General features: G+C 70.4%; 49 protein-coding genes and 3 pseudogenes (1 of these 52 running past the window's edge). 17 read left to right on the top strand and 35 right to left on the bottom strand.

Features of this window, described 5'->3' with window-relative positions:
- Positions 1–83 carry the end of a DUF5959 family protein gene (locus tag AB0N63_RS32100; protein ID WP_365534633.1) on the top strand. Its footprint begins 400 nt before the window's first position, so 83 of the gene's 483 nt are visible here — the last part of the coding sequence; its start codon lies off the left edge, out of view; the stop codon is at positions 81–83.
- A gap of 37 nt (positions 84–120) precedes the next feature.
- On the opposite strand, the gene AB0N63_RS32095 is transcribed toward AB0N63_RS32100, so the two are convergent.
- From AB0N63_RS32095 to AB0N63_RS32070, 6 genes and pseudogenes are all read right to left on the bottom strand, one after another.
- Complete coding sequence (locus AB0N63_RS32095; RefSeq protein WP_365534631.1) at positions 121–1,044, bottom strand: IS3 family transposase; 924 nt, start codon at positions 1,042–1,044, stop codon at positions 121–123.
- Positions 1,041–1,349, bottom strand: coding sequence for a transposase (locus AB0N63_RS32090; RefSeq protein ID WP_365534629.1), 309 nt, complete (start codon positions 1,347–1,349; stop codon positions 1,041–1,043). The genes AB0N63_RS32095 and AB0N63_RS32090 overlap by 4 nt, the downstream gene beginning before the upstream one ends.
- 66 nt (positions 1,350–1,415) lie before the next feature.
- Positions 1,416–1,664: a helicase associated domain-containing protein gene (locus AB0N63_RS32085; protein ID WP_365534627.1), complete on the bottom strand. Its 249-nt coding sequence runs from the start codon at positions 1,662–1,664 to the stop codon at positions 1,416–1,418.
- A gap of 95 nt (positions 1,665–1,759) precedes the next feature.
- A pseudogene (locus tag AB0N63_RS32080) lies at positions 1,760–2,096 on the bottom strand (transposase); the annotation flags it as partial.
- Positions 2,097–2,236: 140 nt separating this feature from the next.
- A pseudogene (locus tag AB0N63_RS32075) lies at positions 2,237–2,582 on the bottom strand (cytochrome P450); the annotation flags it as partial.
- 33 nt (positions 2,583–2,615) lie between these two features.
- Complete coding sequence (locus tag AB0N63_RS32070) at positions 2,616–3,773, bottom strand: Dyp-type peroxidase (RefSeq protein WP_365534624.1); 1,158 nt, start codon at positions 3,771–3,773, stop codon at positions 2,616–2,618.
- An 88-nt stretch (positions 3,774–3,861) separates the two neighbouring features.
- Between AB0N63_RS32070 and AB0N63_RS32065 the strand changes: the two genes are divergently transcribed.
- Positions 3,862–5,199: a right-handed parallel beta-helix repeat-containing protein gene (locus AB0N63_RS32065; RefSeq protein WP_365534622.1), complete on the top strand. Its 1,338-nt coding sequence runs from the start codon at positions 3,862–3,864 to the stop codon at positions 5,197–5,199.
- Positions 5,200–5,206: 7 nt separating this feature from the next.
- Here the strand turns inward: AB0N63_RS32065 and AB0N63_RS32060 are convergent, their stop codons facing one another.
- Together AB0N63_RS32060 and AB0N63_RS32055 are read right to left on the bottom strand one after the other, a co-directional pair.
- Complete coding sequence (locus AB0N63_RS32060; RefSeq protein WP_365534685.1) at positions 5,207–5,905, bottom strand: hypothetical protein; 699 nt, start codon at positions 5,903–5,905, stop codon at positions 5,207–5,209.
- 266 nt (positions 5,906–6,171) lie between these two features.
- Positions 6,172–8,598, bottom strand: a complete 2,427-nt coding sequence (locus AB0N63_RS32055; RefSeq protein WP_365534683.1) for an SdrD B-like domain-containing protein — start codon at positions 8,596–8,598, stop codon at positions 6,172–6,174.
- A gap of 1,060 nt (positions 8,599–9,658) precedes the next feature.
- Between AB0N63_RS32055 and AB0N63_RS32050 the strand changes: the two genes are divergently transcribed.
- A complete protein-coding gene (locus tag AB0N63_RS32050) occupies positions 9,659–11,593 on the top strand; it encodes an NB-ARC domain-containing protein (protein WP_365534619.1) in 1,935 nt (644 codons plus the stop codon).
- Between the two features lie 250 nt (positions 11,594–11,843).
- Positions 11,844–12,413, top strand: a complete 570-nt coding sequence (locus AB0N63_RS32045; protein ID WP_365534617.1) for a DinB family protein — start codon at positions 11,844–11,846, stop codon at positions 12,411–12,413.
- 153 nt (positions 12,414–12,566) lie between these two features.
- Here the strand turns inward: AB0N63_RS32045 and AB0N63_RS32040 are convergent.
- Both AB0N63_RS32040 and AB0N63_RS32035 read right to left on the bottom strand, forming a co-directional pair.
- A pseudogene (locus AB0N63_RS32040) lies at positions 12,567–13,315 on the bottom strand (transposase family protein).
- 331 nt (positions 13,316–13,646) lie between these two features.
- The gene (locus tag AB0N63_RS32035; RefSeq protein ID WP_365534615.1) at positions 13,647–14,372 is read right to left on the bottom strand and encodes an SDR family oxidoreductase; all 726 of its coding nucleotides are present in this window, start codon (positions 14,370–14,372) and stop codon (positions 13,647–13,649) included.
- 87 nt (positions 14,373–14,459) lie between these two features.
- On the opposite strand from AB0N63_RS32035, the gene AB0N63_RS32030 reads away from it, so the two are divergent.
- Positions 14,460–15,320 (top strand): LysR family transcriptional regulator, encoded by an 861-nt coding sequence (locus tag AB0N63_RS32030; RefSeq protein ID WP_365534612.1) that lies wholly within the window; start codon positions 14,460–14,462, stop codon positions 15,318–15,320.
- A 151-nt stretch (positions 15,321–15,471) separates the two neighbouring features.
- A complete protein-coding gene (locus AB0N63_RS32025; RefSeq protein WP_365534610.1) occupies positions 15,472–15,774 on the top strand; it encodes a hypothetical protein in 303 nt (100 codons plus the stop codon).
- 365 nt (positions 15,775–16,139) lie between these two features.
- Here AB0N63_RS32025 and AB0N63_RS32020 read toward each other — a convergent pair whose 3' ends face one another.
- Positions 16,140–16,265, bottom strand: a complete 126-nt coding sequence (locus AB0N63_RS32020; protein WP_365534607.1) for a hypothetical protein — start codon at positions 16,263–16,265, stop codon at positions 16,140–16,142.
- A gap of 361 nt (positions 16,266–16,626) precedes the next feature.
- Positions 16,627–17,091 (bottom strand): ATP-binding protein, encoded by a 465-nt coding sequence (locus AB0N63_RS32015; protein ID WP_365534681.1) that lies wholly within the window; start codon positions 17,089–17,091, stop codon positions 16,627–16,629.
- A 182-nt stretch (positions 17,092–17,273) separates the two neighbouring features.
- On the opposite strand from AB0N63_RS32015, the gene AB0N63_RS32010 reads away from it, so the two are divergent.
- Positions 17,274–17,645, top strand: coding sequence for an STAS domain-containing protein (locus AB0N63_RS32010; RefSeq protein WP_365534606.1), 372 nt, complete (start codon positions 17,274–17,276; stop codon positions 17,643–17,645).
- Between the two features lie 57 nt (positions 17,646–17,702).
- Here the strand turns inward: AB0N63_RS32010 and AB0N63_RS32005 are convergent, their stop codons facing one another.
- The 3 genes from AB0N63_RS32005 to AB0N63_RS31995 all read right to left on the bottom strand — a co-directional run bounded on the left by AB0N63_RS32005 (position 17,703) and on the right by AB0N63_RS31995 (position 20,044).
- Positions 17,703–17,867: a hypothetical protein gene (locus tag AB0N63_RS32005; protein ID WP_365534604.1), complete on the bottom strand. Its 165-nt coding sequence runs from the start codon at positions 17,865–17,867 to the stop codon at positions 17,703–17,705.
- 638 nt (positions 17,868–18,505) lie between these two features.
- Complete coding sequence (locus AB0N63_RS32000) at positions 18,506–19,468, bottom strand: DUF5937 family protein (RefSeq protein ID WP_365534602.1); 963 nt, start codon at positions 19,466–19,468, stop codon at positions 18,506–18,508.
- A 291-nt stretch (positions 19,469–19,759) separates the two neighbouring features.
- Positions 19,760–20,044 (bottom strand): hypothetical protein, encoded by a 285-nt coding sequence (locus AB0N63_RS31995; RefSeq protein WP_365534600.1) that lies wholly within the window; start codon positions 20,042–20,044, stop codon positions 19,760–19,762.
- A gap of 44 nt (positions 20,045–20,088) precedes the next feature.
- On the opposite strand from AB0N63_RS31995, the gene AB0N63_RS31990 reads away from it, so the two are divergent.
- Positions 20,089–20,763, top strand: coding sequence for an SDR family NAD(P)-dependent oxidoreductase (locus tag AB0N63_RS31990; RefSeq protein ID WP_365534598.1), 675 nt, complete (start codon positions 20,089–20,091; stop codon positions 20,761–20,763).
- A gap of 82 nt (positions 20,764–20,845) precedes the next feature.
- Positions 20,846–21,223, top strand: coding sequence for a DUF4267 domain-containing protein (locus AB0N63_RS31985; RefSeq protein ID WP_365534596.1), 378 nt, complete (start codon positions 20,846–20,848; stop codon positions 21,221–21,223).
- A 31-nt stretch (positions 21,224–21,254) separates the two neighbouring features.
- Here the strand turns inward: AB0N63_RS31985 and AB0N63_RS31980 are convergent, their stop codons facing one another.
- Both AB0N63_RS31980 and AB0N63_RS31975 read right to left on the bottom strand, forming a co-directional pair.
- Positions 21,255–21,818: an IS30 family transposase gene (locus AB0N63_RS31980; protein WP_365534594.1), complete on the bottom strand. Its 564-nt coding sequence runs from the start codon at positions 21,816–21,818 to the stop codon at positions 21,255–21,257.
- A 205-nt stretch (positions 21,819–22,023) separates the two neighbouring features.
- Positions 22,024–22,467: an Rrf2 family transcriptional regulator gene (locus AB0N63_RS31975; protein ID WP_365534592.1), complete on the bottom strand. Its 444-nt coding sequence runs from the start codon at positions 22,465–22,467 to the stop codon at positions 22,024–22,026.
- 157 nt (positions 22,468–22,624) lie between these two features.
- Between AB0N63_RS31975 and AB0N63_RS31970 the strand changes: the two genes are divergently transcribed.
- Positions 22,625–23,095 carry a nuclear transport factor 2 family protein gene (locus tag AB0N63_RS31970; protein ID WP_365534590.1) on the top strand — a complete coding sequence of 157 codons (471 nt, stop codon included), beginning with the start codon at positions 22,625–22,627 and terminating at the stop codon, positions 23,093–23,095.
- Between the two features lie 419 nt (positions 23,096–23,514).
- Here the strand turns inward: AB0N63_RS31970 and AB0N63_RS31965 are convergent, their stop codons facing one another.
- Positions 23,515–23,880 (bottom strand): hypothetical protein, encoded by a 366-nt coding sequence (locus AB0N63_RS31965; protein WP_365534587.1) that lies wholly within the window; start codon positions 23,878–23,880, stop codon positions 23,515–23,517.
- Positions 23,881–24,047: 167 nt separating this feature from the next.
- Between AB0N63_RS31965 and AB0N63_RS31960 the strand changes: the two genes are divergently transcribed.
- Together AB0N63_RS31960 and AB0N63_RS31955 are read left to right on the top strand one after the other, a co-directional pair.
- Positions 24,048–24,689, top strand: coding sequence for a TRIC cation channel family protein (locus AB0N63_RS31960; RefSeq protein ID WP_365534584.1), 642 nt, complete (start codon positions 24,048–24,050; stop codon positions 24,687–24,689).
- Between the two features lie 48 nt (positions 24,690–24,737).
- A complete protein-coding gene (locus tag AB0N63_RS31955) occupies positions 24,738–26,015 on the top strand; it encodes an amidohydrolase (RefSeq protein ID WP_365534582.1) in 1,278 nt (425 codons plus the stop codon).
- Between the two features lie 443 nt (positions 26,016–26,458).
- Here the strand turns inward: AB0N63_RS31955 and AB0N63_RS31950 are convergent, their stop codons facing one another.
- Positions 26,459–27,751, bottom strand: coding sequence for an APC family permease (locus AB0N63_RS31950; RefSeq protein ID WP_365534580.1), 1,293 nt, complete (start codon positions 27,749–27,751; stop codon positions 26,459–26,461).
- A gap of 499 nt (positions 27,752–28,250) precedes the next feature.
- Entirely contained in the window at positions 28,251–30,962 is a 2,712-nt protein-coding gene (locus tag AB0N63_RS31945; RefSeq protein ID WP_365534577.1) for a non-ribosomal peptide synthetase, read from the bottom strand.
- A gap of 232 nt (positions 30,963–31,194) precedes the next feature.
- Between AB0N63_RS31945 and AB0N63_RS31940 the strand changes: the two genes are divergently transcribed.
- From AB0N63_RS31940 to AB0N63_RS31920, 5 genes are all read left to right on the top strand, one after another.
- Positions 31,195–31,992, top strand: a complete 798-nt coding sequence (locus AB0N63_RS31940) for an FkbM family methyltransferase (RefSeq protein WP_365534575.1) — start codon at positions 31,195–31,197, stop codon at positions 31,990–31,992.
- A 1-nt stretch (position 31,993) separates the two neighbouring features.
- Entirely contained in the window at positions 31,994–32,818 is an 825-nt protein-coding gene (locus AB0N63_RS31935) for an alpha/beta fold hydrolase (protein ID WP_365534573.1), read from the top strand.
- Positions 32,819–32,836: 18 nt separating this feature from the next.
- Positions 32,837–33,841 (top strand): ornithine cyclodeaminase family protein, encoded by a 1,005-nt coding sequence (locus AB0N63_RS31930; protein ID WP_365534571.1) that lies wholly within the window; start codon positions 32,837–32,839, stop codon positions 33,839–33,841.
- Positions 33,838–34,758: an MBL fold metallo-hydrolase gene (locus tag AB0N63_RS31925; protein WP_365534570.1), complete on the top strand. Its 921-nt coding sequence runs from the start codon at positions 33,838–33,840 to the stop codon at positions 34,756–34,758. Before AB0N63_RS31930 ends, AB0N63_RS31925 begins: the two co-directional genes overlap by 4 nt.
- Before the next feature lie 173 nt (positions 34,759–34,931).
- Positions 34,932–36,776 carry an FAD/NAD(P)-binding protein gene (locus AB0N63_RS31920; protein WP_365534567.1) on the top strand — a complete coding sequence of 615 codons (1,845 nt, stop codon included), beginning with the start codon at positions 34,932–34,934 and terminating at the stop codon, positions 36,774–36,776.
- Positions 36,777–36,881: 105 nt separating this feature from the next.
- Here AB0N63_RS31920 and AB0N63_RS31915 read toward each other — a convergent pair whose 3' ends face one another.
- From AB0N63_RS31915 to AB0N63_RS31845, 15 genes are all read right to left on the bottom strand, one after another.
- On the bottom strand, positions 36,882–38,153 hold the full coding sequence (locus AB0N63_RS31915; RefSeq protein WP_365534565.1) for a glutamate synthase-related protein: 1,272 nt from the start codon (positions 38,151–38,153) through the stop codon (positions 36,882–36,884).
- Positions 38,150–39,130 carry an asparagine synthetase A gene (locus AB0N63_RS31910; protein WP_365534563.1) on the bottom strand — a complete coding sequence of 327 codons (981 nt, stop codon included), beginning with the start codon at positions 39,128–39,130 and terminating at the stop codon, positions 38,150–38,152. The genes AB0N63_RS31915 and AB0N63_RS31910 overlap by 4 nt, the downstream gene beginning before the upstream one ends.
- On the bottom strand, positions 39,127–40,437 hold the full coding sequence (locus AB0N63_RS31905; protein WP_365534560.1) for a methylaspartate mutase: 1,311 nt from the start codon (positions 40,435–40,437) through the stop codon (positions 39,127–39,129). Before AB0N63_RS31905 ends, AB0N63_RS31910 begins: the two co-directional genes overlap by 4 nt.
- Positions 40,434–40,856, bottom strand: a complete 423-nt coding sequence (locus AB0N63_RS31900) for a cobalamin-dependent protein (protein WP_365534557.1) — start codon at positions 40,854–40,856, stop codon at positions 40,434–40,436. Before AB0N63_RS31900 ends, AB0N63_RS31905 begins: the two co-directional genes overlap by 4 nt.
- 66 nt (positions 40,857–40,922) lie before the next feature.
- On the bottom strand, positions 40,923–42,248 hold the full coding sequence (locus AB0N63_RS31895; RefSeq protein WP_365534554.1) for an MFS transporter: 1,326 nt from the start codon (positions 42,246–42,248) through the stop codon (positions 40,923–40,925).
- Between the two features lie 73 nt (positions 42,249–42,321).
- Positions 42,322–43,206 (bottom strand): LLM class flavin-dependent oxidoreductase, encoded by an 885-nt coding sequence (locus AB0N63_RS31890; RefSeq protein ID WP_365534552.1) that lies wholly within the window; start codon positions 43,204–43,206, stop codon positions 42,322–42,324.
- Positions 43,207–43,221: 15 nt separating this feature from the next.
- Positions 43,222–44,202: a hypothetical protein gene (locus AB0N63_RS31885; protein ID WP_365534551.1), complete on the bottom strand. Its 981-nt coding sequence runs from the start codon at positions 44,200–44,202 to the stop codon at positions 43,222–43,224.
- Positions 44,199–44,648 (bottom strand): VOC family protein, encoded by a 450-nt coding sequence (locus AB0N63_RS31880; RefSeq protein WP_365534548.1) that lies wholly within the window; start codon positions 44,646–44,648, stop codon positions 44,199–44,201. Before AB0N63_RS31880 ends, AB0N63_RS31885 begins: the two co-directional genes overlap by 4 nt.
- 132 nt (positions 44,649–44,780) lie before the next feature.
- Positions 44,781–45,635 carry an aspartyl/asparaginyl beta-hydroxylase domain-containing protein gene (locus AB0N63_RS31875; protein ID WP_365534546.1) on the bottom strand — a complete coding sequence of 285 codons (855 nt, stop codon included), beginning with the start codon at positions 45,633–45,635 and terminating at the stop codon, positions 44,781–44,783.
- Positions 45,636–45,943: 308 nt separating this feature from the next.
- Positions 45,944–51,106: an amino acid adenylation domain-containing protein gene (locus AB0N63_RS31870; protein WP_365534544.1), complete on the bottom strand. Its 5,163-nt coding sequence runs from the start codon at positions 51,104–51,106 to the stop codon at positions 45,944–45,946.
- Positions 51,107–51,223: 117 nt separating this feature from the next.
- Positions 51,224–52,537, bottom strand: coding sequence for a PLP-dependent aminotransferase family protein (locus AB0N63_RS31865; protein WP_365534542.1), 1,314 nt, complete (start codon positions 52,535–52,537; stop codon positions 51,224–51,226).
- A gap of 13 nt (positions 52,538–52,550) precedes the next feature.
- The gene (gene dpgC, locus AB0N63_RS31860) at positions 52,551–53,909 is read right to left on the bottom strand and encodes a (3,5-dihydroxyphenyl)acetyl-CoA 1,2-dioxygenase DpgC (protein WP_365534539.1); all 1,359 of its coding nucleotides are present in this window, start codon (positions 53,907–53,909) and stop codon (positions 52,551–52,553) included.
- Complete coding sequence (gene dpgB, locus AB0N63_RS31855) at positions 53,906–54,640, bottom strand: enoyl-CoA-hydratase DpgB (RefSeq protein ID WP_365534537.1); 735 nt, start codon at positions 54,638–54,640, stop codon at positions 53,906–53,908. Before dpgB ends, dpgC begins: the two co-directional genes overlap by 4 nt.
- 20 nt (positions 54,641–54,660) lie before the next feature.
- Entirely contained in the window at positions 54,661–55,770 is a 1,110-nt protein-coding gene (gene dpgA, locus AB0N63_RS31850; RefSeq protein ID WP_365534535.1) for a 3,5-dihydroxyphenylacetyl-CoA synthase DpgA, read from the bottom strand.
- Positions 55,771–55,826: 56 nt separating this feature from the next.
- Positions 55,827–57,143 (bottom strand): helix-turn-helix domain-containing protein, encoded by a 1,317-nt coding sequence (locus AB0N63_RS31845; protein WP_365534533.1) that lies wholly within the window; start codon positions 57,141–57,143, stop codon positions 55,827–55,829.
- Between the last annotated feature and the right edge of the window lie 528 nt (positions 57,144–57,671).

Below are 57,671 nucleotides of genomic sequence, written 5' to 3'. Positions count from 1 at the left end.
AACAGGTCCGGCAGTCCTGGCCGCGCGAAGTCATCGAGACGGCCCCAGGAACCTACGAGTGGAGCCCCAATCGCAAGCGGTGACCACCTGATCCAGGCAGCCGACATCACGCTTTCAATCTCAGTAGCTGGTCAGGGCGGGTTGTCGTGGTTTCAGGTTCACTTGTTCGGCCGCCACCTGGTGGGCGTAGTGCTTCTCCTCGAACTCGATGGGGCTGAGGTAGCCGAGCCGCTTCTGGATGCGGCGGGGGTTATAGAAGCCGTCGATGTACTCGAAAAGCGCGAGGTTCGCCTCGGCCCTGGTCGCGAAGACGCGGCCGCGGATGCACTCGGTCTTGACCAGCATCCACAGGTTCTCCGCCAGGGCATTGTCGAAGGAGTCGCCGACCGAGCCCATGGACGCTTGGACCCCTGCTCTGACCAGGCGTGTTGTGAGCTTGATGGACGTGTATTGCGTGCCGTGATCGGCATGGTGGACGAGTTCGCCGGGGGCGACCTTTTGGCTGGCCAGCGCGTACTCGAGCGAGGTGAGGACCAGGTCGGCGTCCGCGTGTGCGGAGGTTTCCCAGGCCACGACTCTGCGGGAGAAGGCATCACGGATCGCCGACAGCCACAGTGGCCCCTCCAGGGTGGGGACCATGGTCAGGTCGGTGACCCACAGCCGGTTCGGTGCGGCTGCCGTGAAGTCACGTTGCACCAGGTCAGGGGCGAGGTCGGCATCCGGGTCGCGGCGGGTGAATCCCTTGCTCCTGCGGGGGCTGATCCCGGCCAGGCCGGCCTGGCGCATGAGCCGCTCCACCCGCTTGCGGCCGACATGAACGCCCTCGCGCTTCAGGACGGCATGGACCCTGGGCGATCCGTAGATCCCCCCGGAGTCCTGGTGGATCTGCCGGATCTGTCCGGTCAGCTCGGTGTCCCGACGGCGCCGTTCACAGGGTTCCTCCTCGGCCCGGCGCCAGCGGTAGCAGGTGGAGGAGGGGATGTGCAGTTCCCGGAGTACGGGCTCAACCCCCAGGTGCGGGTGCTCGTCGAGGAGCGCGGTCACCTGGGCCGGGTCTGGTCGAGCTGCGCGGCGAAAAAAGCCGAGGCTGTCCGCAGGACCTCGTTCGCCCGGCGTAGTTCCCGCACTTCCCACCGGAGCTGGGCGAGCTCCTCTTTCTCCTCGGTGGTGAGCAGGTCGTCGCGCTCGCCGGCGTCGGCCTCGGCCTGGCGGATCCAGTTACGCAGGGCCTCATGATGCACGCCGAGCTCCTCGGCCATGCGGCGGATCACAGGCTTCGGCTCGGCAGTCCGGTACATCCGGACCGCACGCTCACGCAACTCCAGCGGGTATTTCCTCGGGGCAGGCATCGTCCGGGCTCCTCTCGTGAGACCCATCTGACCCACTGTCACCTTTCCCCGCATCTCGGGGGAACCTCAGCGCGGCGGCGCATGGTCCTCCGGCCAGGCGGCCAGGCGGCGGTTGCCGCCGTGGGCGTTCTTGCCCAGGGCGAGGGTGCCGTGGCGGGCGGCGCAGGCGGTGATCTGGGCCAGGTGGTGTTCAAAGCTTTCGGGGGGATGCGGCCAGGACAGTCCCATGCTGGTGAGGGCGGCGATGCGGTCGGCCGGCAGGGCGTCTGCGGCGTAGAGAGAGCGTTGCTGGCCGATCCACTGGCCCAGGGCCAAGCCGTCGCTGGTGACGTGTTCCTACGCCGGCCTCGTCCCGACGACCAAGTTGTCGGGGACCTCGATCCACGGAGAACACGCACCCCGCGGCTGCAGGCGAGGTGGGCGGCGGTGGGGACGCTGGTGCCGTTGCCGACGGTGACCAGCAGCGTGGCGGCGGTCCTGACCGCGACCCCCGGGATCGAGGTCAGGACCGCGGAAAGAGGGTGTGCCTCCAGCAGCTGGCCGATCTGCGCTTTCCAGGGCTTGTCGCTGTTCGGGGACGGCCGCGAGCGAACGGGCCAAAGACGGGATCACGAGGTCAAGGGTGCCGGTGCCCGGGACCACGACGCTCTGCTCGTCGAGGGCGTCGAAGACCTCGTCGATCAGCCGGGCAGCCATGCGCGGAGCCTTGGGTCGGATCACCTCAACGAGGTTGCGGCGACCGGCCTGCGTCCTGACCCAGGGCGCTCCCCGGTGCTGGGCTGGCGTTGGCCGACCGCCCAGGCGCGGGCACAGCGCCGTAGCGAGCGCCGGGGAGCCGACAGGCTTGTGCCGCCGGTCGCGCACCTCGACCGGTTCGCCGCTGGCTCGGTGAAGTACGAGAAGTGCCGTTCGTCGGACGGGCGTCCGGCGAGCACCGAGAGCAGCAGTCGGCGCAAGGGCGTGTGTTCGCCGGCCGGGAGCACTTGCAGGTTGTCCGCCTCACCCAGCGGGTCCAGGAAGGCGAAGAGTTCCGCGGGCCGCTCGTCGAGGTGCCGTGGCCTCCAGGAGCACGGGGTCGGCGATCGACACGGCCGTGCCCGTGCCCGGCAGTTGGAAGCGTACGACGGGTCCGTGGGCGTCGTGCAGGCGCGGTTGGTAGCGGTGCAGCCCGCCCGCGGCGGCGACGGCGATCAGCCCGCCGTCCTCCTGGTGTCCGGGGCCGGGGATGCGGATGAGGGCGGCGCCTCCAGTCGTCGGGCGGCTCGGTCAGCCGAACAGGCGGGAGCCGAGCGGGTGTCGCCGGTCGAAGCCGGGGAGGATCAGGAACGTCGCGCTGGCGGTCGTGGTGGTGAACCGCAGCAGCGCGTCGGAGGTGTCCATGTGGGTGAGGGTCGCGGTGAAGGTCCGCAGGTCGTTCTGGAAGCTGATGAAGAGCAGGCCGGGGGCGGGCTCGTCGATGCTGTAGGAGCGGCGGAGCATGAGGCCGGTGCCGACCACGGTGGGGTTCGCCCGGCGGACGTGGGCGTCCACGGGGACGAGGTAGCGTCCGTCGGGTGTCTTGGCGCCGAGGTCCGGGACGGAGCCGACGGTACCGCCGGAGAGCGGGGCGCCGCCGGTCCGGCGCCGCCCGAAGACCGCTTCCTGCTCGGCGACGGACAGGGCGGCGAACCGGGGCAGGTCGAGTTCCATGCGCCGGAGTACGGCGAGGGTGCCGCCGGCCACCGAGGGGGGCCCGGACAGCCACAGGTCGCGTCGTTGTTCGGCGGCCGTGTGCGGTCCCACGATGCCGTCGATGAAGCCGAGCGGGTTTCGTGGCGCGGTGAGGCCGTTGCCGATGGGCACGTTCACACCGCGGAGCGCGGACTGCCGCCAGCGTTCGCGGACGCGGTCCCCGGCCTGATCCAGGAGCGCGGCGGCGACGACCGGGGGGAGCAGCGCGTCGCTGGCGCAGATCTGTAGCAGCAGGTCACCGCCGCGGGCCCGCGAGGCGATCCGCTCGCGCGAGAAGCGCGGGAGGTCGGTCGCGCCGGGCAGCGAGGCATCGGCCGCGCGCACCAGCCGGGGGCCCACACCGACGGTCACGGTGAGGTCGCCCGGCGGCAGGCCCAGCAGCCGCCGGTCGTCGCCCGCGACGAGTGCGCCGATGGTCCGGCCGAGTTCGGCCAGGAGCGGACCGGCGGTCACAGTGGCACGGAGGTCGGCCACCACGGCCAGCAGGTTGCGCTGGGCCGGCTGGGGAACCGTGATGCCCGCCTGGTGCCGGCCGGTCACCGGCACCGGCCTCGGGGTGGCAGCAGCGGCCGGGCCGGGCCGGCCCGGCCGGGCGGAGTCCGAGGCGCAGCCGGTGATCAGACCGGCGGCCACCATGGCGCCGGTGACTTCGAGGAACGCGCGGCGCGACGGGTGGCGAACGGCTCGGTGCATGGTGTGCAGGGTGCCACACCGGGTTCCCGCGTGCCGGTCAACCTATCGTTTCTGGCGTGGAATTGGGCGTCGTGCCAGACTGGGGATCATGCCTCGATTAGCTCTTCGCGTGATGGCGGCGGTAGTGACCACGCTGACCCTGGTGGCCGGCTGCGGCGGCGACGGCGGATCGGGCGAAGGCCTGCGGCCGAGCGGCGCGCGGGTGACGATCCGCGTGCCCGGCGACGCACCGACGATCTCGGCCGCGGTGTCCCTGGCCCGGCCCGGTGATCTGGTGCTGGTCGCTCCCGGCGTGTACCACGAATCGGTGCGGATCAGGACATCCCGCATCACCCTCCGCGGCGAGTCCCGGGACAAGGTCGTCATCGACGGGCGGTTGCGGCAGCCGAACGGTGTCGTCGTCGCGGCGCCCGGGGTGGCCGTGCAGAACCTGACGGTGCGGAACAACACGCAGAACGGGGTGCTGGTCACGGGTTCGGCGGCGGCCGCCGCAGGGCTGCCGGGGCAGAGCGGCGGCTACGACACGGGCGACGAGCCCGTGACCTTCCTGAAGTCGTTCCTGGTCTCGTACGTGACCGCGACCCGCAACGGGCTGTACGGCATCTACGCGTTCTCCGCGCAGAACGGTGTCATCGAGCACTCGTACGCGTCGGGCGGGGCCGACTCGGGGATCTACGTCGGGCAGTGCAAGCCGTGTCACATCTTGGTGCGGGACAACGTCGCCGAACTCAACGCGGTCGGTTACGAGGGCACCAACGCGAGCGGCGACATGTACGTGCTCGGCAACCGCCTCGTCGGCAACCGGGTCGGCCTGACCACCAACTCCGACCACCAGGAGAAGTTGCTCCCGCAGCGTGGGGCCGTCATCGCGGGCAACCTGATCGCCGCCAACCAGCAGACGGCCACCCCGGAGCAGGCCGACGGCGGGTGGGGCACCGGCATCGGTGTCGACGGCGGCAGCGCCAACCGGTTCCTCCGCAACCGGGTCGCCGACAACGGCAACGCCGGGCTGGTGATCACCGCGACCGCGGACCTGCCGCCACTCGACAACCAGATCGTGGAGAACACGTTCACCGGCAACGGCGTCGACGTCGGCTGGACGTTCCCCACCGCCACACGCGGTCGGGGCAACTGCCTACGCGGCAACAAGCTGCGCAGCACCGTGCCCGCCCGGCTCGCGACCACCGCGTCCTGCCCGCCGCCGGCCGGGGCGGCTTCGCCGGGCGGCCGGTGGACGGCGCCGAAGGCGCCCGGTGGCATCCCGTTCACCGAGGTCGCGGCGCCCGCGCCACAGCCTCAGTTCCCCCACGCCGGTACGACGGGCGCCACCGTCGTACCGGCCGTCCCCGCCATGCCGGACACGGCGGACATCCCGCTGCCGTCGGCGTCCCTGCTCGCCGCGGGCGCGCGGGTGCGGACGTCGTGAACGACGGTCATGATGACGGGGTCGGGTTCGAGGTCGGAGTGATTCCGGGTACCGCCTCGACCGGGACGTACGTCTGGGTGTCGAAGTCGATGAACACCGGCTGCGGCGCGGAACGCACGTCGACGCGGACCCGGTACATGGTGCCGTCCGAGCCGATCCAGTAGCGCACGCTGCCGGCCGTACCGGCGCGGTCACGGGAGGACGGCCCGGTCATGACGTCCACCCGGTGCCCGCGCACCCGGTCCGACCCCACCCAGGCGGCGCCGTTCTGCGGCAGCAGTTCGGCGTTGTCCGGCCGGTCGGCGCCGAGGTTGAGCGCGATGGCCAGCGAGCTGTCCAATGAGCTGCCGGACGACCGCAGCGAACGGCTGTACCAGCCCGAGCGGGGCGGCGACGCAGGGGCGTGCGCCGGGACGTTCGCCATCGGGTGGACCGACACCGAGGTGGCCGTCCACGCGATCAGCCCGTCGCTGGACGTGTCGCGCCCGGTGCCGCGCACCACGCCGTAACCGAGCCTGCCCCGGTAGTCGACGGACGCGGTGACGGTCAGCCCGCCGGCGGTGCCGGGCACGGTGAGGGTGACCGCGCGCCCCCGCGCCTCGTAGTTGCGGAACCGGGTGAGTGCCAGCCGGTTGGCCTCGTCGGACGTCAGTGCGCGCGGTCCGTCGGAGCCGGAGTCGGCGCCGCCGAACAGGAACGCGGTCACCGCGACGGCCGTGACGCCGACGACGGTCGCCACCCAGCGTGGTCGCGGCCATCGGCGCCGGTCAGCCGGACGGTCCGGTGGAGCTTGCCGAATTCTCCTGCTCCGCACGCGGTTCGAGGCTGCCACTTCCCCGCTTCACCCTCTCCGTCACCGCGACTCCCGGCCCAGACCTGATCTGCCTGCCCGCGCCGTACGGGCCACGGGCAGGCAGATCACTGTCATCCGGTTCGTCGTGTTCGTACCGCTGGTTCGGTTCGTGCCGGTGTTCAGTGTTGCTGGACGCGGCGCTTACGGCTCAGGTACGCGAGGGCCAGGCCCACGCCCACCAGCAGCGCCACGAGGCCGATCATCCCTGGCAGCCCGGTCATACCGGTGTTCGCCATGGAACCGCCCCCACCACCCGGGGCCGGGCCCGCGGGCGGCGCGGGAGGCGGCGTGGCCCCCGGCGGCGAGGACGGCACCGGCGTCGGGCTCGAGGACGGCGTCGAACTCGGTGTCGAGCTCGGAGTCGGCGTCGGTGTCGGCGACTCCTTCGGGATGTACACCCCGGCGTCGATCGTGTGGTCGACCCCGCCCGGCTTGGCGGGCGCCGTGACGGGCGCGGAGCCGTTGCACAGCTCCCCGGTGGTCGGCGGCGTCACATTGGAGTCGTGCGCACGGTCGGCACCGGCGCGCGGGAGCGTGAACCGCAGCGCGCTCGCCGGGGGCTGCCCGGGTACCTGGCTGGTGTCCGCGGTGCACACGTCGAACTGCACCGTGTACTTCGCGCCCGGCGTGAGCTCGTACGCGGCGCCGACACCGCCGAAGTAGTACTCGCCGGCCTCGTTGGTCGTGGTCGTGGCGACCTGCTTGCCGTCCGCGTCCAGCAGGTTGATCGTCGCCCCCGGCAGCAGCACGTGCCCCGGGTCCTGGATGCCGTTGTGGTCGCCGTCGAACCACACGACGTTACCGATCTGGATCGGCGCGTTCGCCGCCGCGTACGCGATGTCACCGAGTCCGCCGGCCTTGCCGAATCCGCCTTGTTCCCGGCTGACGAACTGGAACCCGTTGGCGGTGGGGTTGTTGCCCGGGCCCTGACCGGTCGTGATGTCGTGGTAGCCGGTCCCCGAGGTCGCGACGTTCACGACCGGGTCGAACTCCGTGCTGACGACCCACTGCTGCTGCGGGATGTAGGCCACCGAGCCGAGCGCGGTCTCCTGGTGCGCGTTGGCGTAGAAGTCGCCCGGGAAGTACTCGACGACGTCGGCTGGCTCGCCGCCGTTGTTGGCGGGGGTGGCGTGGTTGGGGCAGCTCCCGGTGCCTTCCCACTGGTACTCACCGGAGGGAGTGGCGCAGACCATGGTGATGTCACCACCGGACATGCCGTTCTCCGCCGTGCCGTTGCCCGGGCGGGGGTCCAGCCCTCCCCAGCTGACCGCGTCCATGAACCGGTCGCGGAAACCGAGAATGATGGAGCCGTCGCGGCCGAAGGCGAGGGAGCTCAACTCCGGCTGCGGGTCGATGAAGACGTTGCCCGACTTCCGGTCGTCCCACGTGTCCAGGCCGGTGTTCCACGGGTTCCAGTGGGTGGCCTTGTCACCGGCGCCGAAGACGGTGCCGCGTTCGAAGTCGAGCGCGTGGCTCAGCACCGTGGTGAACCGCTTGCCGTCGTAGGTGGAGACGACGGCCTTCAGGTCCGCGCGCTGCTGGGTGCTCTCCGCGCTGCACACGCCGCCGACGTACAGCTTGTTGTCGTGGAACTGGAGGCCGAACGGCCGCCAGTCCTCAGGGCTCGCGCACCCCGGGTCCGGGATCGGGACCGTCGACTTCGGCCCCGAGGCGCTGGCACCAGTCGCGTCGAAGCTCACCAGGCTGCGGGTCCGCAGGTTCACCGCGTACAGCGTGGAGCCGTCCTCGGACAGGGTCAGGCCGCCGATGCTCTCCTTGCCCGGCGCGTCGGTGAACCCGGCGTCCTTGACCAGGTTGGCCGTGTCGTGCCGCGTCACCGTGGCGTCCGGCACCCGCGCGAACAGCTTGGGCGCACCCGAGCCGTTGACCGGCACCGTGTAGATCGCGCCCCCGCCCTGCGGCCCGTACGGGGCGTACCGGCGGGCGAACGCGCTCTGGAACAGGCGGGTCCGGTCCGTGTCGTACGCCAGTCCGAACGTCGTGCCCACCTGGTCCTGCGTGGCCAGCGTGGCCGGGCACGCCACATCGGTGGGACAGGTGCCCCGGGTCTTCGTCCCGAACGCCACCAGGGCGCGGGTGTCGGTCCCGTTGGCGCCGTTGTGGACCGGTACGAAGTACCGGGTGTCCGGCAGCGTGTAGTCGGCCGGGTTCCACACCGCCGTCACCACGGAGGCGTCCTTGCCCTCCGACACGTCCACGAACGACGTGAAGCTGTCGAAGTGGTTCTCCGCCGTCGACGCGGGCGCCGCCCGCAGATAGCCGCTGTACGGTGCCGGGATGCTGACGTCGACGCGGTAGTGGCCGCCGCTGAGCTGCGCCGACTGCGACACCATGACCTTGCCAGTGGTGTCCGTGACGCCGGTGACCTCGTGCCCGGCGGGGTCGGTGACCCGCACCTTCATGCCCCGCTGCGGCACGTCCATCGTCGTGTTGATCACGCCGGTGCCGAAGAAGTCGCGCAGCACCTCGACCGTCAGCGTGCCGTCGGCGGCCGAAGCGGCGGCCTGCCCGGCCGAGGCCCCCACGGCGCCGCCCGCCACTAAGAGGCCGGACACCCCTATGCGCGCCAGCGGCTCCACGAGCCTTCTGGCCGGCCGGCGCGAATCTCTGCCGACTCGGTTCATGGCATCACACTCCACACTTCTCTGGTCGTGAGAACGAAGCCCCCGATTCCCGCTGCACGTCTTCTTCCTGGCTCAGCGGCGAACACCGGCCGCGCACGCCACGGAAAAGAAAAAGGGCCCACTGCTGTCGCACGGGCCGCTTTGCGATGGTCCTTCGAAAGTGTCGTGGACGAGGTGTAAACACAGCATGCCGGTGCAGGCGAACGCGCGTTCAGAACCCCGGGCAGGACCGCTCCGTGCCGTGTTTTCCCGCAGCTCAATCACGGTATGCCCGCCCCCACCGCCGACCTCGCCGACCGCCATCGCGAGCAGCGCGCGACATCCTATCCGCTGGGATCTCGCCGTCACCACCGGAACCTGTGACATCCCTCGGAATTCGTGACGGTCTCCGAGCGCCCCGGAAATGGCGCCCGGAAGAATGTGCGAAAAAGCGTCGTGGCGGCCGGTCGTGCCCGGCTCAGACGCGTACGGCGGCCCAGGCCGGCGGGTACTTGATGCGGACCATGGCACAGGTGACGGAGACACCCGCCCCTTGGGCCACGAGGAGCACGTGGTCCCCGGCGCCCACTCCCCGGTCTCGACGGAGTGGTTGAGGCCCGCGATCTGGTCATTGACCGTCATGTGCCCAACGGCAGAGCAGCGCGGTTGCCGGACCAGGTGGCCTGGCCGTGGCCGGCGACGCCGACATCCACGCCGAGAACGGGTCGATCGCCGCCGGGGTGATCCATGGAGGGGCACGCGTCGACAACCCTTCGACGCCGGATCCGTCCCAGGGCTGAACGGACCGGCCACCACAAGCCCACCCGCCACCCGGCCTTCGTTCGAGGTCCTGGCACCGGGAGGTGGTCTGTCCGCGTATGCCCGCGACGGTAGCGTCGCGGTCGGCTACATAGCCTGCGGCGGGCAGATCACCCACTACGCCGCCCCGCGACCGCTGGTGCGCGGCCGGCACCAAGTGGGGGTGCTGCCCCGGCAGGCCGACTGCTTCCAGAACCGTGCGGCCGCCACGGCACTGGAGCAGGCCGTGGCCGAGGGCGGCACGGTGGTGCTGGGCCAGGTACTGGCCGGGATGGGCGGGGTCGGCAAGACACAACTCGCCGCCCACCACAGCCGCCAGGCATGGGACAAGGGCGAGGTGGACTTGTTGGTGTGGGTCACGGCGGCCAGCCGCACCGCGGTCGTCTCCGCCTACGCCCAGGCCGCCGCCGATCTCCTCGGCGTCGACCCGGCCGATCCGGAGCGTGCCGCGTCGGCGTTCCTGGCCTGGCTGCAGCCCAAACCCGGCAGCGACCAGCGGCGTTGGCTCGTCGTGCTGGACGACCTCGCCGACCCCGCCGACCTGCACCACCTGTGGCCTCCCACCAGCCCGTACGGTCGCACGCTGGTCACCACCCGCCGCCGGGAAGCCGCACTCACCGGCCGCAACCAGCGCCTGGTGCCCGTGGGCCTGTTCACCGAAGACGAAGCGCTGGCCTACCTGACCGCCACGCTCGCCTCCCGCAGCCGCACCGAAACCGCACACGAACTCGCCGCCCTCGCCACCGGCCTCGGCCACCTCCCCCTGGCCCTCTCGCAGGCCGCCGCGTACCTCATCAACGAAGACCTCGACTGCGCCGCCTACCGCACCCTGCTGGCCGACCACGCGCTGACCCTCACCGAGCTGCTCCCCGACCCGTCGGGGCTCCTGGACGACCAGACCGCCACCGCGGCCGCCGTCTGGGACCTGTCCCTCAAACGCGCCGACCAACTGCCCCCACACGGTCTGGCCCGCCCCATGCTGCAGCTCACCGCATGCCTCGACCCCAACGGCATCCCCGACACCGTTCTGACCAGCCCGCCCGCCCTGGCCCACCTCACCGAACACCGCACCGGCACTACTGAACCGACCACGATGGTCACTTCCCGGGACGCCGTACGGGCGCTCCGCACCCTGCACCGCTTCAGCCTCATCGACCACAACACGGCAAGCCATCACCAGGCCGTCCGCGTTCACCAGATCATCCAGCGCGCAGTCCGTGACGCCCTCACACAGCAGCAACGCGACCGGCTTGCCCTCACCGCCGCCGACGCCCTCACCAGCGTCTGGCCCGACATCGAACGCGACACCGCCCTCGCCCAGACCCTGCGCGCCAACACCGACGCCCTGGCCCGGCACTCCGAAGACGCCCTGTACCAGAGCGAGGACGCGCGCCCGGTTCTCTTTCGGACCGGTCAAAGCCTCGGCGAGAGCGGCCAGGTAGCAGCCGCACTGCACCACTTCCAGTACTTGACCGGTGCCGCCGGCACCCGGCTGGGCCCTGACCACCGCGATGCCCTCGCCGCCCGCAACAGCCATGCCCGCTGGCGGGGGGAATCAGGAGATGCGGCCGGCGCCGCCGCAGCCTACGCCGAACTGCTCGCGGACTCCCTGCGAATCCTGGGCCCCGACCACCTCAACACCCTCGCCGCCCGGAGCAACCTCGCCCACTGGCGGGGGAAGGCGGGTGAGGGTGCGGCCGGCACCGCCACGGCCTTCGCCGAGCTCCTTCCAGACCAGCAGCGGGTGCTGGGCCCCGACCACCCCAACATCCTCACCACCCGGAGCAACCTCGCCCACTGGCGGGGGAAGGCGAGTGGTGATGCGGCCGGCGCCGCCGCAGCCTACGCCGAACTGCTCGCAGACTCACTACGAATCCTGGGCCCCGACCACCCCAACACCCTCGCCACCCGCCACAACCTCGCCCACTGGCAGGGGGAGGCGGGAGATGCGGCCGGCGCCGCCGCGGCCTACGCCGAACTGCTCGCAGACTTCCTACGGGTGCTGGGCCCCGACCACCCCGACACCCTCACCACGTCCCGCAACCTTGCTTGGTGGCGGGGGAAAACGGGGATCCGGTCGGCGTCACCACGGCCTTAGCCGAACTCCTCCACCGCCCGCGAGCCGACGCGTTGGCCAGTCCCGCCGCGTGGCGGGCAGCGCGCGCCTGACGGTCGATCCCCGCGCCCGGGCACACATCATCCAAGGAGATGGCCAGGAGTATCCCGCCGCCCCGACAGGTCAAGCATCAGCATCCTCACCCCTCCGGTCATCTAGGTCGGAAACCGACCTACAGGTCCCTTAGCGTCCTCCTTGCCCAGCGGAACACAAACCACGGAAGGCAGCGACCATGAGCGAGACCGTGACTGTCCACGAACTGGCCGCCCACGACGCGGCCCTTGAGCCGACCGCCACTGGCGAGCGCGCCGACTTGCTGGAGACCCTGGCCAAGCATCGGCACTTCCTGCGCTTCACCACCCGTGACCTCACCGACGAGCAGGCCGGACGCCGGACGACCGCCAGCCAACTGTGCCTGGGCGGCCTGATCAAACATGTCACCGCGGTCGAACGGGCCTGGGCGCGGTTCATCCTGGACGGCCCGTCGGCGATGCCCGACTTCACCACCATGACCGAGGCCGACTGGGCCCGACGAGCCGACGAGTTCCGGATGCTGCCCGGCGAGACGCTGACCGGCGTGCTCGCCGACTACGCCGAGGTAGCCCGCCGAACCGACGAACTGGTCGCCACCCTCCCCGACCTGGACGCCACACAACCACTACCGAAGTCCCCGTGGTCCCAGCCGGGCGCGCGATGGTCGGCCCGCCGGGTACTGATGCACATCATCACCGAGACCGCCCAGCACGCCGGCCACGCCGACATCATCCGCGAGTCCCTGGACGGCGCCAAGACCATGGGTTAGCTTCCGCTCGTCCACTGGGGTTGGCCTGTCTGAGGTGATGCCGTCGGCGGTGTTTCCGGGCTGGTGGGCACGGTGGAGGCCCGGCGCGTGATCGGGTGCACGACCGGGAAGATCAGCGCCGGACCCTGAGTCGCGTGAAGACAGTGAGGTCTTTCAGCGCTGCCGCTCCAGAGTGAGGACGGCCGCGGAGATTGACGACACTCGATTCGGGCTGCACCGGGATCGGCGGAAGATGCGTCAGGACTTCAAGCGCGCGACGCCTCGCTCGACCGGTGCCCGTGCCGCGGACAGCGCGCGCTTGACGCTTTGCCGGGTCGGCGTGAGGTCACGGCCCGGCGGGCGTCTGAGGGGTGTCGTCACCCAGGGGCCGGCTCCCATGTAGGCGCGGTCGGCAAGGATGGGAACGCCCTGGCGTTCGCAGATCCGGAGGATCCGGTGAGTGCGGGCCGCAGTGAGATCCTGCGCGCGACCGGGCAGCGTCGGCGAGATCCGCAGCAGCCGCCCGGCCGGGTCGGTCACCACCTGCACGTTCACCCCGTGCCGTCGGTGTTCGTGGGAGAAGTCGGCCCGGCTGTCGCCGACCCGGTCGCACTCCGCCAGGGTGCCGTCGAGCAGGACGTAGTCCGGTTCCGCCTCGCGCAGGGCGCGCAGCAGGCCGGGTGGACGTCGGCGAGCAGGTCGACGACGGCTGTCGTGTAGGCGTGGGCGGTGCCGACGGAGATGCCGGACCCGACAGCAAGCTGGGCGAGGGTGTCGTGCCGGCGCAGGTATACCAGGCCGACCAGGGCACGCTGGCGCGGTGGGAACTCGCAGCGGCGGTGACCCTCACGGGTGACGATGAGCATGGTCACCCACTCGACCAGGGCGTGGGGCAGGTCGAGTGCGGCAGAATAAGGAACCAGCACCTGTACCTGCGGGTTGAGACTTCGGACACCTTCCCCAACGGCGTGGGAGCCAGCCAGCTCGACCAATTCGGCGCCGCCGACCTCGGCACCCGGGTCGAGGAACTCACGGCCGAGAACCAGCGCCTGCGAACTGAGCGCGACGCCGCGCCGGCCGAGGCCGCGGAACTGACCCGACACCTCAACGAGGGCCAGGACGATCTCGCTGGTGCCCGAGAGGGCCTGCGCCGCATGATCCGGACCGAGAGCTCGGCCAACGGCGGCCAGTGATGGACAGTGGGGCGGGTGCAGGTCGTGCCCATCGCTGTCGCGCCGCCTTGCCCGCGCGGAGTTACCAGGCGACGACCCCGTTGTCGTCGAAGAAGCCGCCCCGGGGGCCGTCGTCGGGCAGGGTGGCGAGCCGAAGGGCGATCGCAGCGCCCTGCTCAGCTGTTCGGTCCCCGGCGAATCCGGTGAAGTCCGTTGCCACGTAACCGGGGCATGCCAGGTTGACAATGATGTTCGTGTCAGCGAATCGGCGGGCGTACTGGGCTGTGACGCTGTTGAGCATCGACTTGGAAGGTGCGTAAGCGGCCATGACCGGGCCGGTCTGCAGCGTCAGAGAGCCCATGGTGCTGGACATGTTGACGATCCGGGGCGAGGCCGCTCGGCTGAGCAGCGGGAGCATCACGTTCGTCACCCGGACAACCCCGAGCACGTTCGTTTCCAGGACTGTGCGCAAGACGTCGAGGTCGAGCGTAGTGGGGTCCTGCGCCCCGTCCGCGAACTGCCCGGAGATTCCTGCATTGTTTACGAGGACGTCAAGTCGCCCAGCTTCCTTCTCGATGCTCACCGCCGCTGCAGCGACACTGGCGTCGGAGGTGACATCGAGGGCGACTCCGAACGCGTCTGTGCCGGCGGCACGCAACCGCTCCACGGCCTCTTCGCGTCGAGCGTCATCACGCGCCCCCACTGCGACGGTGAAGCCAAGAGCTCCGAGACCCTGAGCGATGGCGAAGCCGATTCCCTTATTCGCGCCGGTGACCAACGCTGTCTTGGTGTTATTCACGCTGCTCATGCTCCGCGCACAGCGGCCGTTTCGTCCAATATCGATCCAGTACACTGTGATACCCAGCAGGTATCACATGGTGGATAGGGCACGTGCATGGACGACCTGGAAACCCGTGAGTTGCGGTACTTCGTCGCGGTCGCCGAGGAGCTGCACTTCGGGCGCGCGGCCGAGCGGCTCGGGATCGCGCAGCCACCGCTGTCGCGCGCCATCCGCCAGCTGGAGCACCGGCTCGGGGTCCAGCTCCTGTCACGGAACCGACGAGTGGTGGCCCTCACAGACGCCGGCGGTGTGCTGCTGCGCGAATCACGCGTAGCCCTCGATGCGGTTACGGCTGCCGCGCGCCGGACCCGGCGGGCAGGGAATGAACAGCAGGCACTGGTACTGGTGACGAAGGCCGGTGCATCACACGAACTGCTTCAACGCCTGCTCGCCTTGTCGGCAGCCGACACCCACACGGCACCGGTCGACGTCGTCCTGTGCGAGGTCGGCGAGCAGGCGCGGTTCCTGCGCAGCGGGCGCGCGGACGTGGCCCTCATGCACCGTCCGGTCGACGACCTGGCCGGCTTCGATACCGCAGACCTCTACACCGAAGGCCAAGTCGCACTCCTCCCCTCGGGGCACCCCCTCGCCGCGCGACCTCAGCTCACCCTCGAAGACGTCAGCAACGTTCCGGATCTTCCCATCGCCCGATGGCCCCGGCTCGACGGCTCCTACCCCGACGGTCCCGGGCCAGAGGTGCACACCCAGTCACAACTTGCCCAGCTCGTCGCGCTGGGCAAGACCCTGCTCGTCATCCCCGCCTCCAGTCGCGCCTGGCAGTGGCCCGACCATGTCGCGGTCCCCGTCGTCGATGCCCCGGTCATCACGACCGTGCTCGCATGGCCAGCTGGCCACCACTCGTCGGCCATCGCCGCACTGGTCCGAGCCGCAGCCCGAATTCGCAACACGCCCTGAGTCGCGTCCACGCCGTGACCCTCCACGCCAAACGGCTCCGGAGCGGCCAGTCAGTGCCTTACGTGCCTGCATCCTCATCGGGGGAGCTGTGGACGAGGAGATCGACGGACGACTCTCACCAGAGGCCTACCAGACACCGCCTGACTGAAGTGTGGGGTTCAAGAAGGGCGGCGCGACTTCCGAGTGGAACTGTACGAGTGAGTCGAAGCGAAGTAGCTTCCTGCAGGGCGCAGGCGCGTTCATCACCCGTGTGGTTCCCGTGGTCTCCTACGCCCGGACGGCAGCGATGTGGCGACGGCACACGAACCGGATTCTGCCGAGGATGGACGACCAGGCCGCGCTGGCCTACATCGAACGCGTGCAGCCGGCTTCGGCGGCGGGGCCGGCAGCCACAACCGACGACCCCGCCGCTGAGAGGAAGCCAGCAGACGACACGACCGAGTCCCCGCCCTGACAGGTCCCCGGAGCCGGAGGGCACGGTGCGTGCGGCACAGAGGTCAGGTGGCGGGTGGGACCTTCCAGAAGGTGACGTTGGAGCTGGAGCGGTTGGCGTAGGCGTTGGTGTCGATGCCGAAGCGGGCGCCGGAGGCGCTGCCGCCGCCGTTGGTCTCCAGGAAGCCGCCGCGGTTGGCGTAGGTGTTCCACAGTTGGACGGTGCCGTTGAAGCGGACCAGGCCGTCGCCGGGAGTGGAGGTGGTGTCGAAGACTGCCAGCGGCTGCTGTTGCCGTCGCGGTCCTTGCCGTAGGCGGTGGTGACGTCGTGGATGCCGCCGGACTGCTGACGCCGCCGCTGACGTCGAGGTAGCCGCCGTTGCCGCCCTAGAGGTTGCGCAGGCAGACGATGTCGTCGCTCCTGACCGTCGTGCCGGCGGCCGCGCAGGATCCCGAGACGATCTCCCAGGTGCCGCTGGCCCCGTCGCGGTTGGCGACCGTCGCGGTGGACACCCCGTACTGTCCACCCGCCGTGCCCGCCCCTCCGTGGACGTCGAGGTAGCCCCCGTCGCCCTGGTAGAGGCTGAGAAGGTGGATCCGGTCCCGTAGCGCAGCTCGTTCGCCATGTCCTGATCTCCCCTTTTCACGAACTCGTGCCGGGAGCGAGGTGACCGGACCCGCGGTGTGGTCCGGCCCCGGCGGTGCACCCTGCTTCCGGCAATCGCCACCGACACGCCCGGACGAATCCGTTGATCATTCGTCAGTGGGCAGATCCCGACCCCTCACGGGTAAACGGTCTGGATGCGGGTGCCGGGCTGCGGCCGAATACCGGCCGGCTGGCGTGAAAGGCACGTGTGTGCTGACCGCCCTGGCGTTACAGGGGTGGGCGTCCGGTGATGTCTCCGCCGGGGTCGTCGGCCAGGGCCAGGCGGGCGGTGATGCGTTTGCCGACCGGCTCGCGCTGCGCCTCAAAACCCTGGGCGACGGCCATCACGATCTCCAGACCGTGCTGCCCGACCCGGCCGGCGTCCGCGGCCCTCGCGACCGGCAGCACCGGATCGGAGTCCCACACCGACACCTCCACCATGCCGCCGGTGACGCGCAGGTCCAGCAGGGCCGGCCCGGGCGCGTACTCGCGGGCGTTGGTGACCAGCTCGCTCACCACCAGCTGCGTGAGGTCCAGCGCCCGCTGCGAGACCGGCACACCGCGCTCGTCCTGCACCCGGGTGAGAAACCCGGCGGCCATACGACGGGCGCGCGCTATGTCGGCGCCGCCGCCGTCCCACACGACCGCAGCCTGTACGCCCTGATCATCCGGCGTGACGCCGTCCTCCCCCACGGGCACTGACTCCACTGCTGCCGCCTTCACTACACCGCGTTCATATCCGCGCACAGCCCGAGCGTGTTTACCCGCGCTCGCGCCCTGTACGCCTCGCACTCCACTGGCCTGTCCGCAGCGTGCGGGCAGCGCTGTGGACGGGGGCTCGATGTGCCAGTATCACCCGCATGGCCGAAGACCACATGACAGACGCACATTCCACCGACCCGGCGCCTGAGCCGGCCGGGCTGTCGGCCACCGCCACCCCGGCCGACGGCGGCGTCCGCGTCGTGACCCTCGCCGGGGAGATCGACCACCACACCGGCGACACCCTCCGCCACGCCCTCGACGCCACCGACGGCGCCACGCGCATCGTCGCCGACCTCGGGCAGGTCACCTTCATGGACTCCAGCGGCATCAACATCCTCCTCACCGCCCACCGCGATACCGCCCCGGCGGGAGGCTGGCTGCGCCTGGCCGCACCCACCCCCACCGTGCTGCGCACCCTGCAACTCGTCGGCATCGACGAGGTCATCGACTGCCATCCCACCCTCACCAGCGCACTTGAGTCCTGACACCCCGGTGCCCCGCCGCCCGACCAGGCCACAGCCGCGGCAGCGGGGCGGCTCCGGTCAGGCGGCGATGATGACCAGACCGGCGACGCCGATGAGGCAGATCACCACCGTGGCGATGCCGTCGACGCCCGTGCGCCCGTGCTGGCGACGCGGCCGAAAGATCAGCGACCCTCCCGCAGAGCTCTCAAGGCCCCGTTCAACGAGGCGGTCGCCGCGTTCCACGTACAGGCCTCCGGCGGACTCGGTGACCTGTACGCGCCGGTGCTGTCGCTGACGGCGGGTGACGCCGAGCGGCCGGGGCTGCTCGGCTACATCAAGAGGCTCCGGTTCATCCAGATCGAGGCGTCGACACCGACGCCGCGGTCACCGCCGCCGAGCTCCTGCGCTTCGGGCACTCCTGGGCCGCCGTCCACGCCATCCACGCCGCCCGCCGCTCCCCCGCCACCCCGCCGGCCCGCACCTGCTCGCCCTGACCCCCAAGGCCTACGCCGGCACCGGGGTCCAAGCCGTACACCCCGGCCAGTAACCGGTCAGACGGCGAAAGGCCCAGCCAGCCTCGCGCCGGTGCGGCATGTCGGGCGGAGATTCAGGTTGCACGCGAGTGCGGGGCACGGGGCATGGCGGTGGTCAGGACTTGGAGGGCATGAGCAGACAGGACCGGGCGGATGCGGGTGGACCGGGAGATGGCCGCGCGTCTTGAAGAAGCCCTGCGGGCGTTGGGGCGCTGGTGGAGCACAAACGCGGTACGGCTCACGGACGGGACGCCGGGCGCCCAGGAAGGCCAGAAGAACATGGAAGCCCTCGGGGGGCCACCCCCGCAGGCGCGGGGGGCACGGCCTGGTCTACCTAGCGGCTCTCCATCAGGGGCGCGGCGAGGCCGCCTCCAGGAGAGCACGTCCAGCCTGGGTGAGCTCGTGCGTGGCCGTGCGACCGGCCCGGCTGCTGTCGATCAACCCGGCGTCCCGCAGGATCGCCAGGTGCTCGCTGGCCGTCGGAGGGGTGACGCCCACCAGCCCGGCCACAACGGTTGTCTGCAGCGGAGTGGCGAGTGCGGCGAGGATCCTCGACCGGGTCACTCCCAGGAGACGGTCGAGGGACCTCGGAGTGGCAGGCGCCGACCAGAGGTACCGGCCGGATGCCGGGTAATAGATCGCCGGGGTCCAGTGGTCCGAGGTGGTGCACTGTATCCGGTCGGTGATGAACAGGGACGGAACGAGAATGAGTCCCTCGGGGCAGTCGACGTCGATGTCGACCGCCTTCATGACGTTGATGGTGTCGCCCCCGCACACGCAGGAAGGGTGGAGGCGCGGGAGGGCCGCGCGCAGCCCCTCCCGGTTGACCTGGAGGGCCCGGTCCAGCATCTCGGCACGTAGTGCCTGCCGCATGGACGGCCATTCCGGTTCCACCACCGCCTTCCACAGGCGGCGCAGCGCTTCGGCGGCCTCTGACCTGGCCCGGTCGGGGTCGTCGAGCAGCCGGCGGGCCACTTCCGCCTCGCGCCCCCTCGTGGCGTCGACCAGCTCGGCATACATCTGGTCCCGCGGCGCGGCGAGGAGCTGCTCCATGCCTTCCTCGAACGTCGGCTCACTGGACTTCGGCGATGGGTCGAGGAAGTCGGGCCGATACGCGCCATCGACGAGGAGGTCGTTGAGCGCCCTCAAGTCCAAGCTGACGAGGCGGCGTTGACGGCGGCGAAGCCACGGATGGAACACCGGGTGACGCTGCGGCTCGGTCAACAGCTGTGCAAGGCTGACCACTTCGTGGATCGGCGACATCGCCCACCGCACGCTCGCAGCGCCAGCACCCAATCGGTAGCGGATCACCGAACTATTGTTAGGCCACCGCCGAAGTGAGCGCGCGCGGATCGCCCAAGTGCCGAAACTCGGGCCATGGCTGACACGAAGTCGGTTGCCTGTCCTCCAGACAACCGAGCAAACCGGACAGACAAGAACCATCCGGCTGGGTGCCAGCGGATCGAGCATCGAGGTCCTCGCCAGTCCCGCGGAGACCAGCCTGACCGTGAGCATCTACCGGTTGCCCATGTCGCTGTCCAGCCGGGGACCGTCCCCGCGCCTCCACACGATCTTCGTCGCCCCCGAGGAAGGCGAGGTCGACTACTTCGACGGGCGCGGACCTGGCGAACGCTGCTGCCCGGCGACACCGCGCATGCTGCGGCGGGTGACGTCCACGCGCTCCGGGAGAAGCGCACCGAACCCACCGCCCTTCTTATGGCGCTCTCGCCGGGCGTACGGCGGGAGGAACACTTCGCGAAGCTTGTCACCATCGACGTGCGTGATCTCAGCCGGCTTCACGAAGCCCACGACAACCATTTCGCCGGCGGCCCTGAGCGCTGAGGGTGCCGGTGCCAGCACCCTCAGCACGACGGCGCTCGGCGCCACCTGAGCCACCCCTTTCCCAACGGATTCCCAGCATAGGACGCACTGTGCCCAGCATCGCCATCGTCGGAGCCGGCCCCGGTATGGGCCTGGCCATCGCCCGTACCTTCGGCTCCCGCGGCTTCGACGTCGCTCTCATCGCCCGCAACCGCGGCAAGCTCGACGACCTGGTCGGCCGACTCGACGCCGAAGGCATCACCGCCGCCGCGTTCGCCGCGGACGTACTAGACCATGGCGGGCTCTGCCAGGCGCTCAAGGACGCCGCCACCCGCTTCGGCGGTATCGACGTCCTGGAGTACTCGCCGGCCGTGAGCATCGGATCCACGACGCCCACCGCCCCGTCCGAAACCGATCCGTCCGATGTGCAGTGGGCGATGGACTTCCTGCTCTACGGGGCCATCGCCGCCACACGGGCCGTGCTGCCCGCGATGCGCGAGGCCGGCGCGGGCACCCTGCTCTACACCAACGGCGGCGGTTCGGTCGACCCCAACCCGATGCTCGGCAATGTCAACGCCGCCCAGGCCGCGTTGCGCAACTGGGTGCTCGGCCTGCACAAGGAGTTGGCCGGAACCGGCGTCCAGGCCGCACATGTCGCCATCGGCGTGTGGATCGGCGCCGGCGGCCCGCCCGGAGTACCGACGGCCTCGGCCGAGACCATCGCCCCCCTCTACTGGGACCTGCACACGCAGCGCGGCGATCTCGAGCGCGTCTTCACCGCCTGACGCCGTCCCGGCCCACCGCCACTATCGCCCCTGGGATCCGCCCGCACACCCTCATCCACCATCTACTGGAGGACCGCCTGCCATGCTCGCCATCATCGCCACCGCCCTGGCCGCGCTCATCGTTGCCGCCGTCGTCCTGGTCGGAGCCCGCACCGTGTGGGCACCCCACTCCGCGACCGGCTTCGGCATCCCAGACACCCGCGCCGACGACCCGGCCCTGCGAGCCTGGTTGTCCATCATGGGCGTCCGCGACATCGGCACCGGCCTGATCCTCGCCGTCCTGTTGATCGCTGGGAGCACCCACCTGCTGGGATGGGCCGTTCTGGCCGCCACGCTGGTACCCGTCGGCGACGCGGCGGTAGTGGCGCGCAGCAGAGGGCCCCGCTCCGTCATCTACGGCGTGCACCTTGCCACCGCCGCAGCGATGCTGGTCATCGCTGTCCTTCTGCTCCTCGCCTGAGTCCGCGGCCAACCCACCCGCGGCCGGGCCGTCAGGTCGATTTCTCCGGCTCCCCTCCTGTCGTCAAACGCTGGCGAGCCCAAGCGGTCAGCGCATCACCGCCGTTCGGAAGATCAGCATGGACCTCTGCCGAAGTGATAGCCGTGGATCGTGGCAGATGGTCGAGCTCGTGGGCGATGGCGTCCAGGTCGACCTGGCTGAATGTGCGGGGGTCCGCGCCCTTGGGCAGGTACTGCCGCAGCAACCGGTTGGTGTTCTCGTTGGCGCCGAGCTGCCACGGGCTGCGCGGCCTGCAGAGGTAGATCGGCATCCCGGCCTCGGCGGTGATGGCCTGGTGCTGGGCCATCTCCCGGCTTCGGTCCCAGGTGAGGGTTCGTCCTGGCAGGGGCGGGATGCCGAGCAGATTCCTGGTGAGGTGCGGAGTGACCTGCTCGGCCTTGATGCGGTCGGGCAGCGCGACGATGGCCGTGTAGCGACTGGTGCGCTCGACGAGCGTGGCGACGGCCGAGGGCCGGGTGCCCATCACGAGGTCGCCCTCCCAGTGGCCGGGAACCTTGCGGTCCTCGGCCTCGGCGGGGCGGGCGGTGATGGACACCGTGCCGCGGCCCGGGCCCGCGGGTGGCCGGCTTCCTGGACGAGCACGGCCTGGTCCGCGGTGAGCTTGGCCTGCGCCCGCCGTCTGTTCCGGCGGCGGATCCAACGCGTTCGGCGCGGGATTCCATCTCCACGCTCACGTCAATCCGCCCCGGTGGGCAGAACCCACGCCGAACCCTACGGTTCGCACGGGGTCGCCCAGCCGATCAGAGAGGCTGGCGAGGTGCCGCGAGTACGTCCCTGAGTACCTTCTCGAGTGTGACGCGGGCCAGTTCGTGTCTCAGGGTCTCCTCGATGTCCTGGTAGATGCCCTGCATTGCCGGCTGGATGCCGTGACCCACCACGCATCCCTGGTCCGGGGTGGTGCGGTGCATCGCGAACAGCGGGCCGGGTTCCACTGCCTCGTACACGTCGAGCAGGGTGATCGACCCCAGCTCGCGCGCCAGCGACCAGCCCGCGCCCGCGCCCCGCCGGGACTCCACGAGCCCGGCCCTGCGCAGCTCTCCGAGCAGCCGCCTGATCACCACGGGGTTGGTATTCGCGCTGGCTGCGATCTTCTCGGAGGTGGCGACCTCGTGGCCCTGGCGCTGGTAGAGACCGATCCAGGCCAGCGCATGGGCGGCAATGGTCAGCTTGCTGTTGGCGCTCATGATCCCTCCCCCGGTCGCAACGCTCCATGTTACGACAGCACAGTCGTAACAGTGAAGGTTGCGACAAGCTGTCGTAACAATTATCGTTACGACACCGGGGATCAGTCAAAGACAAGCGCGGATCCTGAGCGTGTTGCGAACTCAAAGGAGAACAGTGATGGGAAGTAACGAAAAGACCATTCGCGAGGCTTACCGGCTCGCGGAAGGGAACGTTCTCGACGGTGACGGTTTCCTGGCCTTGTTCACCGAGGACGGGTCGTTCAACGACATGTCGACCTCGCAGAGTTTCCGCGGGGAGCAGATTCCTCAGGTGATCGCGGGCCTCGCCCGCTCGTTTCCCGATGTACACCGTGAGCTGCTCGAGGTACATGCGTTCGGTGATGTCGTCGCCGTCGAGTTGCGCATTCAGGGCACGCATCTCGGTGGGTTTCCGACTCCGGTCGGCGAGATCCCACCGACCGGGAACCGGATCGACGTGCCGGCGGCGGACCTCTGGTATCTCCGTGACGGAAAGATCGAAAGGTTCAACTGCTACAACTCGATGAGCGTGTGGCTTGATCAAATCGGGGTCCACCCCGACTTCAAGTCCGCAGTCGAAGCCACCGAGACAGCAGCCACGACGGCGTAACTCTGCCGGTCAGCGCCGAGTATGCGACAAGACACTCCTTTCTTCGGGGCGCATACCCGGCGCTGCTTCTTGAACAGAGTTGTTGTTCGCACCCAACCGCCGACACGACCCCGCGGGCCGACTCTTCGAGTACCAGCAGCCCTGGCCGGCAGGGAGAGCAACGGCCCATACCGAGTGACGTTCTATGGGCCCCGCCTCCACGAGACACACGGCTGCGACGAGCCCCCACCCCAAAGATCATCGAGGTACGCGGGGCGGGACTGCCCTTCCCATGCCGCCAAGCCCCGCGCATCCGACGCTGACCGTGGACGAGTTCCACGCGTGCGCGGATGCGGAGGGCTCGGCCTGCCGTGAGCCCGTGACGATCACGAGCACCGGCGCGGAGGCCGGTGTTCAAGGCCGGTGTCCGCCATCAGGCTCTAGGCGAGATTGCGGTCGGATGTGACCCCCCGTCTGAGATTCCGCGCGATCTCCCGATCCGCCGTTTCGATGGTCTTCTTCTCCTCGTCGGTCAGTTCGACCTTGCAGACCTTGTCGATGACGTCCGGGGAGAGCGTCCCGTCCGCGTTGATGTGCGGGTCCTTCTCCTTGGCCCGCCGCGTGGCGTCCTTGAGGACCTTCTGGGCGGACTTCAGATCGCCCACGCCGTCCTCGACGACGCGCCGGGCCCCGTTCGCCACCTTCGCGGCGCTCTCCAGCCGGCGCTCGATGTCGTCGATCATCTTCCAGACGCACGGGGCCGCCGCCCCTTCCCAGTAGCCGTTGTCGCGCAGCGGCGTGAGCACCTCATCGTGTATGCGCTTGCCGAGGCCCTGGTATCCCGATGGATGATCTCCCAGCGCTCCGCCAGGCAGTCCAGCCCGGCGGGCACGTAGCGCCTTTGGCTGCTTCGATAGTGGAAGCGTGAAGGGAGACGCTGGTGTCTGTGGCCCGGTCGTTGTCGCCTGAGAGCGTGACCGAGCTGACCCGGGCGCTTGACCTGAGCGGGGTGTTCGCCAACGGCACACTCGGCGGGGTGCTGGCCCGGGCCGGTCGTCTGGATCTGTTCGGCTTCCTGGTCATCGGCATCGTCTCCGGCCTGGGCGGTGGAATCCTCCGCGACACCCTGCTGCAGCACGGCACGCCCGTGGCCTTGACCGACTACACCTACCTCACGGTCGCCACTGCCGGCACCCTGCTGGCTTTCGTAGCCGATATGAGCCGCCACACATCCGGTTGGGCCTTCAACCTCCTGGATGCCTCGGCGCTGAGCGTCTGGGCGGTCGCCGGGGCACAGAAGACGCTCGCTGTCGGCCTGGGCTGGCTGCCGGCCGTGCTGCTGGGCGCCATCACAGCGGTCGGCGGCGGGGCGATCCGGGACCTGCTGCTCGCGCGGACCCCTTCCGTCTTCGGCGGCACGCCGTTGTACGCGACCGTCGCGATCGTGGTGAGCGTTGTGATGGTGGTCTGCAGCCGGTTCGGCGCATCCACCGTAGGTGTCCTGGTCGGCATCACGGTTGGTATCTCGCTGCGGCTGGCCGCGTTCCACTGGGGCTGGAGGCTGCCAGGCAGCCGCGACTGGCGGCTGGGGTCGTCCAAGGACCGGGATCCCTGACCTGAACGGGCGCTGCGATCATCCACCGAGAGCAAGGAGTACACAGCCATGACGCCCAAGGAGATTGCGGATGCTGTCCTGGCCGGGCTCGGTGACATCCGCTCCGAGCTCGAAGAGGTCTACAAGGACCTGCACGCCCACCCCGAGCTGGGACACCAGGAGCACCGCACCGCGACCCGGGTGGCGGAACGCCTGAGAAACTGCGGCTACCAGGTGCACGAGGGGATCGGCGGCACCGGTGTGGTCGGTGTGCTGGCCAACGGAGAGGGTCCGACCGTTTTGCTGCGGGCCGACATGGACGCTCTGCCGGTCCTTGAGGAGACCGGTCTGACCTACGCCAGCACGGCCGAGGCCACGGACGCTTCCGGCCGCCGGGTGCCCGTGGCGCATGCCTGCGGTCACGACATGCACGTCACCTGCCTGTCGGGGGCTGCGCGGCTCATGGCCGCCGCGCCGGGGGCGTGGCAGGGCACGCTGGTGGCCTTGTTCCAGCCTGCCGAGGAGCCGGGGGACGGTGCTGACCGGATGCTCGCCGACGGGCTGACCGACCGTGTTCCTCGTCCGGACGTCGCCTTCGCCCAGCATGTGCTTCCCTATCCGGCTGGGCAGGTCGGCACGCACGCCGGGTCCTTTCTCTCCGCGGCGGACAATGTGAAGATCACGGTCCATGGCCGGGGCGCTCACGGCTCGGCACCGCAGGCCGCCATCGACCCCGTGGTGATCGCCTCGATGATCGTCGTCCGGCTCCAGACCATTGTCTCGCGTGAGCTGGCCGCCACCCAACCGGTCGTGGTCACGGTGGGCTCCGTCCAGGCGGGCTCGAGTGGCAACGTGATCCCGGAGTCGGCCGAACTGCTGGTGAACGTGCGCACGTACGACGACGAGACCCGGCGGGCCGTCCTGGCAGCCGTGCGGCGCATCGTCCATGCCGAGTGTGACGCCTCCGGGGCGACTCGCGCGCCGCAGATCGAGGAGGGCACCCGGTTTCCGCCGACTGTCAACGACGACGTGGTGACCCGCGAGGTCGCCGGCGCTTTCGCCGCGATGTTCGGGGAACGCGCGGTCACTGTCGAGTTGCAGAGCGCCAGCGAGGACTTCAGCCGGATCCCGGACGCCTTCGGCATCCCGTACGCCTACTGGGCCCTGGGCGGCGTCGATCCGGACGCCTACCAGGCCGCCCGGCAACGCGGCACCGTGCCCCAGGACATCCCGGTCAACCACAGCCCCCGCTTCGCACCGGTCCTGCAGCCCACCCTGGACACCGGCGTCCAGGCCCTGGTCACAGCCGCACTCACCCACCTCGGTAAACCGACTCGCACGAGCTGATGAGCTTCCGGCTGCTTCGCCTCCGAGGCCGCGGCGCAGCAGCAATCGACCGCCTCGGCGACGCCCGCGCAGCTTGCGCGCCTGCGGTTCTCGACACCCACGGCACATCGCTTCCCACCTCCGCCGAGGAATGCGGGCCGGCCGAGGTGGCGTGGACTCCTCGTAGACCACGGCGACGGTGTCCACGGCGGCCAGGACGACGTCGACCACCGGCCGCACCCGCGCCCGCACCGCCGGGGCCGCCGCCCGCGCCCGCACCGCCAGCCGGTAGCGGGTGCAGGCGCCGAACGCCCGGACCGAGGAGTTCCGCGATAGGCAGGGGTGCATCCGGGCAGCAGGCGGGTCGGGAGGCGGTGAGACCGTCGTAGTTTGATCGTGTGCCACCGAAGTCTGCGTGGTCCCGGTTGCTTCGGCACCGCACCCTCGCCCTCAAGGCCAGTGGTTCAGCGGGGGTGCCGTCGCTGGGTGGAGTCGGTGAGTATGCGGCGCGTCCCATAGGCGGTGGCGCCGACAAGGAGGACGGCGGCGCCGGTGAGCACCGAGGGCAGCGGGAGGGCGAAGGCCAGGACGAGGCAGCCTGTGAGGCCGATGACGGGGATGATCCGGGCCGGGCGGCCTTCGGCCGGGATGAGAGTCCAGGCGGAGGCGTTGGCGATGGCGTAGTAAGCCAGGACGCCGAAGGAGGAGAACCCGATCGCTCCGCGGATGTCCGTGGTCGCGGCGGCTACGGCAACGACGGCGCCAACGATGAGTTCGGCGCGGTGGGGGACCTTGAAGCGCGGGTGCACGGCGGCCAGGGCGTGGGGAAGGTGGTGATCGCGGGCCATGGCCAAGACGGTGCGGGAGACACCGAGGATGAGGGCGAGCAGGGAGCCGAGAGCCGCAACGGCCGCGCCGACGCGTACGACGGGGACGAGCCAGTCGGCGCCGGCGGCGCGCGCGGCCTCAGTCAGTGGTTCCCCGGCGGCGGCGAGGCCATCCTGGCCCAGGACCAACAGGACCGACACGGCGACGAGGGTGTAGACGACGAGGGCGATGCCCAGGGCGATCGGGATGGCGCGCGGGATGGTGCGGGCCGGGTCGCGGACCTCTTCGCCGAGGGTGGCGATGCGGGCGTAGCCGGCGAACGCGAAGAACAGGAGCCCGGCCGCCTGGAGCACCCCGCCTGCCGTCGCGTCCGTACCGATGTCCAGGCGAGCCGTGTCCACGGCGCCGGAGGTGAGGGAGGCGACCGCGACGACGGCGAGAACCGTCAGGACGACGGCCACGATGATGCGGGTGAGCAGGGCGGACTTCTGGACGCCCGCGTAGTTGACGGCGGTCAGGGCCACCACGGCGGCCACCGCGACCGCGTGGGCCTGGCCGGGCCAGATGTAGGAGCCGACGGTCAGGGCCATGGCCGCGCAGGAGGCAGTCTTGCCCACCACGAACGCCCAGCCGGCCAGGTAGCCCCAGAACTCGCCCAGGCGCTCGCGCCCGTAGACGTAGGTGCCGCCGGAGGCCGGGTAGAGGGCTGCGAGCCGGGCGGAGGAGGTGGCGTTGCAATAGGCCACGACCGCAGCCAGAGCGAGGCCGAGCAGCAGGCCGGAGCCGGCCGCGCGAGCCGCCGGTGCCAGGGAGGCGAAGATCCCGGCGCCGATCATCGAGCCCAGTCCGATCGTCACCGCGTCCGGCAGCCCCAGCCGCCGCTGGAGCTCGTTGGGAACCCCCGGGGCGGGCCTGGATACATTGCTCAACTTCGCGCTCCCTCGACCACGGGCGCGGACCGGCGGGCCCGCGTCCCGCGCGCACGATAAGCCATCGCCTGGGACATGCCGTACCGGAGGGCACGCGGGCCGTCGTCCAGCAGCGGGCGAGGCAGTCCACATGATCAGGGCGAGAGCCTGCCGAGCGGGCTCCGGGCCGACCGGGCCCCGGACCAGCCGTGCTCGAACTCCGATGACACAAACTCGCATCGGTCAGACTTCGATGACGAACGAGCAAGGTTCGGTGACGCAGGACACCGCCGCCAGGCGCGCGTACGGACGCGCGGCGAGCAGTACCGGGGCGTCGGAACGCTTGCGGATCCCGAAAGGGGTGTCACTGCTGTACCAGGTGCTGCCGCACTCCGGGCAGCGATACCGGGGCCAGGGATGCGGGCGGCTCTCCAGCAGCGCCTTCAGCGCCTCGCCCCCGGCGTCAGCAACCTGTGGCCGACCCTGACCCAAGCCGCATCCGGCCGGTCTCTTCCGGGACTCACGAACCGGCCAGGGCCGCCACCACCTCGCGGACGGTCGAGTGGCGGTAGAGCTGGCGCAGACGGAGCGTGGGCATGCCTTCCGCCCGCATGACGGCAAAGCTCTTGACGGCGGTCACCGAGTTGCCGCCGGCCTCGAAGAAGTCGTCGTCGAGTCCCACGGGAACACCCAGGAGTTCGGACCACAGCTCCACCAACCGCGCGGCCATCGCGTCGTCCGCCGTGGGAACGCCGCGGTCGGCTGCCCGCGCCGGACGACGCGGCGCGGGCAGCCTCGCCACGTCGACCTTTCCGCTGGTGGTCAGCGGAAGCGCGCCGACGGGCGTGACCGTCGCGGGAACCATGTAGTCGGGCAGGACGGCCGCGGCGTACTTGCGCACCTCTGTGGCGTCGTCGCCGTCCAGCACGACGTAGGCGTCGAGACGTACTTCGGCCGGGCCGTCGTCGCTCGACCTGCGCACGACCACGGCGGCGGCCCGCACCGCGGCGTGTTCGAGCAGCACGGTCCGGATCTCGTCCAGCTCGATGCGGAACCCCCGGACCTTCACCTGGTTGTCGAGACGCCCCAGATGCTCCAGCGCGCCGTCCGGCCGGAGCCGGCCCCGGTCACCACTGCGGTACATCCTGCCTTCGCTGTACGGGTCGGGCAGGAACCGCTCGTCGGTGAGGTCCGGCCGGCCGACGTAGCACTCGGCGACACCGGCCCCGCCCACGTGGATCTCCCCCGCCACGCCCGGCGGCTGGAGCCGGCCCGCGGGGTCCATGACGTAGAGATGCCAACCTGGAAGCGGCGTGCCGACCGAGCGCGTGGCTGCCTGCGCGAGCTCCCGGGTGACGGTCTGCGCGGTGACGTGCACGGTGGTCTCGGTGATGCCGAACATGTTCACCACCCGGCACCGGTCCTCCGGGTGCCGGTCGAACCAGGGCAGCAGCATCCTGGCGTCCAGCGGCTCTCCGCCGAGGATCACCAGCCGCACGGGGACGTCGGCGTGGTCCACGGAGAGGAGGTTGCCGAGCGCCGAGGGCGTCTGGTTCAGGACGCTGACCCCGTGCCGTACCAGCAGATCGCGGAACTGCTCGGGGTCGCGGGAGGTGAAGTGAGGCACGACCACCAGGCGGCCTCGCGTCAGCAGGCAGCCCCACATCTCCCATACGGAGAAGTCGAACGCGCTGGAATGGAAGAGCGTCCACACGTCCGCCGCTCCGAGCCCGAAGTCCGCGCGGGTGGCCTGGATCAGGCTCAGCACGTTCCGGTGCGGTACGGCCACTCCCTTGGGCCGGCCGGTGGAACCGGAGGTGTGGATCACATACGCCGTGCCCCGGCCACCGGCCTCACCGTCGGCGCCGGGCACGTCGACGCCGGGGTCGGCATCGAGGGAGTCGTCGGCGAGCAGCTCGTCCGGAGTCACCGCCCGGTACCGGTCCTGCCCGGGGAAGCCGGCGAGCCGGGTCACCAGCAGGCGGACCGCCGCGTTGTCGGCGGTGTAGGCGAGTCGTTCGGCCGGATAGGCAGGGTCGATCGGCACATAGGCCGCTCCGGCCTTCAGCACGCCGAGGAGCACGACGACGAGTTCCGCGGAGCGCTCCAGGCACACACCGACCCGGTCCCCGGCGCGGACGCCGTGGCCCCGGAGACCGGCGGCGAGCACCGCGGCGAGCCGGTCCAGCTGCCCGTAGGTCAACTCGACGTCGTCGTCGCACACTGCGACGGCGTCGGAGGCGGAAGCAGCGACCCGGGCGAACGCCTCGTGCACGGTGCTCGCCTCGGAGGCCGGGGCGGCGGCCGAGCTGCCCAGGGCGACGATCCTGCGGCGCTCGGCGTCGTCAAGGAGCCAGACGTCGGCGGCGAAGGTCTGCGGGGCCTCCCACACCTGCCGGTGCACATGCGCCAGGTGCCGGGTGAACTGCTCGGCGATCGGAGCGCAGACATGGCTCAGCAGGTGGTCGCAGCGCAGCCAGGACCGGCCGCCCGCCCGGCGGACGACCGAGAAGGCGAGGGGAAAGGCAGGCAGGAGGCAGGGAAGGTATTCCTCGTCGGCGCCCAGGGGCTCCTCGTCGACGCCCGGCAACGTCCCCGCCTGCACCGGGCGTGCCGCCGGCGGATGCGGCCGCCGGAGCACGTCGTCCAGGGTGCCGCTCACCCGCACCTCGACCGGGCCGTGACCGCTGCCGACGACGACCTCGTCCGGTCCGTCGGGATCGTAGCGGGCGAGGGTCACGGCGAGCGCGGTCCGCAGGGTCGCTTCGTCGGCAGGCGTGCCGGGCGGAAGGGCGGCCCAGGCCGTGCCGAACCGGTCCGCGGCGCCGCAGGCCATACCCCAGTCCGGTGGCGGGCCGGCCGGCACCGCCGTCGCTTCCGCGGATGCCGCGCCGAAGCGTTCGAGTTCCGCGCGCACGGTGTCCCAGTCGGCACCCGCGGCCCGGCGCGTCAGGCGACGAAGCTCCGCCGTGTCCCATAGCCCGCGGGACGCCACGACCATGAGGTCGGCCGGTCCGTCCGGGTGGCGGAACAGGAAGGCGTGAACGGCGCCGGGCGCCGCGGCCGCCACCTGGCGGCGTACGTCCTGCGCCCGTGCGTCACCGGACGCGAACGGCACGTCCATCGCCGTGAGGTACGACACCGCGCCGGCGCCGAACCGCCGCGCCAGGACCTCCACCTGCGCCGGGTCGCTCAGTCGAACCCGCACCGCGTGGTTCAGTGCCCCCGCCATATTCGCGCTCCTCCAGGTTGCCGGATGACCACGTACGGTACGAGCGCCTCCATCCGGAGACCGGCAGTATCGGCGGCGGCTCGTCGGCGGTGCGTCCACCTTCCGCGCCGGCCTCGCGCGGCCGGCGCCCGGCGACAGGAATCCGCCCTCCGGTCGCCTCCGGTACTGCCGGTGTCCACGACACCGGCTCCCTAGCCTCGGTGCGATGGCGTCAGGTGAAGGAGCTCCCCCGGTGGCGGTCCAGAGAACACTCCCCAACGGAACGTCCGTCTTCAGCCTCAACGGCAATGAGACGGACTACCTGTACCGAGAGATCTTTCACGACGAGTCCTACCTGCCTCCCCAGGGATGGAACATGCCGGCGCGGCCGGTCGTCTTCGACGTAGGGGCCAACATCGGGCTGTTCACCCTCTTCGCGGTCGAGAGGTGGCCCGACGCCCGGGTGTTCTCCTTCGAGCCGGTTCCCGACGTCTTCGAGGCCCTTCGGCGCAACACCGGGCGGCTGGCCGGCGTACGGCCTCACAACATCGCGCTGGGCGACGCGGACCAGACGCGCGAGCTGACGTACTACCCCAACTACACGATGATGTCCGGCTTCGACACCGATCCGGCAACCGACAGGATGCTCGCCTCGGCGTTCGTGAACAGCACCGCGGAGTCCCTGGACGACGAGCTCCGGGAGGCGTTCGTCCAGGAGGTCCAAGAACTCGTCGAAGACTGCCTCGACGAGCGGCGGCTGGTCAGCTGCGACGTGCAGCGCCTGGAAACCTTCGCCGCACGGGCCGGCGTGGACCGCATCGACCTCCTCAAAGTGGATGTCGAGGGGTCCGAGGTACCCGTGCTGCGGGGCATCGGCGACCGCCTGTGGCCGGGGATCGGCAACGTCGCCGTCGAGGTCGCCGACCGCGCCGGGGCGCTCGACGCGGTGATCTCCCTCCTGGAAACCCACGGCATGCGGACTTCCGTGCGACAGGCCGCCGAGTACCGGAAGACCGACCTCCACACCGTCTTCGCATGGCGGGTGGTGTGAGATGGCCGGCTTCTCCCCGGCGCTCGATCCGCGTGGGCTGCTGGCTTCGAAGCGGTGGGTGGTGCGTCCCCGGCGCGTCGCCGACCCGGGGCTCAGGGTCTTCTGTTTTCCGCACGCCGGAGCCGGCGCGGCAGCCTTCACCCCCTGGGCCGGACGGCTGCTCCCGGACGCCGAACTGTGCGCTATCCGCTTCCCGGGCCGGGAGAAACGCATCGACGAAGCTCCCTTCGAGGACCTGTCGTCGCTGATCACCGTGCTGGAGCAGGCGATAGTCCCGCTCACCGACCGGCCGTTCGCCTTCGCCGGACACTGCTCCGGCAGTGTCGTCGCGCTGGAACTGGCGCACCGTTTGCGCGGCAACGGCCGCACGCTCCCGGCCGCGCTGTTCGTGTCCTCCATTGCAGGCCCCACCCGGCGTACCTCGGAGGCGATCCATCTGCTGCCGCGTGAGGCGTTCTTCGATCGCGTCGCGCGGTACGGCGGGATCGACTCCGCCGTGCTCGCCGATCCCGAGGTCATGGACGTCTTCGAGGCCACCCTGCGCGCCGACTTCCGGTTGGTGGAGGAGAGCCGGCACGTGCCTGAGGAGCCCTTGCCGGTGCCGATCGTCGCGATCGGCGGCCGCAGCGATCCCTTCGTGACCTTCGACGACCTCGCGGCATGGCGTGCAGCGACGAGTGAGGCGTTCTCGCTGCACCACGTCGATGCCGGCCACTTCGTGCTGGACCAGGTGATGGAACGGATCACGGACGCCCTGCCCGGCCTTCTGCGCCGGGCGGGCCGGGACGGCGGTGGCCGGCAGGCCCGTGACCACCAACCGGTGTGACCTGAAGGAGATAGACACATGGCCATCGTCCTGACGAACGACGACGTCAAGCGGGCAACGGACATCCGGGGCATACTCGATGCGCTCGACGCGGCCTACCGCGAAGAGTACGCGGGACAGGCGACCATCACCGAGCGGGTGAACCTGCGGTTCGAGACGGGATGGCTGCGCCTGATGGCCGCGGCGCTGCCCGGCCTGGGGGTCGTGGGCTACAAGGAGTTCCACCTGGTCGGCAGCGCGGTGACCTTCCAGGTCAATCTCTTCGACCTGCACACGGGTGAGTTCCTCGCCGCCGTGGACGGCAATCACCTCACCGTGCTGCGCACGGCCTCGACCGCGGCGCTCGCCGCGTCCCGCCTGGCTCCCGACGCCTCGGTGGTGGGCATCATCGGATCCGGCGCAGAGGCGCGTATGCAGGCGACGGTGCTGGGTGAGCTGCTCGACATCAAACAGATGTGCGTGCACAGCCCTCGCAGGGAGCGGCGCGATCTCTTCGCCGCGGAGCTCTCCCCTCGTCTCGGCCTGGACATCGAGCCGTGCGCGAACGGGGCCGACGCCGTCGCGGACGCCGATCTCATCATGGTCGCCACCAACACCGGAGGCAACGGGCCGGCCTTCTTCGCGGACTGGGCACCGGACGTCGCACACATCAGTTCCACCGGGTCGACCCTGCCGGAGGAGCGGGAGCTGGACTCGGAGGTCTGGCGGGTCCCCGAACTGATCGTCGTGGACCGGCTCCAGGCTCTGGACGAGTCGGGAGACGCCCTCGTGGCAACCCGGACCGGCGCCCTCGACACCGGCCGCGTGATGACGCTGGCCGAGCTGTGCGGCCGTGGCCTCGCCGGGAACACGCCGCGACGCACGCTCTTCAAGTCGGTGGGCTCGCCGCTCCAGGACGTCGCGGTGGCCGCGTACGCCTACCGGAGCGCAAAGGCCCTGGGACTGGGCACCCGGCTGGAGGGGTTCCCGTCCGTCAAAGGCAGCGTTCCCGTGCTGACCGGCGGCGAGCGGAGCCCGCGGTGAACACCACCCCGCCCTCGGAGACGATCGAGATCAGCGACGGTGTCTACGCCTATGTGCAACCCGACGGCAGCTGGTTCCTCAACAACACCGGTTTCATCGTCGGCCGGAAGGGTGTCATCAGCGTCGACACCTGTGCCACGGAAAGGCGGACCCGCTCCTATCTCGAATCCATCGCCGCGGTGACACACCTACCGGTCCGCACACTGGTGAACACGCATCATCATGCCGATCACACGTACGGCAACTTCCTGCTTCCCGGGGCCACAGTCGTGGGGCACGAGCAGACCCGGGCAGAGGTCATGGCCTTCGGACGGCAGGTGAACCGGGGCGTGTGGAACGACGTGGAGTGGGGCGAGTTCGAGCCCGCACCGCCCTTCCTCACCTACACCACCGGGATCACGCTGTGGGCCGACGAGCTCCGCTGCGACGTGCGGCATGCCGGGGTGCCGGCGCACACGACGAACGACTCCCTCATCCATCTCCCCGAGCGTTCCGTGCTGTTCGCCGGCGACCTGCTGTTCCCCGGAGGCACCCCCTTCGTTCTCATGGGTTCGCTCAGCGGCGCGATCGAAGTACTGGAGAAAGTCGTACGGCCGCTCGGCGCACGGACCATCGTGTCGGGGCACGGGCCGGTGGGCGGGCCCGAAGTCATCGACGACATGCTGGACTACCTTCGCTTCGTCGAAGATCTCGCCCGCCGGGCCCGTGAGGCCGGGCTGACGCCTCTGGAGGCGGCCCGCGAGGCCTGCCCCGGCCGCTTCGCGGACCTGCTGGACGCCGAGCGCATCGTGGGCAACCTGCACCGCGCGTACGCCGAACTCGACGGCGCCACGCCGGGCGCACGGATCGACACGGCCGCGGCCTACCGGGACATGGTGGCCTACAACGGGGGACGCCCGCTGACCTCCCACGCCTGACAGAACCTTCACCGACGCCACCGCCCGCGCGATGGGCAACGACAGGAATCGGGCATACACATGCTGCACTCGTCGCGACCGCTCGGACCGGCCCTGTGTCACCGGCGAACCGCCGCCGGCGGCACGGGCCGCGGCGCCCCACCCCGCTCGCCCGACGGCGAAAGGGCCTCCTCGTGACACGGCCCTGGCGCGTCACCGTCGTCGGCAGCGGCCCGCGCGGACTCATGGTGATCGAGAGGCTCGCCGCGCGGCTCGCCGGACAGCCCGCCGGGCGGCCGGTGGAGCTGTGCCTGATCGACGAGGTGGAGGTGGGCTGCGGCCGCATCTACCGCACCGACCAACCGGCGTGGCTCCTGATGAACACCCCGGCCGGCATGATCACCGCCTTCTCGGGGCCACCCGACGACGGGCCCGCAAGGGCCGGAGCCGGTCCCGCGTTCGCCGAGTGGTGGTCCGCCGGACCGCCCGGCTACCCGGGCCCGGAGGGTTATGCGCCCCGCGCGATCTACGGCCGCTACCTGCGCTTCGCACTGGACGCCGTGGCGCGGGGCCTGCCGCCGCAAGTCCGGCTGCACCGCGTCCACTCGTCCGTCCGGGACCTGAGGCCGGCCGGGGGCGGGTACCAGCTCGTACTGGCGGACGGGGCACGGTGGGAGTCGGATCGGGTGGTCCTGACCACCGGCCATCCGAGGCCTCCGGCACAGGGCGCGCGGACGGACCTCGCGCGGGCCGCAGCCCGCCGTCCCGGACTCCGCCACATCAAGGGCGACTCCCCCGCCGACATGCCGCTCGACGCCCTCCCGGCGGGCGCCGCCGTCGGCGTGCTGGGGCTCGGTCTGTCCTTCTTCGACATCATGGCCGCCTGCACCGTCGGCCGCGGTGGACATTTCACCAAGGGCGCCGGCGGCGACCTGCGGTACCACCCGAGCGGTGCCGAGCCCGTGCTGGTGGCCGGCTCCCGCGGCGGCCTCCCTCTGATGGCCAAGGGCGACAACCGCAGGCCGCCCGGCTTCAGCCACCGGCCGGTCCTGTTCACCCCGCAGCGCGTCCGGGACCACGCCTCCGGACCGCTGCTGGACTTCAGGACCGACGTCCTGCCCTGGCTGACGGCCGAGGTCGAACTCGTCTACCACGGCACCGCGCTGCGGCAGGCCCGAGGGGAGCGGGCGGCGTCCGTCTTCACCGACGAGGTGATCCGGTCCGCGGCCGGCAGCGTCCCGGACGTCCGCTCGACCGCGGCCCGGCACGGTGCGCCCGAGCTGCCCCCGGTCGACCTGGAGGCGCTGGCCCGGCCCTTCGCCGGACTCGATTTCGACGGTCCGAAGGCGTTCGACGACCACCTGGTCGAGGTGCTCCGCACCGGCGTCCGGGAGGCCGAGCGGGGCAACGTGGACTCGCCGCTGATGGCGGCGCTCGACGTGGTCCGGGACACCCGCTGGGTGCTTCGCGCGTGCGTCGACTTCGGCGCTCTGCACCCTGCCGCGCACCGGGACGATTTCCTGGGCCGCTTCATCCCGTCCTCCAACGTGCTGCTGGCCGGGCCGCCTCCCCTCCGCATACGGCAGCTGCTGGCCCTGATGGCGCGCGGACTGGTGCGTGTGGTGGGCCCGGAGGCGAGCGCCGCGGCCGATCCCGGCAGCGGCCGGTTCGCCATGTTCTCGCCGCGCGTCGCGGGATCGCGTGTCCTGGTGGACACCGTCGTCGACGCCAGGGTTCCCGGCACGGACCTCGGGCGAGATCCGGCCGAGCTGACCCGGAACCTGCGGGCACGCGGTCTGTGGACCGAGTTCGTCCATCGCGCCGGCGACGACACGTTCGCCACCGGCGGAGTAGCGGTCACCACTGCGCCGTTCCACCCCCTGAGCCGTGAGGGGGTCCCGGACGCCGGACTGTACGTCCTCGGCATTCCGACGGAGAACACCCGCTGGTTCACCCAGGTCGGGTTCGCCCGGCCCGGGCCCTGGGGCGACTTCATCCGGGACGCCGACGCCATCGCGGCGCACGCCCTCGACGGCTGAGCGGTCCCTCCGGTCACTGCAGCGGTGTGCTGCCCCGCTCTCGCCACGGCCGGCGGGTCGGGGCGGCGGGGACCCGCCGACCGGCGGATCCGGGTCACTACGTCCTCAGCGGGCCGTCGCCCCCTGGCCGGCACCACGCCCTTCGAGTGACGTCCCGGCATCGCCGGGCATCCACACGTCCTCCACACCGAGCTGGTCCGGGTGGTATTTGCCGAGCGCACTGATCAGTAACCGTAGTTCGAGGGACAGACACCCGACCAAGTTCTTCAGGCCCGCCTCGGGATCCTCGTCCGCGGCCAGCAGCGCCGCTCGGCCGAGACCGACCGCACGGGCGCCCAGCGCCAGGCTCTTGACCACGCGCACGCCCTCCCACATCCCGCTGCTGACCAGCAGGCTGCGGGGGTGCCCCACGATCCGGCGCAGGCATTCGGCCAGTGGCAGGCCGACGTGGTCGAGGAAGGCCGTCGGCGCCCAGCCGGTGCCGCCGGCCTGGCCGTCCACGGTCACCGCGTGCGCCCCCGCCTGCCAGGCCGTCTCGGCGGCCGGTGCCACGTCCCGGGCCGGCGGCAGCTTGACCCAGGTACGGGCACGCGGATAGTTGTTCCGCATCATCCGTACCTGCTGCCGCAGGATCTCCCGAGTGAAGGTGCCCGGGGTACCGCACCGAAGCACCTCGTCACCGCCCGGGAGACGGATCAGCGTGTACTGTCCGGCGAGCCGCGCGGCCCGCGCACGCCCGAGCACGGTCATGCCGCCGAGTCCCGGCTTGGCGCCCTGACCCGCTTTGAGCTCGAAGGCGAGGCGACCGGTTTCGACCAGCGGCTGGACCGCGGGGTCGCTGTAGACGAGGTTCCACACCTCGGAGTCGGCATCCTCGGTACTCTGCTGCACGACGATCCCTCCCTCGTCGTGGCGTGCCGCCTCGACGTAGGCGTGGACGCGGCGCAGCAGACTGTCACCTTCGTGCCCGGCGCGGCCGTAGCCGTTGACCGGCACGATGTTCTCGCCGATCACCATGGGGATGCCCAGACGGCCGGCCTGGCGGCTCACCGCGACACCGAGATCGGTGGCCGCCGCCCTCGTCGAGCCGAACGCCGAGACGTACACCGGCAGCGTCGACCGCAGCCCGCCGATGTCCGTGTCGAGGCGGACGTCGTCGTGGACCGGCTCCCGTCCCAGCTCCAGAAGCTTCTCCCATCGGAACGGGGTGAAGACGGGCGGTACGAGACGCATCCGGTCCAGCTCGTCACCGGCGAGGGAGCCGCCGCCGAACAGCGTGCTTCCGTACTCCTCGACGGCCGGGAACGCGGCGCGCGGCCCGCGGCGTGCTCGGTCCCGGACCTGCGCCTCGGGGAAGCCGGGAGCTCGTAGGGTCACGGCGACACCACTCCGGGAAGCTTCGGGTAGGCCGTGGCCTGCCAGATCGCGTCCAGGCCGGCGATGTAGCGGGTCAGCCGCTGGGCGCCGATGCCGAATCCGGCGCTGGCGGGAATGCCGTCCCGGGCCATCTCGACGTACCAGGCGTACTTGGCCGGGTTCTCACCGGTCTCCCGCATCCGGGAGATGAGGTCCGCGTACCGGAATTCCCGTTCGCTGCCGCTGGCCAGCTCTCCGAAGCCCTCCGGGGCCAGCAGGTCGAAGTTGCGCAGCCGGCCCGGGTCGGCCGGGTCCTCACGGTCGTAGAAACCGCGCGAGCCCTTGGGGTAGTCGGTCACGAAGAACGGGCGGCTCGCCTTCCGCGACAACTGCTCCTCCGCCTCCCAGTTGATCTCCGCGTCCGGGCTCTGCGGCACGCCGAGCCGGTGCAGGTCGGCGACGGCGTCCGTGTGCGTGACACGGTCGAAGGGGCCGGAGGACAGGTCGACGAAGGCGTCAGCGGTCCGTCCGAGCGCCGCCATCTCCGCGCCGGCCCGTCCGAGCGCCCCGCGTACCGCGTGCCGGACGATGTCCTCGGCGACCGCCATGGCGTCCTCCCGGGAGGCACCGGCGATCTCCACGTCGATCTGGTGAAACTCCGTCAGATGGCGATGGGTCGCGGACGTCTCCGGCGGCTCCAGACGGACGTTGGGCGCGATGTAGAAAATCCTGTCGAAAGTCAGCAGCGCGGCCTGCTTGTACAGGATGGCACTGGTCATCAGCTTGTACTTGTGGCCGTAGTAGTCGATGTCGACCTGCTTGGCTCCCCGGCTTCCGGGGTCGGTCACGGGGCCGATGACCGGAGGCAGCAGCTCGGTGAAACCGCTCTCGCTCAGGTACTCGCGCACGGCCCTGAGAATCTCGTGCTGGATCACCAGTGCCGCCTTGGTGGCCGGCCGTTCCAGGTGTCCGCGCGGGCTGTCCGGCAGCTCGGTCATGGGAACTCCGTTCCTTTCGGTTCGCGGGCCGGGCATCCGCTCGCGTGGGCGAGCGCGTCGAACTTCCGCTGTATGTAGGTGAGTGAGGTGAGCAGGCCGTCGGAGGTGAGCGCGTGGCGCCGGCCCGCGACCGCGGACGAGGGGATGGGCATCGTGCCCACGCTCGTCCAGCGCAGCCGGCCGCCGGTGTCGATGTAGCTGCCGCTGTCGCCTCTGTTGTCGGGATGCAGGCAGTACGGCACATCGAGCAAGCCGCGGGCGAAGGCCCCGACCAGGGCCTGACCGATGTCCTCGTGCAGTTCGAGGACGCGCTCGACCAACTGCCGGGCCTCGGCCAGCACCTCGTTGTCCCCGTCGTCCCTCCCGGTGTCGGGCACGCGGGCCGACGTGCGCGCCATGAGCGAGGCGATCTCCAGCGCCTCGACGTTCTCCGCCACCGACGGCAGCCGGTGCGCCTCGTATGCGGTCTTGACGATCAGCCGTGCCGCGCCGGTCCGCACCGCCAGTGCCGCCGCCTCCTCCAGCAGCAGCAGCGCTCCCCGCCGGGTACGGGGGTAGACGCCCATGTAGGCGTACAGGACGACGTGCCAGTCGGCATCGGGGAGCAGTTCGGCGGCCAGGGCCCGCAGCGCGCGGATGGCCTGCCCGTCCTGCTCGGCGTCGGTCTGCTGGGCGTAGCTCAAGGACAGGCTGCGCAGGCCCAGCTGACGGAAGAAGAGCGCTTCGAGGACGCTGATCGCCACCAGCAGGCTCGGCGGGCACAGCTGGCCCATCACACAGCCGCCGAAGGTCTCCAGGTGCGGCTCCGCCCCACGCAGGCGGACCTCGGTGAGGAGTTCGCAGCTCTCCCGCCAGTTCCTGACGGACTCGCGCAGCGGTGTCCTGCCGTACGGCAGGCAGTAGGAGACCGGGCCGCCCTCGGTGGCATCCAGCCCGGAGCGGGTGAGCGCTCTGACGATGGCCTGCGGGCGGGCCGAGCCGTGCCGCACCTGGACCGGGAAGTCAGGCCCGAGCACGCCGCCCAGGACGGCGCGGTTCGTGGCTGCGGGATGCGTGGCGATCGGGTACCCGTTGAGCGGCCGGCCGTCGTCCAGGGCTCGCCGTGCCGCCGTGTGCAGGCCGACCCGGGTGAAGCTGTCGATGGTCAGGGTCCCGACGGTGGTCGCCGCCGCCTCGCGGACGGCGAGGAGGCCCGACCGCATGGCCGCCGGGTCGGCGAAGCCCATGCGGGGCTGGACCACCAGGTGCCCGTCCCGCTCGGCCTGTGCGACGTAGGCGCCGAACGCGTTCTTCGGTGCTGGGGTCAACGCGTGGCCTTCATGGACATCGACGCCACGAAGTCGCGGAAGGGGCCGAGCCCGTCGGAGTCGGTGACGACGAGGTCGAAGCCCGCCGCACGCAGCCGTTCCGACTCGGCCGCCTGGTCCTCCACGCCGGTGCCGAGCTTGCCACCGATGACCAACGGTGTGCGGGACAGTTCAGCGCTGCCTCGGACCAGCCGGCCGATCACGGCGCCTTCGCTGAAACCGAGTCCGTTGACGCTGCTGACGACGACCAGGTCCGGCGCGATTTCCCGGCAGCGTCGCAGCAGCAGTTCGTGGGGAACGCACGGTCCGAGGTTGGTCACCATGTGCCCCCACTCCCGCAGCAGCAGCTCCAGATAGGTCAGGTTCCAGGTGTGGGAGTCGGATGCCGTTGCTGTGAGAACCACGTTGAGTCGTTGCATCGATTCCCTCCCGAGAGCTGGGTGGCTCGCGGCACACCGAGTGCTTGCCCGGCCAACGCGACGACTCTATGAGACGGGGTCGGTCCGAACCGGCAGTGCCGACGGCAACTGATCGGCGGGAGCGGCGGGCAGGTCGCGGTGCCGGCGGACAGGGCTGAACACCAGGATGAGACTGGTCAGCGCGAAAGCGCTCGCCGTCACCCAGACCGTGGTGCGCAGTCCGAACGCCGTGCTCATCACACCCCCGAGCACCGCGCCGACCGGGATCGCGCCGTAGTTGAGGAACTGCATGCTGACGACGACTCGGCCGAGCATTGGCCGGGGGCAGTACGACTGACGGAAGCTGCCCTTGATGACGTTGCCGACCATCACGCCCATCGAGATCATCAGCCCTCCCACCACCACGAGGAGGAGCCCGAACCCCGGGCCGCCCATCGGGATCAGCAGCGCGAACGGCATTGCCGTCTGGCCGATCAGCAGGCCTTGTGCGCTGCCGAACCGGCGGATGACCCACGGGGCGACGGCTGCCCCCAGCACACCGCCGACGCTGATCCCGGCCATCGCGGCACCTGCCGCGCCGGCACCGACCCCCAGCTCACGTACGAGGAACACCACCAGTACGGCCGTGAACCCGTTGAGCGCCAGATTGGCAGCCGCTCCGTACAGGGTGAAGACGCGCAGGTAACGGTCGCGGATGACGAAGCGCAGTCCTTCGGCGATCTCCTGGCGCAGCCCGCTGTTGCTCCGCGTGGAGGCAGTCCGCCGTTTCTCCTCCTGTTTGATGGAGAGCAGGCAGACCGAGGACACCAGGAAGGACAGCGCGTCGGCGAACAGTCCCCACACCGCCCCGACCGTCTGTGTGATCAGTCCTCCGAGACCGGGACCGGCGATGTCCGCGGCGGCGGCGCTGCCTTGCAGCTTGGCGTTGCCCTCGGCCAGATCGTCCTGGCCGACCAGCGAGGGCAGGTAGACCTGGTAAGCGGTTTCGAAGAACACGGCCGCGGTGCCCGCTGCCAGAGCGACGAGCATCATCTGCCCGAAGGTCAGCACGTCCAGCCAGGCCGCGACCGGCACGCTCAGAAAGCTGATCAGCGACACTCCGTTGCACACCAGCATCACCCGGCGGCTGGGCAGACGGTCGACCCAGGCCCCGGCCGGCAGGCCGACCAGCAGCCAGGGCAGCCAGGTCATCGCGGCCAGCACACTCACCATGAAAGTACTGGCGTCCAGGGTGACCAGCGCCACCAGCGGGATGGCGATGCGGGACACGCTGCTGCCGAGCTTGCTCGTCGTCTCACCGATCCAGAGCAGCCGGAAATCCCGATGCCGCAGGAGTCCACCACGGGCTCCTCGCCGCTTCGTTCCACCGGCGTCGACGCTCTCGTCGGTCATGCTTCCTCCAGTCGCCCGTTCACCGCGGAGGCCCTTGACGGATGAGCGCACCACACGCTCCGACGGTCCGTCCTCAGACGTTGGCCGGCAGGCGGGCCGCGATCTCCTCCACGACCTCCTCCCGCCCCTCGTAAGGGAATTCCTCCCGGGGCCAGTGAACCACCATGTCGGTGAAGCCGATGCCCGCGTAGAGCTCCGCGGCGTCGAAGAAGGCGTCGGCCGACTCCATGGTGCCGTCCACCATTCCCCCGGTGAGCAGCACCCGGTCGATGGTGGCCGGATCACGTCCCGCTGCCTCGCAGGCACGGTCCAGTGCCTCCGTCTGCTTGCGGAACAGCGGGAGCAGGTCCTCGTAGGGCTGCCGGTCGAAGTTGCCGGCCTCCCCGGCGGTCACCCACAGATCTCCGTACTCCGCAGCCAGCCGCATACCGCGTGGTCCGGTCGCCGCGACGGCGAACGGCAGCCGGGGCCGCTGCACGCAGCCCGGGTGCATGTGCACCTCGTGCGCGCTGAACCAGGTGCCCTGGTGGGACGTCGTGGGCGAACGCAACAGGCGGTCGGTCAGTGCCACGAACTCGGCGAACCGCTCCGCGCGTTCCCCGGGACTCGGCGACTCCCCGCCCATCGCCTCGTCGTCGAAGACACCGGCGCCCGCGCCCAGCCCAGCCACGATCCGTCCCTCCGACAGGTCGTCCAGGGCCATGAGTTCCTTGGCGAACGTGACCGGGTGGCGGAAGGTCGGACCGGCCACCATCGTGCCCAACCGGATGCGCGAGGTGGCCGAGGCGGCAGCGGCGAGCGTGGGGACGGCCCCGAACCAGTCCTTCTCGCGCAGCCATCGCCACATCAGGTGATCGTAGGTCCATGCGTGGTCGAAGCCGAGATCCTCGGCTCGTTCCCAGCGCCGCCGGGCCGCGGCCCAGCGCCGGTCGGGGAGGATCAGCACGCCGTATCGCATCGGGTCACATCCCTGTCAGACGAACTGCGGTCGCAGGTCCAAGTCGCTGGGGTCCATCCCGGCGGCGAGTTCGGCCACCCGCAGCATGGTCCCGGTCAGGTCGCGCTCGATGTCGAAGACCTCCTCACCGCGCAGTTCCGCGGGCCGCTCCTCCTCGTCCCCGGGCGCTGTCAGACCGTGCTCGGCCAGGTCGAGCGTCACCGCCTCCAGACGGCGCAGCAGCTGCGGAACGGCTCTGTCCGCACAGTCGGGTGACCGCGCGGTCAGGAAGTAGGTGTCGAACAGGGTGCCGAGCAGCTCGGGGGACAAGGTGCCGTAGGACGGCGCTTCCTGGAGCAGCGAGCCGCCGGCCGGCACCAGCTTGGCGGCGACCCCCGCGTGGATGTGCCGGTACAGCTCGACGGTACGGCGCAGGGTGACCGCTTCGTCCGTGCTGCCAGACCATTCCGGGCGGCGGCCGCGGAAGACCTGGCGGACGGCCGCGAAGTCGGGTGCCCAGGTGCCGCTGAAGCCCGGGTGCGCAAGGAACATCGAGGGCCGGATCAGCGACTCGTAGACGTCGCGCGAGCAGGAGGCGGTGTAGAGCAGCATCGAACAGTAGCCCCGCACGTACGCGGTCATCGCGGCGATGGCCCAGGCCTGCCGGCGACCGTGGGTGAGAGCCGCGGTCCGCATCTCCTGGAGGATCAGGCGCCACAGCACGAAGGAGATCTGGTGGCCGGTGATCCAGCGGAACCAGTAGACCCTGGGATGTACCGTCTGCTGGGCGGCGAGGGTACCCACCGGCTGAGGAGCCTTTCCGTGCGCCAGCAGGATGGGGCAGAACGCCGTCGCTCCGGGGCCCGGCTCGGTGTCGAGGCGGAGCCGCTCGACCTCCTCGTCGGGTGCGGCTGCCGGGGGCAGGATCAGTGGTTCGATGCCGTAGGGCCCGTCGGAGAAGGTCCAGCCCTCGGGAGCGGACAGCTTGGCGGCCATCGCTTCAAAGGTGGTGTTCATGAACCGTCCGGCACATAGGTGAACTCGAACTCGAGGCCGTTGACGTCGTAGGTGTAGAAGCTCTGCACACCGTCCGCGTCGATCACGATCTCGCTCGGCTGGTCCGGGCGGGCGAAGCGGTAGCGGCCGGAGTCGTACAGCTCCACCCAGTGCCTGCGCAGCCGCTGGAGCTCCTCGGGCGAGTCCACCGCCAGGCAAGTGTGCTGAAACTGAACGGTGTTGCCGCCGGGCAGCCGGTCATCCTGACCGGACCGCTCGAACAGGTGGAACCGAGTGTCCCCGACGAGAACCTCGGTGAGCCGGGTGATCCCGGGCAGCCGGCTGAGCGTCAGCTCCGAGAACTTCTCCAGGGTCCAGGTCTCCCGGGCCCCGAGATAGTCGGCGTACCAGGCCAGGCAGTTGTCCAGATCAGCGGTCTGGACGCCGATGTGATGGTGGACCGTCATTGATGCATCCCGTCGTCTCGCCCGATTCGTGGAGCGGTGTGCCGGACCGGCGGCCGAAACCCTCCTGAAAGGGTGCCGGCCGCCCCGTCGGCCCGCTTCGCCGGTAGGAACTGCCCCGCTATCGGGCACGCCCTACTTCTCGATGCGCTCCAGGTTCGTGTGGCGGTAGAGGTCCGCCACCTTCTTGACGATCCGCTCGTCATTGCTCAGCCGGGCGATCTCCTGCATGGTGCTCCAGACGAAGTTCGCCCCGCCGTCCTTTCGGTAGTGCTTCTTGATGACGAGGCCGAGGACATCCATGATGTTCTCCTCGTCGATGATTCCGGAGAGTGCGTGAAGGCCTTCGCGCTCGCCTTCGGTCAGCTCCGGACGAACGCAGAGATTCGACTGCGGAATCCCACCGGACAGCTCGTGGTCGAACTTGAAGAGGTCCTTGACGTCGGCGACGTCGGCCACATCGATCAGCAGGTGGACGCGGCGGGTCTCACCGATGACGCCCGCGCTGTGCGGCTTGGTGACGTCGATGAACCAGACCTCTCCCTCCTTCATCCGGTAGACCGAGTCCGATTCGTTGAACATTGCGTCCTCGCCGGTGGAGAGCACGATGTGCACCCGGTGCGCGATCCGCTCCTTGGAGACCTCGTCGGACAGTTCCACGTAGTCGCAGTGCGGAACCAGCACGCTCTTGCTCAAGGCGATCAGGCGGACGAACGTGATGTGTTCGGTCGCGAAGTGCGTGCGGATCAGTTCCTGCACGTAGGGCAGGCGGTCGCCGTCGGCCGTGAATTCGGCCGGCGTGGACGGGTCGAACTGCGAGAGCAGACTGCCTTCACCACCGCCCGGCGCCATCAGCATCGCGCTCTTCCACGGGCGGCCGCAGACGAACTCGTCGTACGGCTCGGCGAAGTTGATGCCGAAAGTCGCCTCCAGGTCCTCCGACAGCCGCGTCCGGTCGAGGTCGAGCTTTCCGATCAACTGCGTACGCATGACTCACTCCTTGACTCGTTCACGGACCCAGAGAGATGCGATCACCCTGCCGCAGCCGTGCGGCGCCGACGGTGAATCGCCCAGGAGAAAAGCGAGGAATCGCGCTGCCCGGATGTCGGCAACTCACCTCTGTGACGGAAACCTTATGAGGCCTTCCTCGCATCGACGGGCAGCATCGGAGGCAAGCCGGAGGCAGCTGCCGCGCCCTCTGATCCGTGTGCAGCTGACCCGGTGTGCAGCGCCGACGCGACGAGCCCGGACCGTCGGCGATCGACGGACCGGGCCCTGAGGCGTCGTAAGGGAGGCGGTCAGCCGGTGACCGGGGCGGTGCCCGAATCCGCGCGCAGCACGCGCCGGAGCCCGAGTGCGGGCCCGGCCTGGGGGGCGCGCTCCATCCGTTCGGCGAGACCGGCCGGGGTCGGGGACGCGAACACGTCGGCGACGGAGAGCTTCACGCCCAGCCGACTGCGAATGCGCGCCACCAGACGGGCCGCGTGCAGCGAGTGCCCGCCCAGCTGGAAGAAGTCGTCGTCCGGCCCGGTCCCGGGGACTTCGAGCAGCTCGGCGAACAGGTCGCACAGCGCCTTCTCCCGCTCGGTGGCCGGCGCTCTGCCGTCCGCGCGCGCGGTGAAAACCGGTGCGGGCAGGGCCTTGCGGTCGAGCTTGCCGTTCGCGGTCATCGGCAGTGTCTCCAACGGCACGAGCGCGGACGGGACGAGATGGTCCGGCAGTGCGTGAGCGGCGGCCGACCTCAGTCGCTGCTCGTCGAAGACACCTTCCGGAGCGGTCACCACATAGGCGACCAGCCGCCACTCCCCCGGCCGCGCCTCGCGGGCCAGCACGGCGACCTGGGCGACCGACTCGTCGCGCGCCAGCACGGCCTCGACCTCGGCCGGCTCGACCCGGAAGCCGCGGATCTTGACCTGCTGGTCGGTACGGCCGATGTAGTCGAGCAGTCCGTCCGGGCGCCGCCGGGCCAGGTCTCCCGTCCGGTACATCCGGCTGCCCGGGGCGCCGTACGGATCGGCGACGAAGCGCTCCGCGCTCAGACCGGGCCGGCCCACGTAACCGTGTGCGATGCCGACGCCGGCCACATACAGCTCACCGATCACTCCGGTGGGAAGGAGGTCCAGGGCAGGACCGAGCACATAGGCCCGCTTGTTGGTGACCGGTACCCCGATCGGCAGGGCGGGTGCCGCCAGATCGGAGGGCGCGACGAGGTGGCAGGTGGTGAAGCCCATGCTCTCGGCGGGACCGTAGCCGTTGACCACCCGCAGGCCGGGATGCGTGCGCAGCGCCTTCGTCACATGCGCAACCGACGCAGGCTCGCCACCGGTCATCGCGAACCGCACGCCCCGAAAGGCCGCCGGATGCTCATCGATCAGGTGGTTGAACAGGCTTGCCGACAGTTGCAGCATCGTCACGCCGTGCACGCCCACGAGGTGTTCGATCTCGGCGGGCTCTGGGTTCTGCCCGGCCTGGAGGACGCAGGTCCCGCCGTGCAGCAGCGCTCCGAAGAGCTCCAGGGCGAAGGCGTCCCAGGAGACCGGGGAGCACTGGAGGTAGACCTCGTCCGGCCCGAAGGCGCAGTAGTCCTGCGCGATGTACGTCCCTACCAGGGCGACATGGGAGGTGGCGATGCCCTTCGGCCGCCCGGTCGAGCCCGATGTGAACATCACGCAGGCCACGTCCTGCGGCCGCACCTCCGTGTCGAGGTCGTCCGTCGGGCGGGCGGCGATGTCCACGCTCTCCTCGTCCAGGCAGCAGAGGGCCGCGATGGTCCGCAGACCGGCCCGGAGGGCCCCGGAGGTGACCACCAGGGTGATATCCGTCTCGTCGACGACGGACTGGATCCGCTCGGCAGGGAATTCCGGATCCAGCAGCGTGTAGCCGGCACCCGCCTTGAGCACCGCCAGCAGGGCCACGACCATCGCCGTCGTGCGCTCAAGGTGTACGCCGACCAGAGCTCCCGTGGCGACACCGTGTTCCACCAGGTGGTGGGCCAGCCGGTTGGCGCGGGCGTTCAGCTCCCGGTAGGTGAGGCGCTCCGCACCGGAAAGGAGTGCGACGGCGTCGGGGCGTGTCCGTGCCTGGACCTCAACCATGCGGTGCAGCCGGGGGTCGGTCGGCAGCGGGGCGGCCGTGCCGCTCCAGGCCTCCAGCTGCCGCCGTTCCTCGGTGGCCAGCAGTTCCACGCTGCTCAGCCGGGCTTCCGGCTCCCGCACCATCGTCTCGAGGACGCGCAGCAGCCGCGCGGTGAGCAGTGTGACGGTGTCGCGGTCGAACAGGTCGGTGGCGTACTCGAAGTGGCCCTTCATGCCGTCCCCGGTCTCCTCCAGGAACAGTGTGAGGTCGAATTTCGCCGTCGTGGTGGTCAGTTTCTCCGGCTTCGCGCGGACACCCGGCAGGTCGAGGGCTGCGTGCTCGTTGTTCTGCATCACGAGCATGGTCTGGAAGAGCGGCTGCCGGGCGGTCGACCGCACCGGGTTCTGCTGCTCGACCACCCGCTCGAACGGAACGCTCTGGTGCTCGAAGGCGGCGAGATCCGTCTCACGCACGCGTTCCAGCAGGTCGCGGAAGGTCGGGTTGCCAGTGAGGTCCGTGCGCAGGACCAGGGTGTTGACGAAGAACCCCACGAGGTCGTCCAGTTCCTCGTACTCCCGGCCGGCCACCACGGTCCCGATGGGCACATCGGTACCGGCTCCGAGTCGCGACAGGAGCGCGGCCAATCCCGCGTGCATCACCATGAACGGGGTCACACCGAGGCGTCGGCCCAGAGCGAGGAGTGCCCGGTACAGGTCTCCCCCGATCCGGACCGGAACCGATGCCCCCGAGAAGCTGGGCGTCTCCGGCCGCGGCCGGTCGGCCGGGAGGGCGATCTGCTCGGGCAGCCCGTCCAGTGTCCGCTTCCAGTGGTCGAGCTGCCTCGCGGCGAGGCTGTCCGGGTCCGTGTCGTCTCCGAGGACCTCCCTGTGCCACAGCGCGTAATCGGCGTACTGCACCGGCAGTTCGCGCCACTGCGGCCGCGCACCTGTGAGTCGGGCACGGTAGGCGTCCGACAGGTCGCTCATCAGCGGCCGGAGCGACCAGCCGTCGCAGACCGTGTGGTGAACGACCAGAAGCAGCACGTGCTCGTCGGCGGCGAGGCCGACCAGGTGCGCGCGGAGCAGGGGCCCGGTGCCGAGGTCGAAGACGTACGCGCCGCGTGCGGCCAGCACGTCGGGGAGGTCGCCTGGCGCGCAGTTGGTGCCGTGCAGCGGGATGCGTGCCTCGGCCGGGTCCAGCACCTGCTGGTGGACCTCGCCGTCCGTGTCCCCGAGGACGGTCCGCAGGGCCTCGTGACGTGCCACGACATCGTTGATCGCGTGCTCCAGGGCTTCGGCTTCGACGGCGCCGTGCAACCGGTACGCGTACAGGATGTTGTAGGACGCGTTGGGGCCCTGGATCCGGTCGACCATCCACAGGCGCTGCTGGGCCGGAGAGGGGGGCAGCGGGTCGGGTCGCGGCACGACCGGCCGCGGTGCGGACAGCGCCCGGACCGACTGCTGGATGTAGGCGTCGAGCACGGCGACCCGCGGCGCCCGGAAGACGGCCGAGAGATCGACTTCGATGCCGAACACCTTGCGGATGCGGCCGGCGACGCGGACGGCGAGAAGGGACTGCCCGCCCAGATCGAAGAAGTCGTCGTGCACACCGACGGTGTCGAGGCCGAGGACGTCGGCGAAGATGCCGCAGAGGATCTCCTGGGCCGGAGTACGGGGTTCGGACGCGCCGTTGTCCGGGGTGTCGGTGGTGACGTCCGCGACGGACACATCTGCTTCGGGCAGGAGTTCGAGGTGGCCGCCCGGTCGCCGACGGGCACGGTGACCGGTGGGCAGGGAGCCGGGTACGCCGAGGAGGCACGGCCTGCCCGCCGGGTCGAGGACGGTCAGGTGACTGCTGACGGTGGGGCGTACCCCGGGGTGGTCGCGGTGGAAGGCGGCGAGCACGGTCGCGCTGGGAAGGCCGCCGGTCAGATGGAGGCCTGTGAGGCCGCGGCCGTCGTCCGCCAGCTCGTCCAACCGGCCTGCGGGGACCACAAGGGTGCCCGACGGCACCTCGGGGACAGCGGTGAACAGCTCCTCTTCGCCCGGCAGACGGAGATCTGCGCCGGAGACGGGGGCGTCGGGAGTGGTGGCGAGGGCTTCCAGCACACGGACGAAGCGCCGGGCCAGGAGTTCGGCCGAATCGGCGTTCCACAGGTCTCGGGTGTAGTTGAGGAAGCCGCGGATCCCGGCTGCGCCTCCCTCGTGGTCGAAGGTCTCCGACAGGTCCAGATAGAGGTCGAATTTCGCGGAGTGGCCTTCGACTGTCTCCGCGGTCTCCATGCGCACGTTCAGTCCGGGGAAGTTCGGCTGCGCGCTGTCGTGGCTCTGCAGCGCCAGCATGGTCTGGAACAGCGGATGCCGTCCGGGCCTGCGGCGCGGCGCGACGGCCTGGACGATCGCGTCGAAGGGGGCGTCCTGGTGGTCGAAGGCTTCCAGATCGAAGGCGCGCACCCGGTCGATGAGCAGGCGCCAGGTGGGGTCACCGGAGAGGTCCGTCCGCAGCGGGACGGTGTTCACGAAGAAGCCGACGAGATCGGAGAGGGCTTCGTCGGAGCGGCCGGCGGTTCCGGTACCGATCGGTATGTCGTCGCCGGCGCCGAGGCGGTGCAGCAGGGCGGCAAGGGCGGTGTGGAGGACGATGAAGAGGCTCGCGCCGGCCTCCCGGGCAATGCGGCGCAGACCCGAGTGCAGTTCCGCGCGGATGTCGAGAGGGACGGATCCGCCCTGGTATCCGGGCTGCTCCGGGCGGGACCGGTCGACCGGCAGGGTGATCTCCGCCGGGATTCCTCCTAGCGCCGTCCGCCAGAAGTCCAGTTGCCCGGCGAGCAGGGACGCCGGGTCGTCGGCCGAGCCGAGGACCTCGCGCTGCCACACGGCGTAATCCGCGAACTGCGCCGGCAGCGGCTCCCATGCCGGTGCGGCGCCGTCGAGCCGGGCCGCGTAGGCGTGGGCCAGGTCTCGCATCAAGGGCCGGACCGACCAGCCGTCCACCACGATGTGGTGGAAGACCATGTGGAGGACGAACTCCTGCGGCCCGGTGCGGAACAGCTCCACACGCACGGGCGCCTCGCGCGTCAGGTCGAACACGTGGCGGCCGCTCGTCTCCAGCAGCTCCGCCCGGTCGGCGTCCGGCACGTCCACGACACGGAGCGCGCCCTCGGCGGGCGGCGGCCCGATCCGCTGGACCGGGGTGCCGTCCACGTCGGGGAAGCTTGTCCGCAGGATCTCGTGGCGCCCGATCACATCCGCGACCGCCGCGTCCAGGGCCGGGACGTCGAGCGGGCCGGAGACGGCGGCCCGTACGACGATGTTGTACGTCCACCCGGTGCGCTCGTACTGGCTGAGCACCCACAGTCGGTGCTGACCGAACGATACGGGGACCACGAATCGCCTCCAATGCGTAGGGAGCGGGCACCGCGCCATGAGGGTCGGAAGACGCACACTAGGCGTCGGTTCCCGGCACCGGCGGCAGCCTGAGGGGCAGAACCGAGGCGGCCCCCGTCAGTCGGTCCCGCCGCTGTCCGTGCGGTGCCTGACCACGCTCGTCAGGAAGGCGGCGAGGCGCCGCACTCCTTCCTCGATCTGCCCGGGATCGAGGTAGCTGCACGAGAGCCGCAACTGGTGATCGCCGGTGCGATCGAGATAGAACTGGCGCATCGGGGTCCACAGCACGCCGTGCTCGGCAGCGGAGACCTCCAGCAGCGCGGCGTCCACGGGAACGGGCAGCGTCATCCGGACGAAGAATCCGCCACGCGGGCGGTTCCAGTGGACTCCGGTGTGCGATCCGTCGCCGAGACGGCGGTCCAGCGCGTCGAGCAGACAGGTCAGGTTCCGCTGGTAGATCTCGGCCTTGTCGCGGCCCAGCGCAGCGACGGAACCGCCGTGTTCGAGCAGCATGCCTCCGATGACGGCCTGGCTCAGCGGGGAGGTGTTCACGGTGACCATGCTCTTCACCGCGGCCAGCTCGTCCGCGAGTACGGTCGTGCCGCTCGCGGAGCCGACGGGCTGATCGGCGATCACGTAGCCGACCCTCGCTCCTGGGAAGGCGACCTTGGCGAAGGTGCCGATGTGGACCACGCTCCGGGCGGAGTCCAGCGCCTTGAGCGGCGGCAGCCCTGCTCCGGATGCCGCGGTGAAGCCGTAGGCGTTGTCCTCGACGACGAGGAAGCCCTCGTGTCCGGCGAGGTCGAGGAGCCGGCGGCGGCACTCCAGTGACATGCGGGCCGCGCCCGGATTGGAGAAGTCGGGTGCGACGTACAGGGCGCGGACCGGCCGGCCGGCCGCACGGGAGGCACCGCACGCCCGGGCCAGGCTGTCGAGATCGATGCCGCCCTCCGTCTCGTCGACCGCGACCACCTCGACGTCCAGGAGCCGGGCCGCACCGATGATGCCGACGAAACAGGGGTGGGCGACCGCGAGCACGCCCTCCGCCGGCGACGGGAAGAGGGCGCGCAGCACGAGCAGCATCGCCTCCTGGGCGCCGACGGTCACCACCAGGGCGTTCGGAGTGACGTCGATCCCGTGGTCCCGGTGCAGGGCGTCGGCGATGATGCCGTTGATGATCCCCCGGCTCGGGCCGTACTCAAGGAGCAGTCGGCGCGCCTGCTTCGGGCTGCGCCCGCCGCGGACGAGGTGATCCGTGAACGCGCTGACGTACTTCTCGACGTCGAGGTCGTCCAGCGTGTCCGGATGCGGTGCGCCGGGCGCGAAGGAGATCGCTTCCGGGAAGTTGCCCATGACCTCGTTGAGGAACCCGATCGCACCGAGGACCGGGTCCTGCAACGAACCGTGCAGCGAGGAGGGGTGCAGTCTCATCGGTCCGAGCCGTCTACGTCCGGGCCCGCGAGCGCTGCCAGCGCTTCTCCACCTTGGCCAGGACGTCGTCGCTGTACGCCCTGGCCACCTGGGTGACCGCGAACTCGGCCAGGTACTCGCGGAAGGTGTCCAGCGGTTCCTCGGCGAGGTTCAGCATCCGCCGGTTCGCGCTCACCGCCGGTGCGCCCAGTTCGTGGACCGCGCGCTCGACGGCCGAGTCCATGTCCTCGGCGGGCACCACCTCGTCGCACACCAGACGGGCGTCGGGATCGCTCATCGCGATCCGGCGACCGCCGAGGATCACCTGCCGTGCGAAGCGCGCGCCGGTCAGCCGGGTGAGCCGCAGATTCCCGAGTCCGGGCACGATCCCCTCCTCCGCGGCGGGCAGGCTGACATAGGCGTTCTCCTCGGCGATGACCCGGTCCATGACGAGGAGGAGCTGCATACCGCCGCCGATGGCGAAGGTGTCCACGGCGGCGACCCAGGACTTCTGGATGACACGGTCGGCCCACAGACCGGCCGACGGATCGCTCAGCAGGCCGCGGAACATCTTGTTGATGTGGCCCAGTTCGCGGACCATCAGGAAGTCCACGAAGGAGATGTCGCCGTTGCGGAGGTCCTTGAGGTTGATGCCCGCGCTGAACACCCGTCTGCCCTGGTAGCGGGGGTGGTCGACCGCCCCGCCCCGCAGCACTCCGACGCGTACGGCGTCGTCGAGGAGCGCCAGGTCGACGGCTGTCTCAAGGTCGGCTGTCAGCTGATTGTCCTCGGCGTTGAGACAGTGCGCGTTGCGGAAGGTCACATGTGCGGCGTGTCCGCGACGCTCCAGCAGCACCGACTTCAGCTCGGCCCGCCCGGTTGCCCGGAATTCGTCCAGCATCTCCCGCGCGCGAGCCGTGGGCAGCAGCATCGCGTCCACGAGGTGAGGACCGGCGAGGGGCGAGCGCAGGACGGCTCCGCAGAAGATTCCCTGGTCGATCTCCCGGCCGTCCCGCTCCGCCTGGATGAACGCCCGGTCCGACTCCAGCAGCTCCCGGGTCGGGACCAGGCCGGAGAAGCGTTCCGCCGCGGCCTCCAGCAGTTCCGGAAGCCGCAGGTGGCGGGAGCGGCCGTCCGTCAGGACGTCGTAGACGGCGTCGGTGTGCCGCCCCAGGAAGCGGCGCCGCGCCGCCCTGGCCGCAGCGTGGGCGGCCGCGGCGGAGCGCTGCTGAGCGGCGTCGCGTTCGGGTCTGGGAGGCAGCCCGGCCAGTACCGCCTCGCCGAGGGCCACGTACTGGGCCAGGGCCGCTGTGTCGCTGTGGAGGGCGCCGTCGAAGCGCGGCGGCGGAACCGGCCGCACCGGGCCCGGGTCGGGTGTCTCACCGAAGGTCATGCCCGCGACCTCCCCGCCGGCTCCGGCGCGGTGGGCGCGCCGCTCTGGCGCAGGCGGCGCAACTCACGGTCGCAGGCGGCGAGGTGGAGGCCCAGCGCGTCGTCGTACTCGGCGGTCGCGGCCTCGAGCAGCAGCTGCCTGCGGACGGTGATCTCACGGCCCGACAACCGCCCGAGTCGCGCCGTCGCCGCGCGCACGGCCCCGTGCACATCGTCGTCGACCTGGTCGAGCAACCCGAGCTCACAGGCTCGCCGAGCGGACAGGGCGGCATCGCCCAGCACCAGCCGGCGGGCTTGTCCGAGTCCCAGGTGCCGCACCAGCCGGTACAGCGACATGCCCGGCCAGATGTGTCCGTCGTTGACCGGCAGCTCCAGTCGGAGGCCGGTGGCGCCGATCCGGACGTCGGTGGCGAGCAGGAGGTCCAGGGCCGGGCCTCGGCAGGTGCCGCGCGCGGCGACGACGGTGACCGCGGTGAGGCGCTCCAGCCTGCGGACCGCCCGCTCCCAGCGGTTCACCGCCTGGATGTCGATCGCGCCGGGCCAGTCGGGTGACGGCGTATGCCGTGGATCACCGAACTCCAGGATCACCGGGGCCGGTTCCGGGTGGCTCTCGGCCCGGTCGCACACCGAGTTGACGACACCGGTCAGCTCCGCCAGGGGTCGGGTGAGGTCGATCGTGGCCACCGGGCCGCTTCCGTACGACGGCTCCGCGAGCCGGGGTGTGGTTTGCACTGCGCCAGGGTTTCCTTTCGTCACCAGCGAACCAGGGCCATTTCGACAGTGGATCCGGGCCCCATGGTCATGAGGACACCGAAGTCCCCGGGTCTGACGCAGCCGTCGGCGATCAAGCGCTCGTAGGAGAACAGGAAGGAACCGCTGGAGAGGTTCCCGTGATCGCGGAGCACACCGGTCGTGTGCCGTACGTCATGACGCGTCAGTCCCAGGTTCAGACGCACCGAGTCGATGACCTTCTTCCCCCCGGAGTGCACCACCCAGTGGTTGATGTCGGAAGGCCGCAGACCCGTTCCCTCCAGCAGCCGGTCCAGCGACATTCCGGCGTGCGCGCCCACGACGTACGGCACCTCGGGATCCAGATAGAAGCTGTACTTGCCGTGGCTGTCGTCCCAGTCGTAGCGCATCGCGTCCACGGCCTCGGGGATGATGCAGCTGGAGAATCGCAGCAGTCCCGGTCCGGTCGCGCCGCCGGGCAGCGGCCGGCTCTCCTTCGCGGTCTGCGGGGCATCGCCGGGTGACAGCACCGCGACAGCCGCCGCACCGTCCCCGAACAGACTGTTGACCACGGACGACCGCATCGTTCCGTCGAAGACGTATACGGCCGAGCAGACCTCGACGCACACCATCAGCGCCAGCTCACCGGGGTGCGCATTCGCCCAGCCGGCCACCGCCGTCAGTGCGTTCAGGCCGGCATTGCAGCCCATGCCCACGACATCCAGGCGTGAGCAGTGCCGGTCGATGCCCAGATCCTTGATGAGCAGTGCCGAAAAGCCCGGGGTGAGCAGACCGGTCGTCGTGACGCAGCACAGGTAACGCACGTCCGCGAGCGTCGCGTTCGCGGCCTTCAGGCAGGCTTCCACCGCCTCCCGCCCCATGGACAGCCCGTGGGAGAGGTGCTTGCGCAGCAGATCCCCCTGGCTCTCCGTGCCTCTCGACCCTTCCGGGAGCAGCGGAGGAAGCGTCAGCCCGCGCCGTTCGATCGCGCTGTTCAGGAACACCGACCGTACCCGCGGATCAGTGATGTCGAACTCGTCCAGCAGTTCCTGCTGGGTGTACGTGGTGGTCGGCACCGCAGTTCCCACACCCGTGATCCTGGGTGCCGCCGTCTCAAGCAGTTTCACGCTCAACTCTTCCCGTAGATCGGCGTGTTGCGCACACTGCACCGTCGTCCGCCAACCGCCGTTCAGGCCCCGAGCGAAACCCTGGACTCCATGTCGGAGTACTCCGACCGGTACAGGTCGCGCACCAGGTTGAGCACCACGAAGCGCGTCGGCTCGCCCGGTACGGACTTGACACGGCGGATGAGTCCGCCCGCGTAGAGCGCGTGGATGACGCTCTGCGCGTCGGCTGTGGAGTCGCCCAGCAGACCGGCGGCGTCGGCCAGGGTCCAGGGCTGGGCAGAGGCCAGCCAGCGCAGCGCGTCGAACTCGCAGGTCAGGAGGGATTCGAGGGCGCGACGCAGCCATGCGATGAGCGGGTTGCTCTCTCCCGAGGGCGAGGCCGTCAGCCGGACCGGTGAGGTCTCGGCCATCTCCAGCAGTTCCGCCGGTTCGTAGATGAGCAGCCACGAGGCCGCCGAGTCGAGCGCCGCCGGTATCCCGTCGAGATACCAGCATATTCCGGCGATCGCGGTCAACGCCTCCGGGTGCGCCATGGCTTCCGGATGGAACTGGGCACAGCGCGACGTCATGTAGCGCACCGCGGGATAGTCATGGACGGCCGTGCTGTCCGTGCCCGGGCGGCTCAAGTCCGGCACGCCCAGGGGCGCCACGGAGAGCACCGACTCCCCGATCGAGTTCGCCGCGGTCTCGCAGGTCTCGTACAGCACCCGGAGCCCTTGGCACCACTGGACGAGCACGGTCAGGTCCTGGCGGTCCCGGTCGTCGAGGTCGCGCCCGTCCACGGTGAGCAGGACCTCGTTGCGGGCGAGGGTGCCGGCGACGTCGTCCAGGGTCGGTTCGCATCGGATCAGTTCGGCGACGCGCCGGATCAGCCCGCTCCACGCGACCGGGCGGCCGGCGGTCGAGTCGCTCGTCCGGTCCAGGCAGATCACCGGCACGAACTCCGTCCGGTGCAGGTCGCTGACCACTTTCCGGATCAGTGAACTCTTGCCCGTCCCGGGCATCCCCGCCACCTTGACCAGCCGGTGATCGGGCGATCGGAGCAGCCGGACCAGGGTGGCCGCCTCACGCTCACGAGCGATGAGCGGACCCAACGGCGCCTGCGGGGCGGGGAGTTCGTCGCGCAGAGCATGTCCGGGCACCAGGCCGGCCGCGGCTTCCAGCTCCACTCGTCGCGCTTTGCTCAGCCGCAGGGCGTCGGCCAGCAGTCGGATGGTCTGGGTACGCGGAGTTCCGGTGTACGCAAGTTCCAGGTCACGAATCGCTCGCACACTGATGGTAGAGAGTTCAGCGAGCTGTCTTTGAGTCATCCCGGCCCGCTTACGCGCATTACGCAAAATGAGACTGAATCGTGTGTTCGGCACCTGCCTGGCGCTCATGTGCCAGCTCCCCCATCCATCACGCTTGGCTCAATCGAAATGCGTTGTCACTCGACCTGAAATCGACGTGCCGCGTCCCCCTGTCTGTCGTATCACGTGCCATCCGGACTTTGAGGCGCATCGGCGATCAAGGATGCGACGCGATTCCCCGAAGCGCAATGAGGGCCGAGCATCAGCAGATCCACCTCTTGTCCAATGGTCCGCTCGGCGCTCCGGGTCTTTACCTCTCGCGGCTGGGTTCCAACCGCTTTGGACCACTTGTGCCGTGGCTCAACATCACAGCACACCACCGCGTCGGTTTCAAAGGGGTAACCATCGACCGTCCCACTCCCCAAGACGGCGGCACCCAAACTTCCGACCGCACCTGACGGCTCCGTAACTCACCGTACGTGCGGTTTGCGGCGGCACGTCGCACATTTCCATTTGCCGGCCCTAGCCTCGATCTTGCATGACGGTCCGCCGACGGAGTCGGTGGACCGTTTTCGTACCGTGGGCTGTGGCGGGGCAGGCTGAGGTCCCGAGTGTCGT

Origin of the sequence: Streptomyces sp. NPDC093260 (assembly GCF_040683715.1) — a bacterium.
GTDB classification, from domain to species: Bacteria; Actinomycetota; Actinomycetes; order Streptomycetales; family Streptomycetaceae; genus Streptomyces; species Streptomyces sennicomposti.
Note: the sequence above shows the minus strand (reverse complement) of the source record. Positions and strands in the feature narration are given on the sequence as shown.

Excerpts from the sequence above, each read along its gene's own strand:
- AB0N63_RS31895 (WP_365534554.1), bottom strand. The coding sequence starts at position 42,248 with ATGACCGACGAGAGCGTCGACGCCGGTGGAACGAAGCGGCGAGGAGCC.
- AB0N63_RS31955 (WP_365534582.1), top strand. The coding sequence starts at position 24,738 with ATGACGCCCAAGGAGATTGCGGATGCTGTCCTGGCCGGGCTCGGTGAC.
- AB0N63_RS31975 (WP_365534592.1), bottom strand. The coding sequence starts at position 22,467 with ATGAGCGCCAACAGCAAGCTGACCATTGCCGCCCATGCGCTGGCCTGG.
- AB0N63_RS31845 (WP_365534533.1), bottom strand. The coding sequence starts at position 57,143 with ATGAGCGCCAGGCAGGTGCCGAACACACGATTCAGTCTCATTTTGCGT.
- AB0N63_RS31880 (WP_365534548.1), bottom strand. The coding sequence starts at position 44,648 with ATGACGGTCCACCATCACATCGGCGTCCAGACCGCTGATCTGGACAAC.
- AB0N63_RS31875 (WP_365534546.1), bottom strand. The coding sequence starts at position 45,635 with ATGCGTACGCAGTTGATCGGAAAGCTCGACCTCGACCGGACGCGGCTG.
- dpgC (WP_365534539.1), bottom strand. The coding sequence starts at position 53,909 with ATGACCTTCGGTGAGACACCCGACCCGGGCCCGGTGCGGCCGGTTCCG.
- AB0N63_RS32045 (WP_365534617.1), top strand. The coding sequence starts at position 11,844 with ATGAGCGAGACCGTGACTGTCCACGAACTGGCCGCCCACGACGCGGCC.
- AB0N63_RS31900 (WP_365534557.1), bottom strand. The coding sequence starts at position 40,856 with ATGCAACGACTCAACGTGGTTCTCACAGCAACGGCATCCGACTCCCAC.
- AB0N63_RS32070 (WP_365534624.1), bottom strand. The coding sequence starts at position 3,773 with ATGCACCGAGCCGTTCGCCACCCGTCGCGCCGCGCGTTCCTCGAAGTC.
- AB0N63_RS31910 (WP_365534563.1), bottom strand. The coding sequence starts at position 39,130 with ATGACCGAGCTGCCGGACAGCCCGCGCGGACACCTGGAACGGCCGGCC.
- AB0N63_RS31930 (WP_365534571.1), top strand. The coding sequence starts at position 32,837 with ATGGCCATCGTCCTGACGAACGACGACGTCAAGCGGGCAACGGACATC.
- AB0N63_RS31885 (WP_365534551.1), bottom strand. The coding sequence starts at position 44,202 with ATGAACACCACCTTTGAAGCGATGGCCGCCAAGCTGTCCGCTCCCGAG.
- AB0N63_RS32090 (WP_365534629.1), bottom strand. The coding sequence starts at position 1,349 with ATGCCTGCCCCGAGGAAATACCCGCTGGAGTTGCGTGAGCGTGCGGTC.
- AB0N63_RS32010 (WP_365534606.1), top strand. The coding sequence starts at position 17,274 with ATGACAGACGCACATTCCACCGACCCGGCGCCTGAGCCGGCCGGGCTG.
- AB0N63_RS31890 (WP_365534552.1), bottom strand. The coding sequence starts at position 43,206 with ATGCGATACGGCGTGCTGATCCTCCCCGACCGGCGCTGGGCCGCGGCC.
- AB0N63_RS31970 (WP_365534590.1), top strand. The coding sequence starts at position 22,625 with ATGGGAAGTAACGAAAAGACCATTCGCGAGGCTTACCGGCTCGCGGAA.
- AB0N63_RS31945 (WP_365534577.1), bottom strand. The coding sequence starts at position 30,962 with ATGGCGGGGGCACTGAACCACGCGGTGCGGGTTCGACTGAGCGACCCG.
- AB0N63_RS32035 (WP_365534615.1), bottom strand. The coding sequence starts at position 14,372 with ATGAGCAGCGTGAATAACACCAAGACAGCGTTGGTCACCGGCGCGAAT.
- AB0N63_RS31935 (WP_365534573.1), top strand. The coding sequence starts at position 31,994 with ATGGCCGGCTTCTCCCCGGCGCTCGATCCGCGTGGGCTGCTGGCTTCG.
- AB0N63_RS31865 (WP_365534542.1), bottom strand. The coding sequence starts at position 52,537 with ATGAGACTGCACCCCTCCTCGCTGCACGGTTCGTTGCAGGACCCGGTC.
- AB0N63_RS32030 (WP_365534612.1), top strand. The coding sequence starts at position 14,460 with ATGGACGACCTGGAAACCCGTGAGTTGCGGTACTTCGTCGCGGTCGCC.
- AB0N63_RS32065 (WP_365534622.1), top strand. The coding sequence starts at position 3,862 with ATGCCTCGATTAGCTCTTCGCGTGATGGCGGCGGTAGTGACCACGCTG.
- AB0N63_RS31985 (WP_365534596.1), top strand. The coding sequence starts at position 20,846 with ATGCTCGCCATCATCGCCACCGCCCTGGCCGCGCTCATCGTTGCCGCC.